This window comes from Phormidesmis sp. 146-20, from assembly GCF_052939475.1.
In genome coordinates this window covers 56,061-113,731 of record NZ_JBJPHT010000007.1, presented here as the reverse complement: position 1 = coordinate 113,731, position 57,671 = coordinate 56,061, and the positions used below count along the sequence as shown (strand labels likewise).

General features: G+C 48.3%; 44 protein-coding genes and 1 pseudogene (2 of these 45 cut by a window edge). 37 read left to right on the top strand and 8 right to left on the bottom strand.

The features are described from left to right. Nucleotides 1–1,929, top strand: the 3' portion of a protein-coding gene (locus tag ACKFKH_RS08615; RefSeq protein WP_446857853.1) for a CHAT domain-containing protein. 711 nt of this gene lie to the left of the window's left edge; 1,929 of the gene's 2,640 nt are visible here — the last part of the coding sequence; its start codon lies beyond the left edge, outside the window; it ends in the stop codon at nt 1,927–1,929. Nucleotides 1,930–2,195: 266 nt separating this feature from the next. Continuing rightward, nucleotides 2,196–4,463 carry a protein kinase domain-containing protein gene (locus ACKFKH_RS08610; protein WP_446857852.1) on the top strand — a complete coding sequence of 756 codons (2,268 nt, stop codon included), beginning with the start codon at nt 2,196–2,198 and terminating at the stop codon, nt 4,461–4,463. 230 nt (nt 4,464–4,693) lie between these two features. Here ACKFKH_RS08610 and ACKFKH_RS08605 read toward each other — a convergent pair whose 3' ends face one another. The 5 genes from ACKFKH_RS08605 to ACKFKH_RS08585 form a co-directional block, all read right to left on the bottom strand. Continuing rightward, on the bottom strand, nt 4,694–6,691 hold the full coding sequence (locus ACKFKH_RS08605; RefSeq protein ID WP_446857851.1) for a CHASE2 domain-containing protein: 1,998 nt from the start codon (nt 6,689–6,691) through the stop codon (nt 4,694–4,696). A 3-nt stretch (nt 6,692–6,694) separates the two neighbouring features. Next, nucleotides 6,695–7,528: a hypothetical protein gene (locus ACKFKH_RS08600; protein ID WP_446857850.1), complete on the bottom strand. Its 834-nt coding sequence runs from the start codon at nt 7,526–7,528 to the stop codon at nt 6,695–6,697. A 670-nt stretch (nt 7,529–8,198) separates the two neighbouring features. Further along, nucleotides 8,199–9,530 carry a tetratricopeptide repeat protein gene (locus ACKFKH_RS08595; RefSeq protein ID WP_446857849.1) on the bottom strand — a complete coding sequence of 444 codons (1,332 nt, stop codon included), beginning with the start codon at nt 9,528–9,530 and terminating at the stop codon, nt 8,199–8,201. Nucleotides 9,531–9,689: 159 nt separating this feature from the next. Next, nucleotides 9,690–9,980 (bottom strand): Mo-dependent nitrogenase C-terminal domain-containing protein, encoded by a 291-nt coding sequence (locus ACKFKH_RS08590; RefSeq protein WP_446857848.1) that lies wholly within the window; start codon nt 9,978–9,980, stop codon nt 9,690–9,692. A gap of 682 nt (nt 9,981–10,662) precedes the next feature. Then, nucleotides 10,663–11,772 carry a bestrophin family protein gene (locus ACKFKH_RS08585; RefSeq protein WP_446857847.1) on the bottom strand — a complete coding sequence of 370 codons (1,110 nt, stop codon included), beginning with the start codon at nt 11,770–11,772 and terminating at the stop codon, nt 10,663–10,665. 693 nt (nt 11,773–12,465) lie between these two features. Between ACKFKH_RS08585 and ACKFKH_RS08580 the strand changes: the two genes are divergently transcribed. From ACKFKH_RS08580 to ACKFKH_RS08555, 6 genes are all read left to right on the top strand, one after another. Then, nucleotides 12,466–13,296: a carbonic anhydrase gene (locus tag ACKFKH_RS08580; RefSeq protein WP_446857846.1), complete on the top strand. Its 831-nt coding sequence runs from the start codon at nt 12,466–12,468 to the stop codon at nt 13,294–13,296. A gap of 28 nt (nt 13,297–13,324) precedes the next feature. Continuing rightward, nucleotides 13,325–13,624, top strand: coding sequence for a 2Fe-2S iron-sulfur cluster-binding protein (locus tag ACKFKH_RS08575; RefSeq protein ID WP_446857845.1), 300 nt, complete (start codon nt 13,325–13,327; stop codon nt 13,622–13,624). A 156-nt stretch (nt 13,625–13,780) separates the two neighbouring features. After that, nucleotides 13,781–15,016, top strand: a complete 1,236-nt coding sequence (locus tag ACKFKH_RS08570; RefSeq protein WP_446857844.1) for a proton extrusion protein PcxA — start codon at nt 13,781–13,783, stop codon at nt 15,014–15,016. Nucleotides 15,017–15,105: 89 nt separating this feature from the next. Next, nucleotides 15,106–16,389 carry a hypothetical protein gene (locus ACKFKH_RS08565; RefSeq protein ID WP_446857843.1) on the top strand — a complete coding sequence of 428 codons (1,284 nt, stop codon included), beginning with the start codon at nt 15,106–15,108 and terminating at the stop codon, nt 16,387–16,389. Between the two features lie 97 nt (nt 16,390–16,486). Further along, complete coding sequence (locus ACKFKH_RS08560) at nt 16,487–16,954, top strand: FHA domain-containing protein (protein WP_446857842.1); 468 nt, start codon at nt 16,487–16,489, stop codon at nt 16,952–16,954. 68 nt (nt 16,955–17,022) lie between these two features. Beyond that, on the top strand, nt 17,023–17,904 hold the full coding sequence (locus ACKFKH_RS08555) for a hypothetical protein (protein ID WP_446857841.1): 882 nt from the start codon (nt 17,023–17,025) through the stop codon (nt 17,902–17,904). 163 nt (nt 17,905–18,067) lie between these two features. Here the strand turns inward: ACKFKH_RS08555 and ACKFKH_RS08550 are convergent, their stop codons facing one another. After that, on the bottom strand, nt 18,068–18,202 hold the full coding sequence (locus tag ACKFKH_RS08550; protein WP_446857840.1) for a hypothetical protein: 135 nt from the start codon (nt 18,200–18,202) through the stop codon (nt 18,068–18,070). A gap of 62 nt (nt 18,203–18,264) precedes the next feature. Here ACKFKH_RS08550 and ACKFKH_RS08545 point away from each other — a divergent pair, with 62 nt between their 5' ends. The 11 genes from ACKFKH_RS08545 (at nt 18,265) to ACKFKH_RS08495 (ending at nt 36,770) form a co-directional block, all read left to right on the top strand. Further along, nucleotides 18,265–20,283 (top strand): NAD(P)H-quinone oxidoreductase subunit 5, encoded by a 2,019-nt coding sequence (locus ACKFKH_RS08545; protein WP_446857839.1) that lies wholly within the window; start codon nt 18,265–18,267, stop codon nt 20,281–20,283. Between the two features lie 163 nt (nt 20,284–20,446). After that, entirely contained in the window at nt 20,447–22,108 is a 1,662-nt protein-coding gene (locus ACKFKH_RS08540) for a hypothetical protein (RefSeq protein ID WP_446857838.1), read from the top strand. Nucleotides 22,109–22,298: 190 nt separating this feature from the next. Next, on the top strand, nt 22,299–23,000 hold the full coding sequence (locus ACKFKH_RS08535) for a pentapeptide repeat-containing protein (RefSeq protein WP_446857837.1): 702 nt from the start codon (nt 22,299–22,301) through the stop codon (nt 22,998–23,000). 262 nt (nt 23,001–23,262) lie between these two features. Further along, the gene (locus ACKFKH_RS08530) at nt 23,263–24,918 is read left to right on the top strand and encodes an NAD(P)H-quinone oxidoreductase subunit 4 (RefSeq protein WP_446857836.1); all 1,656 of its coding nucleotides are present in this window, start codon (nt 23,263–23,265) and stop codon (nt 24,916–24,918) included. A gap of 635 nt (nt 24,919–25,553) precedes the next feature. Beyond that, complete coding sequence (locus ACKFKH_RS08525; protein WP_446857835.1) at nt 25,554–26,738, top strand: response regulator; 1,185 nt, start codon at nt 25,554–25,556, stop codon at nt 26,736–26,738. A 40-nt stretch (nt 26,739–26,778) separates the two neighbouring features. After that, nucleotides 26,779–27,144 (top strand): response regulator transcription factor, encoded by a 366-nt coding sequence (locus ACKFKH_RS08520; protein ID WP_446857834.1) that lies wholly within the window; start codon nt 26,779–26,781, stop codon nt 27,142–27,144. A gap of 11 nt (nt 27,145–27,155) precedes the next feature. Then, nucleotides 27,156–27,701, top strand: a complete 546-nt coding sequence (locus ACKFKH_RS08515) for a chemotaxis protein CheW (protein WP_446857833.1) — start codon at nt 27,156–27,158, stop codon at nt 27,699–27,701. 38 nt (nt 27,702–27,739) lie between these two features. Next, complete coding sequence (locus tag ACKFKH_RS08510) at nt 27,740–31,150, top strand: GAF domain-containing protein (RefSeq protein ID WP_446857832.1); 3,411 nt, start codon at nt 27,740–27,742, stop codon at nt 31,148–31,150. 133 nt (nt 31,151–31,283) lie between these two features. Continuing rightward, nucleotides 31,284–34,379 (top strand): hybrid sensor histidine kinase/response regulator, encoded by a 3,096-nt coding sequence (locus ACKFKH_RS08505; RefSeq protein ID WP_446857831.1) that lies wholly within the window; start codon nt 31,284–31,286, stop codon nt 34,377–34,379. 10 nt (nt 34,380–34,389) lie between these two features. Further along, nucleotides 34,390–34,866 carry a chemotaxis protein CheW gene (locus ACKFKH_RS08500; RefSeq protein ID WP_446857830.1) on the top strand — a complete coding sequence of 159 codons (477 nt, stop codon included), beginning with the start codon at nt 34,390–34,392 and terminating at the stop codon, nt 34,864–34,866. Nucleotides 34,867–34,895: 29 nt separating this feature from the next. After that, nucleotides 34,896–36,770: a hypothetical protein gene (locus ACKFKH_RS08495; RefSeq protein WP_446857829.1), complete on the top strand. Its 1,875-nt coding sequence runs from the start codon at nt 34,896–34,898 to the stop codon at nt 36,768–36,770. Between the two features lie 465 nt (nt 36,771–37,235). On the opposite strand, the gene ACKFKH_RS08490 is transcribed toward ACKFKH_RS08495, so the two are convergent. Further along, on the bottom strand, nt 37,236–37,499 hold the full coding sequence (locus ACKFKH_RS08490) for a hypothetical protein (protein ID WP_446857828.1): 264 nt from the start codon (nt 37,497–37,499) through the stop codon (nt 37,236–37,238). A gap of 75 nt (nt 37,500–37,574) precedes the next feature. Between ACKFKH_RS08490 and ACKFKH_RS08485 the strand changes: the two genes are divergently transcribed. From ACKFKH_RS08485 to ACKFKH_RS08475, 3 genes are all read left to right on the top strand, one after another. After that, the gene (locus ACKFKH_RS08485) at nt 37,575–38,369 is read left to right on the top strand and encodes a response regulator transcription factor (RefSeq protein ID WP_446857827.1); all 795 of its coding nucleotides are present in this window, start codon (nt 37,575–37,577) and stop codon (nt 38,367–38,369) included. 197 nt (nt 38,370–38,566) lie between these two features. Next, nucleotides 38,567–39,025: a response regulator gene (locus ACKFKH_RS08480; protein ID WP_446857826.1), complete on the top strand. Its 459-nt coding sequence runs from the start codon at nt 38,567–38,569 to the stop codon at nt 39,023–39,025. Nucleotides 39,026–39,136: 111 nt separating this feature from the next. Continuing rightward, on the top strand, nt 39,137–40,291 hold the full coding sequence (locus ACKFKH_RS08475) for a hypothetical protein (RefSeq protein ID WP_446857825.1): 1,155 nt from the start codon (nt 39,137–39,139) through the stop codon (nt 40,289–40,291). Here ACKFKH_RS08475 and ACKFKH_RS08470 read toward each other — a convergent pair. Further along, nucleotides 40,288–40,473: pseudogene (locus ACKFKH_RS08470) on the bottom strand (IS4 family transposase); the annotation flags it as partial. The gene ACKFKH_RS08475 and the pseudogene ACKFKH_RS08470 overlap by 4 nt on opposite strands. Nucleotides 40,474–41,334: 861 nt before the next feature. Here ACKFKH_RS08470 and ACKFKH_RS08465 point away from each other — a divergent pair. The 15 genes from ACKFKH_RS08465 to ACKFKH_RS08395 all read left to right on the top strand — a co-directional run. Continuing rightward, the gene (locus ACKFKH_RS08465) at nt 41,335–41,778 is read left to right on the top strand and encodes a peptidoglycan-binding domain-containing protein (protein ID WP_446857824.1); all 444 of its coding nucleotides are present in this window, start codon (nt 41,335–41,337) and stop codon (nt 41,776–41,778) included. A 13-nt stretch (nt 41,779–41,791) separates the two neighbouring features. After that, nucleotides 41,792–42,700, top strand: a complete 909-nt coding sequence (locus tag ACKFKH_RS08460) for a dioxygenase family protein (RefSeq protein ID WP_446857823.1) — start codon at nt 41,792–41,794, stop codon at nt 42,698–42,700. Next, on the top strand, nt 42,675–43,139 hold the full coding sequence (locus ACKFKH_RS08455) for a lipocalin-like domain-containing protein (protein ID WP_446857822.1): 465 nt from the start codon (nt 42,675–42,677) through the stop codon (nt 43,137–43,139). Before ACKFKH_RS08460 ends, ACKFKH_RS08455 begins: the two co-directional genes overlap by 26 nt. Before the next feature lie 115 nt (nt 43,140–43,254). Then, nucleotides 43,255–44,079 carry a hypothetical protein gene (locus ACKFKH_RS08450; protein WP_446857821.1) on the top strand — a complete coding sequence of 275 codons (825 nt, stop codon included), beginning with the start codon at nt 43,255–43,257 and terminating at the stop codon, nt 44,077–44,079. A 407-nt stretch (nt 44,080–44,486) separates the two neighbouring features. Next, a complete protein-coding gene (locus ACKFKH_RS08445; RefSeq protein ID WP_446857820.1) occupies nt 44,487–44,918 on the top strand; it encodes a hypothetical protein in 432 nt (143 codons plus the stop codon). A gap of 38 nt (nt 44,919–44,956) precedes the next feature. Continuing rightward, nucleotides 44,957–46,603: a GAF domain-containing protein gene (locus ACKFKH_RS08440; protein WP_446857819.1), complete on the top strand. Its 1,647-nt coding sequence runs from the start codon at nt 44,957–44,959 to the stop codon at nt 46,601–46,603. 115 nt (nt 46,604–46,718) lie between these two features. Continuing rightward, the gene (locus ACKFKH_RS08435; RefSeq protein ID WP_446857818.1) at nt 46,719–47,327 is read left to right on the top strand and encodes a c-type cytochrome; all 609 of its coding nucleotides are present in this window, start codon (nt 46,719–46,721) and stop codon (nt 47,325–47,327) included. Nucleotides 47,328–47,396: 69 nt separating this feature from the next. Beyond that, nucleotides 47,397–47,984, top strand: a complete 588-nt coding sequence (locus ACKFKH_RS08430; RefSeq protein WP_446857817.1) for a c-type cytochrome — start codon at nt 47,397–47,399, stop codon at nt 47,982–47,984. 254 nt (nt 47,985–48,238) lie between these two features. Next, nucleotides 48,239–50,743: a two-partner secretion domain-containing protein gene (locus ACKFKH_RS08425; protein WP_446857816.1), complete on the top strand. Its 2,505-nt coding sequence runs from the start codon at nt 48,239–48,241 to the stop codon at nt 50,741–50,743. A gap of 71 nt (nt 50,744–50,814) precedes the next feature. Continuing rightward, entirely contained in the window at nt 50,815–52,131 is a 1,317-nt protein-coding gene (locus ACKFKH_RS08420; protein ID WP_446857815.1) for a hypothetical protein, read from the top strand. Between the two features lie 90 nt (nt 52,132–52,221). Next, a complete protein-coding gene (locus tag ACKFKH_RS08415) occupies nt 52,222–53,463 on the top strand; it encodes a CHAT domain-containing protein (protein ID WP_446857814.1) in 1,242 nt (413 codons plus the stop codon). A gap of 142 nt (nt 53,464–53,605) precedes the next feature. Continuing rightward, nucleotides 53,606–54,394: a DUF928 domain-containing protein gene (locus tag ACKFKH_RS08410; RefSeq protein ID WP_446857813.1), complete on the top strand. Its 789-nt coding sequence runs from the start codon at nt 53,606–53,608 to the stop codon at nt 54,392–54,394. A gap of 41 nt (nt 54,395–54,435) precedes the next feature. Further along, nucleotides 54,436–56,727 (top strand): CHASE2 domain-containing protein, encoded by a 2,292-nt coding sequence (locus ACKFKH_RS08405; protein ID WP_446857812.1) that lies wholly within the window; start codon nt 54,436–54,438, stop codon nt 56,725–56,727. Beyond that, nucleotides 56,724–57,368, top strand: coding sequence for a response regulator (locus ACKFKH_RS08400; protein ID WP_446857811.1), 645 nt, complete (start codon nt 56,724–56,726; stop codon nt 57,366–57,368). Before ACKFKH_RS08405 ends, ACKFKH_RS08400 begins: the two co-directional genes overlap by 4 nt. A gap of 164 nt (nt 57,369–57,532) precedes the next feature. After that, nucleotides 57,533–57,671, top strand: the 5' portion of a protein-coding gene (locus ACKFKH_RS08395) for a DsbA family protein (RefSeq protein ID WP_446857810.1). Its footprint extends 404 nt past the window's final position; 139 of the gene's 543 nt are visible here — the first part of the coding sequence; it begins with the start codon at nt 57,533–57,535; its stop codon lies off the right edge, out of view.

Here is a 57,671-nt window from a genome sequence, read left to right as displayed (position 1 = left end):
ACAGGCAACTTGAGTGAGTCTCAGGAAGCTCTCAAGCAAAGTCTAGCGATCGCCCAACAGCTCACCCCGCCCATCAATCCTAGCGAGACCTTGTTTAATCTAGGAAACACCCTGAGAGCTTTGCAAAATCCTTCAGCAGCATTGAGCTTTTATCAGCAAGCAGTCACCTCAGCACCGACGGCGATCGCTAAACTTAGAGTCCAATTGAATCAGTTAAGCCTACTTCTAGAAACGAGACAGTGGGAGCAAGCTCAAGCCTTGGTGATTCAAATTGAGCCACAGTTAGCAAATCTGGTTCCTAGCCGGGGCGCAATTTATGCTCAGGTCAATTTTGCAACTAGCTTGATGAAAATTCTAGAGCAGCAAAGCAGCCAAAAAACAGGCATTTCTAAGTCACCACTGGTTACACCTCGGACGATCGCTCAACTTTTAGCAACCGCCATCCAACAAGCAAAGACGCTGCAAGACCCCAGGGCAGAATCTTACGCACTAGGGCAACTCGCTAACCTGTATGAACAAACACAACAGTTGGCAGAGGCCAAAGATCTCACTCAAAAAGCCCTGACTCTGGCTCAAGCTAGCAATGCATCAGAGATTACTTATCGCTGGCAGTGGCAACTAGGGCGTATTCTGAAACAACAAGGACTGGCAGGTAATCAAAAGGTGGGAGCGATCGCGGCTTATAGTGAAGCCGTAAAAACGCTGCAATCTATTCGTAGAGACCTGTTGGCAACCAATCCTGAAGTGCAGTTTTCTTTTAGAGAAGGCGTAGAGCCAATTTATCGAGAGCTGGTCGAATTGCTCGTTCAACCCAATGCTAGTTCTGAAAATTTGCAACAAGCTCGTCGAGTCATTGAAGACCTTCAGCTTGCAGAATTAGAAAATTACTTTCGTTCAGCTTGTTTAGATCCTGTACAACAGATTGATTTTATTGATGATAAGGCAGCCGTTTTTTACCCCATTTTGCTCAACGATCGAGTAGAGGTGATTCTCTCACTTCCGGGGCAAGCGCTGCGTCACTACTCCACGATCGTACCGCTGTCTCAAGTCGAAACTCTTGTCAAGCGTCTTCGCCAAAATCTAGTTCTCCCTTATACCTCCAAACAAGACATTCAGCCGCTCTCGCAACAGGTTTACAACTGGGTCATTCAACCTGCTGAAGCACTCTTGGCTAGCAGTGGAGTCAATACATTAGTGTTTGTCTTAGATGGTGCCCTACGCAATATTCCGGTGTCAGCGCTTTACACGGGCAGTCAGTATCTCGTAGAAAAGTACAACGTTGTTCTGACTCCAGGGTTGAGCTTGTTTGAGCCTAAGCCTCTAGCCTCCATAAAGCTGACGGCGCTGACGGCTGGACTAACCGAACCTCGCCCCAATTTTGAGCCATTAGAATTTGTCAAACTCGAACTCGAACAAATTCAGTCCAAAATCTCTACAGAAGTACTGCTAAATCAAGCGTTTACTAGTAAAGCACTCGCCAATAAATTAAAATCGTCGCTGTTTCCAGTAGTTCACATTGCTACTCACGGTCAGTTTAGTTCCCAGTCTTCTGAAACGTTTATTTTGGCTTGGGATCAGCCGATTACCGTTAATCAATTAGACAATTTACTTCAAGCACGCGATCAGAGCGCGTTTAATACGCTTGAGCTATTAGTACTCAGTGCTTGCGAAACCGCAGATGGAGACGATCGCGCTACTTTGGGTCTGGCCGGAGTCGCAGTACGAGCAGGGGCACGCAGTACACTGGCATCATTATGGCTAGTAGATGATGAATCAACGGCTTTATTAATGGGGCAATTTTATCAAGGGCTAAAGACCGGGTTAACAAAAGCAGAAGCCCTCCGTCGCGCTCAACTTAGCCTCTTGCAAGGAAAGTATAGCCATCCCCGGTTTTGGTCTGCTTTTGTCCTGTTGGGGAACTGGCTGTAAGCTAAAGCGATATACCCAGGATGGCGCGACTTAAAATTATTGAGAAACTTGCAGCTTTGTCCCAGGTTTGCCCCACTTTGTATGTCAGCGTATTGTAGGGCAGCTTAAAAGGGAAACAAAAAGCGATCGCTTCAAATCAGCAGATTCTCTCATGACTTCACAATTTTGAGAGATCGCCGTCAAATCGTGATTTAGCAACCTTAATTCTCTGCTTCGACATAGCTCGATCAACACAAACTAATACATAGTCTCATTGGGGTGAGCACATGGAGGCAATCAATTCCGATTCGGAATCACCACAGTTACCCAGCCTGGAGAAACCTCTGGGCGGACGCTACAAAGTTGTCCAACAGTTAGGAATGGGAGGCTTTAGTCAGACCTTTATTGCTGAAGATCTTCACCTACCGAACTGTCCTCGCTGTGTGATCAAACAACTTAAGCCCCACTTCGAGACCGAACAAGACTTGCAGACTGCCCGACGATTGTTTGACACTGAGGCAAAGGTGCTTTATCTGTTGGGCAACCATGATCAAATTCCCCGATTACTAGCCCACTTTGAAGAGGATCACAAGTTTTATCTTGCCCAAGAATTAGTTGAGGGTGAGACACTCAATCAATTGCTAGTCGATCATCAGCTTTGGACAGAAGCAGAAGTGATGACTTTGCTAAGAGACAGCCTGAACGTGCTGGCCTTTGTCCATCGGCAAGGCGTGATTCACCGAGACATCAAGCCCTCTAATCTAATTTGCCGTCAATCGGATGGCAGAATTATTTTGATTGATTTTGGGGCAGTTAAACAGGTCAGTCTGGGAGTTGCCGACGCAAAATCTGGAAAAACTGACCTAACCGTTTCGATCGGGACTCAAGGCTACACAGCAAACGAACAACTCGCAGGTGAGCCTCATTTTAGTAGTGATATCTATGCGATCGGCATGGTGGCGATTCAAGCATTAACGGGTATTCGTCCTAAGCATCTCAAGAAAGACCCATACACCCATGAATTTCGGTGGTGTGAGGAGGGAACGCCCGTCTGTGAAGCGCTCGTTAATCTGTTAGATTGCATGGTTCGCTACGACTTCCGGGAGCGCTACCCTACTGCTAATGAGGCCCTGGCAGCACTGCACACTCTGTCTGACTATTTTCCTGAGTACTCGCCTGAATCACCCACAAGCTCTGAGGCAGGCAGCCTGCCGTTCAAACCATTGCTGTTAATGCCAGCAAAAGACCCTTTAGAACCAGTACATTTCAGCAAGAAACCTTTGTATTTCCCAAGCTCAAGCTCCGAGAGATCGGCTCAACGGCAATCTACGGATGGTGGTTCTTCTCAAACAGGGGGCACTGCTGAACGATCACCCAATAGTCCCGCTTCGGAAATACAGCCAACCGAGCTTCGAGCTTCTTTAAAGATGTTCCTGAAGCGTTTAGTCTCTGTAAGAGGGTTGGTAGCAGTTGGTTTCACCGTTCTGATGGCCAATGCGCTGCTATCTTCGCTGCCTTCTCAAATGATCTCACCTTCAACTCAGGAGTTTGGGTCTTCTCCAGTTCCCACACAGGAACCGCAGCCATCCGAGTCAACGCCTAGTGTTGAAGTCACTCCTGGTGCTGAACCAGTTCCTAGCGTTGAACTAACACCCAGTGTTGACCTTTCTCACCCTCCTAGCTTTGGACAAATCCAAAAAGTACCGCCTGGACTGTTTAACTACGGTGGCAGCACAACTTGGGCACATATCCGACGCGAGGTAGACCCGATTCTCCAAGCTTCACACCCAGAGTTTCGGCTACGCTACACCCATCCCGTTAATGCTACGGCTGGTTCCGGTACGGGAATTCGGATGCTACTAGAAGGGCAGCTTGCCTTTTCTCAATCCTCCAGACCTCTAGAAGAACAGGAGTATCAGCAAGCACAACTGCGAGGCTTTAGCCTGAACCAAATTCCCGTGGCGCTAGAAGGCATTGCGATCGCCGTTCATCCCAGTCTTTCCATTCCAGGATTAAACCTGAGCCAAATTCAAGGCATTTACACGGGCAAGATTACCAACTGGCAGCAAGTAGGCGGCCCAAATCGAGCAATCATACCTTACTCGCGTCCTGCTGCCGATAGTGGAACCGTGGAGTTTTTTGTCAAAAATGTGTTGGGTGGTAGCTTTTTGGGAAACAATGTGCGCTACGTTGACAACACAACAGCGGGCTTACAAAAGGTGTCCACTGATCCTGGTGGCATTTATTATGCTTCAGCGCCAGAGATCGTCTCCCAATGTGGAGTGAGAGCCTTACCCATTGCCCAGGAGTCAAACAATTTTGTGTCTCCTTATCAAGAACCCTTGGTTCCCGCAGAAACCTGTTTCAAGCAGAAAAATCAGTTAAATGCGGAGGCGTTTAAAGCGGGTGAGTATCCCATTACTCGCCAACTATTTGTGATTGTTAAACAAGATGGTCAGACCGACCAGCAGGCTGGCGAAGCCTATGCTCACATGCTACTGACGAGTGAGGGTCAAGAGCTAATTTCTAAAGCGGGATTTGTCAGAATTCGTTAACTTAAATCTTGCATCTCTCGCAACAACCGCCAAGAACTGAAGTTCCTGGCTCATAGCCCAACCCATTTCAATAGGTTAAAACGCTTGCCGAGTCTTCTTCAGAGGACTTTGGCTATTAGCCGGAGATTGATTTCAGGACGGTTATTGCGAGAGGTGTAAGATCTCAATTAACCTACGATCGTGAACAACAAACAACTGCCGAGTTAATAACAGCACAGGTAACGACAGCACTACAGGTGATTGACTTCACGATCGAGATCTCCTGCAATTTGTTTGTCTCCTTTCGACTCCAGGGTAGAGTGTAGTTCTGCTTGGACTTGCCGATAGAGTTTCTGATCCCCGCCCTTTAGCCCAATTAGAGAATAAAGGAGGACTGGATGGGCTTCCCTTCCGCGTAGACGGCACTCGCCCATAAACACAGCTTCGACCTCATTCTTGACTAGTTTATACAGTGCTTCGGTAATTAAGATATCTGTTCCATTCTCTTTGGTTAGCCCTTGAACTCGGCTGGCAACATTGACAGCATCCCCAATCACGGTGTACTCCATCCGCTGTAGAGAGCCAATATTGCCTGCGATCACCTCCCCATAGCTGATTCCAATCCCATGATGAAACAAGACTTTACCTTGCTTGCGCCATCGAAATTGTAGTTGCAACAGTGCCCGTCGCATTGCTAAAGCCGCTCGAATGGCACTCATCGCATCATTCTTTTCGCCCTGAGAAACTGGGGAGCCAAACTCTGCCATGACTGCATCCCCAATAAACTTGTCGATCGTGCCTCTAGCTGCGACAATCGCTTCTACCATCGCATTCAGGTAAGCATTGAGTTGAGCAACGAGCTGGTCAGCAGGTAGCTGATAAGACAGGGCTGTAAAACCGCGAACATCGCAAAATAAGACGGCTGCCTTGAGTTTTCGCCCCTGTAAGAGCGCCTGGAAGTCTTCAGGCTGGCTTAAAATTTCTTGAACGATCGGGGCTGCTACATAGCGCTCCAAAGTGCGGCGCAACCGTCGTTTTTCAAACTGATCCCTCAAAGCACCCGTACTCAGGTAAGACAGTCCACTCAGACAAATCGCGATCGTGGGAGCCATTACGGGTAAAATCAGCCCACCATAGACAAAGCAGAGATAACTGACCCCAACCCAACTACCTGCAACAGCCAGGGCAACCAGAAAAACTAATGTGGAACGCTTAAATAGTTTACCTAAAATCAGGTTGATGCTACCGACTCCAAAAAGAATTAAAACTCCCCGCCAGAGAGGATTAGGAACTACTTCTGAGATGGCTCGGTTCTCTAGCATCGTGGCGATCGCATTGGCATGAATTTCGACCCCTGACAGCATTCCCACAGGGGTAAGATGAGTGTCATGCAGTAAGGTTGCAGTCGGCCCAATCAGTACTAGTTTGTCTTTGAAGACCTGCTGTTGCTTGAGTTTGGCCCAGTTTTCAGCGTGGAGAACTTCCCAAAACGAAATCGTTGGAAACGTTCTTTCTCCACCATAGAAGAAGATGTATCGATTTCCGCCTGGAGAAAAAGGTAAATTGGCAGACTGCAAACTAGCCTGACTAAAAGACATTAGACCTTTTTGTGAATGACGGAGATCTGGATCAATGCGATTGTTGAGATAGCTGTCTGTAAAACGTCTCAGGCTTCCGTCGGCTTCAGGTTCATAGTTGATCAACCCGATGGATTTTGGGGTAGTCTGAAACATTGAATCAGGATAGAGTAGTTGCTCTAAGCCACCGCCAGTCGAAGAAGAAGGCGCATGAACTGCGGCTAATGTCACTCGACCTGCGTGACGTTTTAAGGTTGTTTGCAACTGGCGATCGTCCTCTGGAAAAGGACTGGGTACATCCAGCACCACATCGATTGCGACCCCGCTCGCTCCGGCGGCCATCACACGATCGATCGCTTGAGCATAGGCAGTTCTTCGCCACGGCCAGGATTTAATAGCCTCTAACGCCTGGGACTTACTAGCGTCTTCCTCTGGCAGAGAATCATCATCAATAGAGGCATCATCGATCGCCAAAATTACAATGTTGTCTGGCTGACGAACTGAGCCTCGCAGTTGGAAGAATAGAGATTGGGCTTGAAGCTCCATCACTCTGACTGGCTCTAGATTTAGGGCAGTTGTAACAGCACTACAAAGTGCCCAAGTACACACTAATAGAGGGGCAACTGTCGCTGGAGTAAACCGCCACGATCGACTAACTTTTTCATCTACCATAGGTTATTGTGGGCAAATATTTGACTTCAAGAAATCATAGGTTTTTGGAAAGCGAACCCGAATTGAGTCAGGAATGCCAGTGCCACAGGCTTGCACTTTTGGAAAAGACTGATCTGGAAATTGCGCTTCATAGCTCTGTCGAATCTTTTTACTTCCGGGCAGCGGTTCTTCGTAGTCTCTGACCCAGGTTCCCGTCACAATCCTTGAAAACTCTGGTTGCTCAAACCGCTCGACTTGGGAAGGATAGCCCGCCGCACTTAGCTGGACTTTTTCGCCTGCTTTAAGATTAACTGGGGCAATGCGACTATCGGCTAACTTACCTTGTAGAGGAGTCGCCTCCGCGTCTGTCTGATCCTCATCCTGACTAATGGGAAGCATTGATCGCGTTACCATTACTTCGCCCTCTAGCACCTTAATGGTCGAGGCTCCTTTGCCATCAACTTCTAGTAGATAGGTCGTGCCTCGCACTCCGGCCACGGCTGAGTATGAACATCCATTGATAGCTCCATTGACTAGCATTGAGCCATGTTGCAACCGCGCACATTGACCAATCACGAGGCTAGAGTTGTGTGCGAGTCGCCCAACTGCACCTGTGTTAAATTTTAGCTGTGCCCGCGATCGCCCTGTACGAATGCGTTGTCCTCGACTCGCGGTTGCGTTTACCTTGACTTGCCGATTTTGAATAAAAACGTGAGGGCCGTCCAGGATCTGTGTAATCTTTGCTGAATTGACAGTAGCAGCCTGAACTGGAGGCACTTGGCAAGTCACCCAGCCCATCAGACAGACAGATCCTTGTAAAATGCTACGGAGCCTTCTTCTAGCAGAGAGAAACTTCATATCTTTACTAAAAAACTTCTAGAGAATAGTAGGTAGCCAGATTGATGTTGAGTTGTCCGTATTTCCTACGAGTCCTCACTCTAATGTAATAACCTGACCCTTTAGCTTTAGAGGAGAATGCACCATTTAGCTAACTGATAGGTTCCTACATAGCAAGTCTTACATTCCCGGAAATTCTTAAGCGATCGACCCAAATCAAGGCATGAAGCTTTAATCAGATGATGCAAATTACAAAAAAAGCGTCTACTAAATATGTTTTTAGATCAAACAAAATTGATTATTAAACTAGGAAATGTTTGAAAAGTTTAGAAAACGACTTCGCTATTTCATACACAATTTTTAAAATCCTCTTAGGGTAAAGTGAGAGATAGAAAACTTCATTCAACACAATAAAATTTTGCTAAAGACTAGAAGGCAAACCCATCTGCAACTGCAACTGACTTCATACAAACGGCTAGTTGCAAATTAGCTCACTACAAGTACTCACTACAAGTACTAATGCCTGGCTGGTAAACAAAACTCCTGAAACCCCATTTTCTGTAGGTTGGTGTTGAGCAAAGCGAAACCCAACAGAAACTTCTCAAACATTGAGTTTGGACAGATTCAGCCCAACCTACCCAAAAAGATTTGTCAAGGCACTAATGTAGAAAGTCCAATGCCTATCAGTTTCTCAGTTCCAATCGCTTGAGCGCAAAGTAGCATTCCTACGGTGGAGCAGTTTTTCAACGCTTATGAAGAAACGATGTGAAAAGTCATCCTGCTGCTGATTTCGTTGTAGAGCATCCAGGTAGATCTGCTTAAACAGATGCCGTTGAGTCGAGCTACCCCCGATCGCCCAAAGAGATGACAAGATAGGTTTGAAATAAGCGATCGTGCCATGCATATCTCTGCTTGCGTGAGCAGCCATTCCTTCGGCAGCAGGAATAATGATCTCAGTCCACAATCCTCGCTGACGTGATTCAAGCTTTTGAGCATGATTTGCCATACTCGCCAACATTTCGTTAACCTGCTCAACCTGCCCCGTTCTCGCCAACGCATACACATAGTGCAAATCATGGAGAGGCAATGTGTGTTCGTGAATGCGTGGCAGCAAGTAAGGGACTAGCTCTTTCCAAAAATCTTCTACAGCGTCTCTTCTCATTTCTAGCCGCACTAACATGATCTCTAGTCTTACTAGCAGCGAAATCGCAGTCACTTGATCTTTGGGAGAGTCTTTCTGAGCGCGATTCCAAATTTTGTGGTGGTAGAGCGCAATGACCATTTGCAAATCGACCTTTGTCAGATAGAAAAGCGCTATATGGAGCCAATTGTGGGTGTACAACATAGAGTTGCAGTTTTCCCAGGTAGGGGCTAGACCTTCCATCCAAACAATGCCCTCGTCTACTCGTCCTTCGGCTTCCATGATATGAGCTACTGCATGATGTGCCCAGGGATTGTCACGGTTTAGAACAACTGCCCGTCGTCCTAGTTCCTCTGCCTGGGGCAATCGACCGCACTGCTCTAAGCCAAATGCAACCATGCTGAGTAAGTAGGAGTCTTCCTGATTTTCAGGCAACACGGTTTCAGCAATTTGAAGTAAACCTAATTCGTTACCCTGATAAAAGTAGTGATATTGTCCTTGCTGGACTGAGATGAGATCTTGAGGAAACTGTTGAGCGATCGTTTCGTGATAGTCGATTGCCTGACAGATGGCTCCTTTTGCCCAGGCAGCGATCGCATTGATATAAAGCCGCTCTCGTTCACTCACCCGACCCAAGTTCTGTGTAGCGACTTTGAGGTAGAAAACTGCCTGTCTTCGTGCCGCAATGTTTTCTTGAGAAAGGTAGTAGGCAGCCACATAAGCATTTGCGATCGCGCAAGTAGGATCAGCTTTGACTGCTTGAAGAATCAATACTTCTGCATCCCGTCCATATCGAAGTGAGCAATCAATAAAGCCGTTAATTGCGCTGACCGCTTCTCGTGAATCTGTTGTAATGTCAAGTCCTCTGCTATCTTTCAGCATCTTGTTTTCCCCAACAGGGTAGCAGTTGAAATGCTCCCAGAGATTGTTTCATCATCCAGAAAAAGTGCCAAGAAAAAGGACTGAGTGTGTTCTCCATCACCCAGCCCTCAGACCTCATATTTGACATCCGGTTTGTCTCTACTGAGCCAATGAATTGAGCTAGATGTAGCTTGTAATATCTTGATGACACTCATCCGCTAGATAAGATAGCGCTCGGAATCTTAAGCCCATCAACTCATCGTAAAAGGGATTGAGTTTGCACAATGGTGGAATGTGTAGTAGCACACGATCGCCCCAAAGCTTGATGTCACGAGCAAACGGACACTGCGACGGAATCAATTTGCACAGCCAGTTGGCGACTCTGGGATTATGGATCTCAGTACGATCGAGCCGTTGACGAATTGAACTAGAGAGCAGCGTAATACTGTGGTGAGGTAGTGTAACATGCATGATGTAAGCTCCTTGCAACTGTGAGGCTAGTCTCGCTCTGAAACTAGCGAAGGTCTAAAAAACAAGCGAATCTTCAACGGGTTGACTGCCGGAGTGGCGGTGGACGGAGTAGCCCTAACTTTACATCCGCCCGACCACTTCGACTTCCAGCCTCACCCAAGTAACCTGCCAGACTGTACGCCTTCTACAGCCAGGCGAGCGGCGGAGGTAGTCATATGCCGCAGGTTATAACGAATCCCGTTTACTGCCTAGTGGCTCTTGACTGCTCACGGGAACCTCTTTGGGTTTGCTGAAATTGCTCTACCTGTCTGCAATTCTAAGTCTCGTCAAGTGACAGGTCGGGGATGAAAAAGTGACAAACTGGAGATAATGTTGAAGGGAGCAGAAACCGAGGATCGGGGATGTTCCTGAATGCTGAAGTGGCTCCAACGGTTCTTCCAATCCGTCTTTTGCGACAATGTTCTGTAAATTGTAGAGGTACGGCACCTACAATCTAGAGGGTTAACAGCTTACCGCTGGTTGACTGACAAATCTTTCCCCCTCATCCCTAAATCCCTTCGCCCCCAGTGGGAGAAGGGACTTCAGAAAAATTTAGATTTGAAAGCCCCTCGCCTGTCCTGGGAGAGGGGTTGGGGTGAGGGCGGTTCGAGTTTTGTTAGTCAACCAACAGCTTATCGTCTATTTAGTTGACAATGCTGGATGATGCCCTGGGCCAGTCAACAATGTTGCGAGAAGAAGGAGCGTGCTGGATCAAATCTTCAACATTGCGTTTAATGGTGTCGCAGATAAAGTCTAGAGGCAAATCGTTCGGATCATGTCCAAAAGGCTCCTCGATTTCAGAACTCACCTCCTGAATAGACAGGAAAATTAAACTGATGAAAGCCGTGGCTGGGCTAACCCACCAGTGTAAATTATCGACCAATTCTAGAGGTACAATGATGAAATACGCTACTAGCAATATCTTAAGCGTCATCGTATAAGCCAAAGGCACAGGTGTCTTCAAAATCCGTTCACACCCACCCAGAATATCTACCAGGTCATTGAGCATTTTATGCAAATCCTGGAGCTGAAACCCGTTAATCTGTCGATGCTCATACTGCTGCTGCACATAGTCCTCAAGCCAGAACGCAATCTCTAGAGGGCCATGATTTACCTCCTGAAGTCTGCGATATTGAGGTAGTGACATCAAAGGTGCTAATTCGTCGTTTAAGCTCATCGGATCACGCCGCAGATGCAGTTTCATCGCTACAGCAAAAGCAGCAACTAACCGCATCGAGTCTTCTTTTTGGGTGCGATCGTGCGGCAGTCGCTCTTCCACACTGATCCAAATGCTGCGGGCACAATTGCGAACCGTATTCACCATAGACCCCCACAACTTTCGTCCTTCCCAAAATCGCTCGTGGGCTGCATTTGTGCGAAAGACCAACAACAAACTTAAAGCAATATTCAGTGCTACAGCAACATGGGGCAACGCCTTATTTTCATGGACAGCAGAGAGATAGCCAAGCTGATGTAGTAAAGAAGTGAGTGCACCATACCCAGCGCACAGTAACACCCAGGGAAGAATTGCATGAAGCACAGTGTCTCCTAGTCGAAACAGCACTTGCAGCCCAGTGAGTTTTTCACCTGTGTAGCGCGAAAACTTTTCTTGAAAGGATCGCAATGAAACCAGTTTTTGCCGAGATTTGCGTTTTGGAACAGGGCTTTTTCCCTGTCTTTCTTTTAAGGGAACATGGTTGGAGTTGGTCGATCGCTTCTGAAAACGGTGCATCAAATTCCTTGCTTTAGTCATCTTCAAACCTCTGGATTCCTACAAGTTTCGAGCAGTATTACTCGCGTGGGCACTCATACCAATCTCGTGTGTTGTTGAACTGCATAGAAGCCTGACAGCTTCTTGTGATGAGTGTTTAAGAAGGCAAGCCGTTCATCACGAAAAATGGATGTCCGCATTTACTTTGATCGAGTCACGAATTTCTGAGGGGCTAATTCTGTTAGACTCCACAGGATTGCCATACGCCCCTTGCCTTCGTTGTGGAAACAAAAGTCTATTTCTTGAGTTGTTGCAATCACTGACCTTTGCGATCTGATGGCGATCGAGCCATTAAATTTTTATGGCTTGCTCAAGTCAACAAGATGATCGACTGTCATAGGACAATTCATCTTTTATTAGATGATGATTTGCATTAATAAAAACTATAAGTGAGAGAACGTAACAAAGTCGAGGCAAAAAAGAGAGTTTACCCAATTTGCTCTCAATCCGCGACTCTGGGTGAGAAGATTCAAAGTTCCTCAATCCAGGATCTCAGCCTAAAAGAACTGTCTACTCCCGGCTTTGTCACAGTTCTGTCCCCAGTTTGTCACTGTCGTTTGTTTAATGTGATGTCTAGTTCACGCTTCAAAAGCCGGGTAATGCGGATAGCGTTACTGCTCACCAAACATCCGCATTACTTTTCTCAAAGAACACTGCTCAGACGGGGCTAAACCAATGAAAAAACTAATTGAAGGTTTGCAGGAATTTCGGAAGACTTATGTTCCTGCTCATCGGGAACTGTTAGCACAGCTTTCTCAGGCACAAAAGCCTAGAGTCATGTTTATCACCTGTTCTGACTCCCGGATTGACCCTAATCTGGTGACTCAAACAGAGATCGGTGAACTGTTTATTGTTCGCAATGCCGGAAACATTATCCCACCCTATGGAGCAACCAATGGGGGCGAAGGAGCCACGATCGAGTATGCCATTCACGCATTGGGAATTGAGCAAATCATCGTCTGTGGTCACACGCACTGTGGGGCAATGAAAGGACTGCTGCATCTCAATAAGCTTCAAGAAGACATGCCTCTCGTCTATGATTGGCTCAAACATGCAGAAGGCACTCGCAGACTAGTCAAAGACAGCTACACCAACCATAGTGATGAAGAAATGCTGGAGGTTGCGGTAGCAGAGAATGTGCTAACTCAAATCGAAAACTTGAAGACTTATCCGCTAGTCCACTCCAGACTGTACCAGGGTAAGCTACATATCTATGGTTGGGTCTACCAAATCGAGACGGGCGAAGTGTTGGCTTATGACCCCGTTACCCATACTTATGTGCATCCTCAGAGCCAGATTGCTGACGACGAGATGGACGGGCAAACCGGAAAGCCTTTTGTTAAGACTAGTGCGCCCCCGGTTGCTTGTGAGTTCCATTCTCTGAAAGCCCTCGACCCAGATGTAACTGGGCAAAACGATGAAGGTGCATCTCAAGAAGTAACGCCTCGCCTCCCGATCGAGACTGTGTCTGAGCTATCTAGAGTTCAGCAACAGCTATCTGCTTGAATGATCTTTTATCCCTGAGAATCACTGTATGGCAACCTACAAAGTTAGACTAATTAACCCGGATGAGGGGTTAGATGTGACGGTTGACGTTCCTGAAGGCGAGTACATTTTAGATGCGGCTGGGGAACAAGATGTTGACCTCCCTTATTCCTGTCGGGCAGGTGCTTGCTCGACCTGTGCTGGCATGTTGAAGGAAGGAAAAGTTGATCAGTCAGATCAGTCTTTTCTGGATGATGAGCAGATCGAAAATGGGTATGTATTGCTTTGTGTCGCTCGCCCCACGTCTGACTGTACTCTGCTCACTCATCAAGAAAGTACACTGTACTAGAATTGAATGTTCTGGAAGTTAAACGCTCGTTAAACGTTCATTTCTCAACGACTCTACTTTGACAATTCAATGGGTGCCGCTCTACCTTTTGGTTTGCTAACTAACTCTGCACTACCCAACAAAAATAAGAATCGCATCTGCTCACCGGAGGGGATCATGACTTCTACATTGGCAAAGCTTAAGGAGTATGTGCAAGCTTCTAGCGATCGCTTTCTCAATACACCCGATCGCGCCTTAAATCGTGCCTACCAGTCCGTTCAGCAAATTGAACTACTCGAAACCCAGTACTTTAGTGGTGATAGCGCTTCCATCGAAGCTTACGAAGGTCATGCAGCGGCCTTTTTGAAGGCAGAGCTTGAAAAAAATCTGAGTGTTGCCAGACTAAAGCTTGCAGAATTTAAGACGAGCAGCGTGATCTTTGAATCGCTGAGTGATAGCCAACAAGAAAAGTTGAGCGTCATCGATCGGGTGTTAGCCAGATACACAGCGACGAAGGTTCCTTCATCTGCACTCTTGCCAACTTCTGCAACGCGGATCTCCACAACGGCAACCTTTCAGATAGAGCCAGCCAATACCTCTACTGCGAGAAGCTCGGTAGAAAAAACAGGGTTGCTGCCGCGCTCGATCGGAAACACCTTCAATCGGCTCAAAGAAGAGCTAAATCCCAAATCAGAAGCAGAAGTTATCAAGAAGTTTCGCAGCGACCAGGAGAAAACCGCTATTTCGGTGCGATTTCTCCTAGTGTTGGCGCTGGTTCCTCTATTGACTCAGATCGTGACGAAGCAAGTGATCGTCAGTCCGATCGTCGAGCGTGTCAGTGGTGGAGAGACAGCCCAGATTTTCATCAACTCTGAAATGGAAGAGGAAGCATTCAGGGAGCTACAAAGCTTTGAGGAAAGTCTGAAGTTTTCAGCGCTGATCAAGTCCAGCCCTCGACTTTCAGAAGCGGAGCAGGAAAAAAGAGTCGAACAGAAGGCAGACGAGATTGCCGAACAGTTTCGACAAAGAAGCAAGAATGCCATTAGCAATGTGTTTGCTGACTTGATTGCTCTAGGAGCCTTTGCCCTGATCCTCTTAATGAGCCAAAAAGAGATTGTGGTTGTCAAGTCATTGATGGATGAACTGGTGTATGGTCTCAGCGACACTACAAAGGCTTTCTCCATCATTTTGATGACCGATATCTTTGTGGGATTTCACTCACCCCACGGCTGGGAAGTGCTGTTAGAGGGAATGGCAAACCACCTGGGCGTTGCTGCCAATCACAGTATGATCTCGCTCTTCATTGCGACGGTTCCAGTTGTGATGGATACCATCTTTAAGTACTGGATTTTTCGATACCTGAGCCGTATGTCACCTTCAACAGTGGCCACGCTCAAACAGATGAATGAGTAGCACACCGACCAGCAAATCGTCACCCTGCTAGAAATGCCTCAGTCTAATTACTAGTGCAAAGGTTTGGGAGTCAATCCATGAGTTCAAAAATGCCTGAGAAACGTGTACGGTTTGTTCTTTGGGCGCTAGCAGGTTGTGGGCTAGTCTTGCTCGGTTCTATCTTTTTGGGCACCAGTGCAGTGCATTTTTTGCGGATCATCCTGTTTTGGGTGTTTATCCTGCTGAGTGTCCTGGTGATTCTGCGATTGTTTACAGAGTCGAGGGAAGTTTCAAAAGATCAGGTTGCGGATGCACTTAAAAACCAGCCTGTCAGCGACTCGCTTCCTTTTGCTTCTCTAATGCGTGTGTTGAGTCTGAGCTATGAAGTGTGTCAGCAAATTTCTATGGCTGTCCTGAGACGCTTTTCAAAAACTTCTGCAAGTCCGCGATCGTTGGGATCTGTGCGAAGTCGATCGCGCATTGGCTCTGGCGATCAAGCGCTCCCAGTAGAGGAGCGGACGGAGTTTAATCCGATTCGCAACCGTCTTCCCGATAAAGAACAGACTCAGATTGGGCCGTTCCCCAAAGCACTTCCCTCTGCGCCGCCGCTCAAGGAACCCACACTAAAAGAGTCTACTCCTATCGAAACCTTTCTTCCAGACGAGGAGCCACCGATTAAACACACTTCTAAAACGCCACCCCTAGAAGAATCAACCAGGTTTAGAGCAGTGGGACATCTGCCAGGAGAAGAACGATCGCAGGTGAGTGGTTTGTATCATGCGCCTCAACTAGAAGATCTCACCGGATTAAGACCAATACAGAAACCTCTTGTCGAGGAGGAGCGATCGCGGCTTCAGCCTTCTCAAAGCTCTGTTCCAGCACAGGAAATGACAGGATTACTTCCACTAGAGGACAAACGATCGCAGATCCAACCCCCATCACAGGAGGCAACGGTATCGATTGTCGCGCAGGAGCCTGTTCAAGACCTTGTTCAGCATAAGGAGCCACGCGAAGGACAACATGAGACTCAACATCAACCGCCTCAAGTTAAACACTCTCTTGAAACATCCTTACCTGAAAAGCAACCACCCGCTAGAACACAGGAAGTTATTTTAGGCACGCGATCGCAGACTCAACACATCGATCAACCTTTGATAGAAAAAAAGATGCCAGAGGAGCATACTACATTCAGACCCATGCAGAAGCCGACCTCAACCGAAGATCAAACACAGGTTAGATACTTACCAAAAGCGTCTTCTCGCGAAGAGCCAACTTCATTTGGAGCCATCCAGAAGCGTGTTTTGCAAGACGATCAAACGCAGATCAATCCCCCCAGCAAGACTCCTTCAAAAGACGGACAACCGCGAATTAAAAGCAATTCAAACCACGATTGAATCTGACTAGCTAACCCAGAAGACGGTGACCAGAAGACAGTGATTTGTTGGCACTAACCACTTCACACATCTAACTAACACAGGGAACTATACAACCATGATCACGCTCAAAATATTCGATCACCAAACAGGCGAATCTCAGGAAAAGATTTTTACTTCTAAAGCTTTGGCTCAAGGCGGAGGGCTGATTGGTCGAAACGCAAAATGCGACCTGATGTTAAACAGTTCTGATGTGAGCCGTGTCCATGCCCGCATCTTTAACCAGGCAGGACAGTATTATTTTTCTGATCTCGGCAGTACTAGCGGCTCGATGGTCAACGAAGAAGACGCTCAAACCAATCAGAACTTTCCTCTAAAACTCAATGACACGATTCGCATTGGTGATTTTGTCCTAACGGTGACAGCCGCTAAGTCGAGCAATGGCGCTAGTAACTCGATCGTTGCTTTTACTCGCACGTCGGCACGATTTTTGGCGGTAGTAGGTGTTTTGACATCGTTAGTTGCGATCGCCTATCTCTATCTCCCAGTAGATAGTCTTTCGCTTGACCAACTTTTCCATCCCTAGCTTTCTCCACAAGTTTTCTGGTTTGTTTCTAAATTTTTTACCTCTGCACCCCACGAGAGTTAAGCTTCATGTCAAGAGAAGAAGAAGTTCTGAAAAAGTTTCGCACCTCCAGAGCCAAGACTACAATGGCCGTTCAGTTTCTACTGACTCTGATCTTGGTGCCTTTGTTGACTCAGCAGCTATCCAAGCATTTTCTTGTTCGCCCGATCGTCGATCGTATGAGTGGAGAAGAATCGGCTCAAGTGTTTCTCAATTCAGAAATGAAAGAGGAAGCCTTCAAAGAGCTACAAACTTATGAAGAAAGTCTCAAGTTTGACGCGCTCATTCACATCAGTCCACCCCTAGTAGGAGAATCAAAGCCAGAAAAGACACCTGAACCATCAGAAATTAAAACAGAAAAACCAGCCGAACCATCAGAATCGAACCTGGAAAAGCCTGAGCCATCAGAAGTTAAATCAGAAAAGGCAACGACAGAACCCACGAAAACACCTGAGCAAGCAGCAGAAGAACGAGAAAAGTTAGTTCAGGAGAAGGCGATCGAGATTGCTGAACAGTTTCGTGGAAAAAGCAGAAATGCTGTGAGTAACGTGTTTGCAGACATGATCGCCACGGCATCCTTTGTGCTAGTTTTGCTGATGAGCCGCCCCCAAATCGCTGTCTTCAAGTCGTTTATGGATGATTTGGTGTTTGGTCTGAGCGACAGTGCCAAAGCGTTTATCCTGATTTTGATGACGGATATTTTTGTCGGCTTCCACTCGCCCCACGGCTGGGAAGTGTTGCTGGAGGGAATAGCGAACCACCTGGGTGTTGCCGCCAATGTCAGCATGATTTCTCTGTTTATTGCGACGGTTCCGGTGATCATGGATACGGTATTAAAGTATTGGATCTTCCGATACATGAGCCGGATGTCGCCTTCAACAGTTGCAACCTACCGAGGAATGAACGAGTGATGTGATTCACAACTAACTATCATTCTGTCTCAAAACCCTATTTAGCACCCTTTAGAAGTTCTCGAAGGGTGTTTTTTATGTTTACACCTCATCTTTATACACTCATAGTTTATATGTTACATACCTCCATTTTACTTGTTGCAGAGAGCGATCGGCGATAAGCTCATGGCGATCGCCCAATCCAGTAAACAGCCGCAATGTAGGATGAGGCAGCCATAAAACAGATGAAACTAATCTTGGGTCGATTCTGCTTCGCCCCAGGTTTGTTACCTCGGTGAGGATAGCTTAATGGAAACATCGGGTTTTTTAAGTGATGTCTCAAGCTGGTTGATTATAGACAATATGGAGCAGGCATGAATCATGGAGCTACTATATCAGTATGTCTGGCTAATTCCGGTACTGCCTTTAGCTGGAGCGGCGTTGATTGGTTTGGGTTTAATTACCTTTAACAAAACAACAAATCGTCTTCGTCGAGAAAGTGCCGTTTTCATCATGTCTCTGGTTGGAGCCGCGATGCTAATGTCTATGTCCTTACTGTGGAGTCAGATTCAGGGACATGCCTCTTACATCGACGGATTTGAGTGGGCAACTGCTGGAAGTTTTCATCTAAGAATCGGCTACACGATCGACCACCTGGCAGCAATGATGCTAACGATCGTGACCACTGTAGCGTTCTTGGTGATGATTTACACGGATGGCTACATGGCGCATGATCCGAGCTATGTTCGTTTCTATGTTTATCTGAGCTTATTTAGCTCCTCAATGCTGGGGTTGGTGATCAGTCCGAACCTGGTGCAGATTTACATTTTTTGGGAACTGGTCGGCATGTGTTCTTATCTGCTGATCGGATTTTGGTATGAACGTAAGGCAGCAGCGGCAGCTTCTCAAAAAGCGTTTGTTACTAACCGAGTTGGCGATTTTGGCTTGCTGTTAGGAATCCTAGCACTGTATTGGACGACAGGCAGCTTTGAGTTTGAGGTGATTAGCGATCGCTTACAGGCATTGATTCAGTCTGGTTCTCTTAGCGTTGGTTTAGCTTCCCTGTTTGCGATTCTAGTTTTTCTTGGCCCCGTTGCCAAATCTGCCCAGTTTCCATTACATGTCTGGTTGCCCGATGCGATGGAAGGCCCGACTCCGATTTCTGCGCTGATCCATGCAGCAACGATGGTCGCCGCCGGAGTTTTCTTAGTTGCGCGAATGTTTCCCGTCTTTGAAGGTCTGCCTGCTGCAATGAATGTGATTGCTTGGACAGGGGCATTCACGGCATTTTTGGGAGCGACGATCGCCATCACTCAAAACGACATCAAAAAAGGCTTGGCGTACTCCACCATGTCTCAGTTGGGATACATGATCATGGCGATGGGAGTAGGCGCTTATAGTGCCGGATTGTTTCACCTGATGACTCACGCTTACTTCAAGGCGATGCTGTTTCTTGGGTCAGGTTCTGTGATTCATGGGATGGAATCGGTTGTTGGACATGACCCTGCTTTAGCGCAAGATATGCGCCTGATGGGTGGATTGAGGAAATACATGCCCGTCACAGCGACTACTTTTCTAATTGGCACCCTCGCCATTGCTGGGATTCCACCGTTTGCTGGGTTTTGGTCAAAAGATGAAATTCTGGGGGCCGCCTTTGCTGCAAATCCGCTTCTGTGGGCGATCGGCTGGCTGACAGCAGGAATCACCGCCTTCTATATGTTCCGTATGTATCTCTCAACTTTTGAAGGGGAGTTTCGCGGACACAATTATGCCATTCGTCAGCAGCTCCAAACTAAAAAACCTCAACAGTCTGACGAATCTCCTGACCAGCATAACAACCATCGCGAGTACCCCCATGAGTCACCGCTGGCAATGGTGTTGCCATTAGTGATTCTAGCAATCCCCTCCCAGCTAATCGGGCTAGTGGGCACTCCGTTTGCCAACTACTTTAAAGCCTTCTTAAATTCCTCAGATCAAGCGTTGCCTGCTTTGATTGAGCGAATGAATGTTGTTGATCTAAATGAGTTTCTGTTGATAGCAGGAACCTCGGTCGCGATCGCGCTACTTGGCATTATTCTTGCCCTCCTGATGTATCTCAAGCACGAAATTGATCCAGGTGCGATCGCACATCGAATTCGACCGCTCTATTTGCTCTCTTTGCATAAATGGTACATCGACGATTTGTATGATGTGGTGTTTGTTCAGAGCAGTCGTCGCCTTGCCCAGCAGGTCAGAGAAGTCGATCGCACAGTAGTGGATGGATTCGTCAATCTGACAGGTTTAGTCACTTTAGTCCTGGGCGAAGGCTTAAAGTATTTGGAGAGCGGTCGCGCTCAACTCTACGTACTACTTGTTTTTGGCACAGTGTTGGGTCTAGTCTTGCTATCAAGTGTGAGTTGACGAGTAGGCTGCTTAACGGAACATTGACTAAACAAAACCAATCCACTGTCTTAGAGTGTTTGAAGTAGAACACGATCGCATTCATCGAATTAGCTAAAGCAACTACTCAAAGCCAGGGTGCGCCTCTACCAAAATTCCCACTCTTTAATTCCCAGGAGGAATCGTGGTTAACTTGAAAGGCGAATCTACGGTAAAAAAGCTGGCTACAACGGTACTCATGCTTGGAACAATCACAACTTTGCAGTTACAGACCAACCCTGCTGTGGCAAAAGATCCAGTATCGGTCGTTTGTGCAGGTCGAGTAGCTTTGAACACGGCGGGTAGTCTCAAACTTCCCTATTGCAGCAATAAACCTTTGGGACAACAAGATACCACTGTTCGGCGAGCTGTGATTGTTATTCATGGCACAAACAGAAACGCAGATGACTATTACCAGTACATCATAGAGGCTGCGCAAAAGGCTGGAGCATCCAACGATACGATTATTCTGGCTCCACAATTCTTGCTAGAAGAAGACATCGAAAGTCGCAACCCTGGACGCGATATTTCATTTTGGACAAACGACGGCTGGAAGCAAGGAGACTCATCACTATCCACATCGAGCAACCCGCGATCGGCACAAACTAGCTCGTTTAGTGCAGTCAATGGAATGATGGAGCAATTAGCAAACCGCAACCTCTACCCCAACCTGCAAAGCATTACGATCGTCGGACACTCAGCAGGCGGACAATTTGCCAATCGCTTTGCGGCGGGGAGTGTCGAATCAGCAGCGGTGCCCACCCGCTATATCGTCGCTAACCCATCTTCCTATGTCTACTTTGACAGCAAGCGCAGAGTTGTAGGAACGGTTGATCAATTTGCGGTTCCTGGCGCTCAGGCACAATCTAGTTGTCCTGACTTTAACACCTACAAGTATGGTTTGAGTGGGTTAAATCCTTACATGCAGAATCTTGGAGCCGCCAAGATCACATCGCAATATGCCCAACGACAAGTTGTTTACTTGCTCGGTGAAAAAGATACCGATCCCAATGCTTCTTCCCTGGATAATGATTGTCCTGCCAAGCTACAAGGGGCGCACCGATTTGAGAGAGGAACGATTTACTACAACTATCTAACTCAATTCTTTGGTTCCTCAATTCAGAACAACCATAGGAAAGTTGCGGTTCCTAATGTCGCGCATGACAGTCGTGCAATGTTCAACTCTAGCCAGGGTGTTCAGTCTATATTTGGACAAGCTGCACCGACACCCACTCCTACTCCTACACCTACACCTACTCCCACTCCTACACCTACACCTACTCCTACTCCCACTCCCATTCCTACTCCCACTCCCACTCCTACTCCCACTCCCACTCCAACCCCTATCAGCAATTCAGTCACCCTACAGGTTGTAGACGGCTGGGATACCAAAAGCCGGAAAACCTTAGTCCAAGATGGGAAAGTCTATGTAGTCAAGAAAAGTGATAACGATCGCTTAGATTTAGAATCAGGCGATTTTTGGTCATTCAAGTTTGGTAACACTATCCCGACAAGTAGCACAATTCGATCAGTGAAAATCTACATAGAACACTACGAAGAAGAAGGAATTTCGCCTAACTCAGTGGTCTTTCAAATTGGTGGCGGCTCACTAACCAAACCCTCCATCTTAGGAAGCCAAGCAGTCCCCGTTTTGTCAGGCGAGTCAAAAGAGAGCCTTGTAGAGTGGGATGTGACGGCAGCAATCAACACAGCCGCAAAGGTAAATGATTTGAAAGTTATTGTCCGCAATACCGGAACGAATGGCAAGAAGATCAAACTCGATCGAGTCTATGTCGTCGTCAACTAAAGCACCAGCATTTAGGGTGTAGCCTGATCTAAGACTATGTTCCGCCGTCTAGGGGCACTAGCAACTCCCTTAGAAGCTGACACGATGTCCTCGGCTATTGCATAACGAATCACCCTTTTATGGGTTTCCAATCTCAGAGAGTAGACAAATCGATCGGATTTGACCAATTGAGGCAATGGAGGTTAAGGAAATGAATGCAAAGGCACTGGACGCGAGAGAAATAGCTGTTGAGAAGCTTGTAAAACGCTATCTCTCAGGGCAAAGAAGTTTTAGCCAGACTAATCTCAGCGGCGCACATCTAAGTAAAGCCAACCTTAGAGAGGTCGATCTGAGTTGGGCAAAGCTAAGTCAGGCAAACCTGAGCGGTGCAAACCTCACGGGTGCAAATTTGATGGGGGCAGACTTAAGGGGAGCCGATCTGAGCATGAGCATTCTACGCCAAGCAGATCTCTGCCGAGCAGATCTTAGTAACGCAAATCTGAATGGAGCAGACTTGACTGAGGTGGATCTGCAATGGGCGATCGTGAGAGAAGCAGATTTGAGTCGAGCCAGCCTGCGAGAAGCGAACCTGAAACAGTCTACTTTGTCGATGTCTAAGCTAAGTCAAGCCTATCTACCCTGGGCAGACTTGAGCGAGTCAGACCTCACAGGAACTGACTTTCAGGAGGCGGTTTTGTTTATGGCTGATTTGACTGGGGCTAACTTGCAGAGCGCAAATTTTAGCAGAGCCGATCTCGTTGGAAGCTGTCTATTTAGAGCAAATCTCAGGCAGGTTAATTTGAGATACGCAACAATGAGGGGAACCATCATGCCTAATGGCACTTTTCATGATCGTTGCTGTGAGCCGATCGTGGAATATCCCAACTTTGTTACCTCCTTTGACTTAACTTAAAGCAAGAACAGACTTCATTCACTCACCACCCAGCGATCAGGTAATTTAGCAAGAAGCATCCGAATGTGTGGTTCAGGTCTGTCTCACCCTACTAGTTGATCGCGATTAGTGTAGTTCTACCTTTCAAGCTCGTCACCGCAGATATGTGCGATCGCTCAGTAAGGATAAAGCATTGATGACCATTGATGGTCAACCCCAAGGGCCTTGGCACGACTGCTTTGCCCTTTACACGCAGAAACTACTCTCTTCTTAAGTGCTAACCATGAGCATTCAATTTCCCTGGATAACAACGATCGTTATTCTGCCGCTCCTAGCTGCCTTCGTCATTCCTGTACTGCCAGACAAGCAGGGTAAAACCGTCCGATGGTATGCGCTGAGTGTTGGCTTAGTAGACTTTGCCCTGATGACCTATGTAGCCTGGCAGCACTATGATTTTCAGACGGCTGAATTTCAACTCACTGAAACCTACTCCTGGATTCCACAGTTGGGGTTGAACTGGTCAGTTGGCGTAGATGGTCTGTCAATGCCATTAGTGTTACTAACAGGTCTAGTAACTACCTTATCCATCTTTGCAGGGTGGAAAGTCAAAGATAGGCCCCGGTTGTTTTACTTTCTGATGCTGGTGATGTACAGTGCCCAGCTTGGTGTATTTGTGGCAAAAGACCTCCTGCTGTTCTTTATGACCTGGGAACTAGAACTGGTTCCAATCTACCTCCTGATTGCAATCTGGGGTGGAGCCAAACGCCGCTATGCTGCAACAAAGTTTATTCTTTACACTGCCCTGGCCTCGATTTTTATCCTGGTAGTTGGTTTGGGAATGGCGTTTTATGGAGATACCGTCACCTTTGACATGGAAGCATTAGGTCTCAAGAACTATTCTTTGGGATTTGAGCTACTTGCTTATGCAGGCTTCTTGATTGCCTTCGGAGTCAAACTACCGATTTTCCCACTGCACACCTGGTTGCCCGATGCTCACGGCGAGGCTTCGGCTCCAGTTTCGATGATTTTAGCCGGGGTCTTGTTGAAGATGGGAGGCTATGCCCTGATTCGCATGAACATTGAGATGTTGCCCAGTGCCCATGTCTACTTTGCCCCCGCGATCGCCATTCTCGGCTTGGTTAACATTATCTATGGTGCGCTGTGTGCGTTTGGTCAAACAAACCTGAAGCGACGGCTGGCTTACTCCTCAATTTCGCACATGGGCTTTGTGCTACTAGGCATTGCGTCTTTCACCGACTTGGGCCTCAATGGTGCAATGTTACAAATGCTGTCTCATGGATTGATTGCTGCCAGTCTGTTCTTCCTCGCGGGTGTCACCTACGAGCGGACTCACACCCTGAATATGGACGAGATGAGCGGAATGGGTAAAACTATGCCTAAGACGTTTGCTTTGTTTACGGCTGGCTCTCTGGCTTCTCTGGCGCTGCCCGGAATGAGTGGCTTTGTCGGGGAGATTATGGTGTTTCTAGGGTTGGTATCGAGTGATGCCTACAATCCCACATTTAAGGCAGTCGTGATTTTCCTGACAGCGGTTGGGCTAATTTTGACACCAATCTACTTGCTCTCCATGCTGAGACAGGTTTTCTACGGAACCGAAAATCCAGCGTTGACCAAGGAACATCAGCCGTTCTTTGATGCCAATCCTCGCGAAATGTTTATTACGGCTTGCTTGTTGATCCCGATCGTTGGGATTGGTTTCTACCCCAAACTAGTCACACAAACCTACGACATCAAAACAGTCGAAGTGTCGAATCTTCTAGAAAACAACTTGCAGAACAACTTAGCAGTGATTGCTCAAAAGCGTCATTCTCACTATGCTGACAGCCTTACAGCACCCGCGCTTTCCGAAAATTCTGCAAAGCTACTCAGTGTTGACAACTTAAGTACACTGGTCGCTTCTGATCAACCCTCAATGTAACGCTTGTAATTCAGTTGAACTCGGTGAAACCCAACGTGAGAATGTCAGTCAACCAGGATCAACTTTCAATGCAACGCTTGTAATTCAGTAGAGAACGCCGAAATAAGGTTGATTTCTATCTCACAGAAGTCAACTTTATTTTGGTTTTTTTATGAGAAAATATAAGAATCATAGACATGATTGACGAGAATTACAGTGTCTATTGAGTTTGTAGTGGGTTCAGTAGAAAGACGTATAAAACTCAGGAAAAAACTGAACTTTTAATGGAAAAAAGTACTTATAGTTATTAGCAACGTAGTCTGCATTGCGAGATGTGGTTCGATTGGTGAAATCCCATCCTCAAGAGTATTTGAGATGGTTCGGTTGATCAATTAAGCTTCAGGGACTACACAAAGCTGCTGCATTAAAGTATTCAAAATATTGGCAGCTTCTACTACTGTAAAAATTTTGATAATTGCCCTGCAAGAGAAGGCTTTATCAGGGTTGATCAAACTAGTTTGTGTAGCTTCCATCCTTGAGACTAGTGGTTTACCGTGCTTTTTCTTCTACAGACATTTATATAGCAGCATTCTACCCTAAAAAAACAGGTGTTAGTAGCTGATCAATGATTTAGATTTCCCTCCAATCTTTCAACAATGTTTACTCCATCATCTGTGAGATTGATCGAGCCTCCCATTGCGATTTACAAGGTGGAAAACGCCCACGAACTCGCAAGGCATATTCAGCTTTGTAGTCGAGAGAGGATTTCAGGTCGGCTGGATTTGAGTGTTTCGGGTACTCAGGGAACCCTGTGGAGTTTGTTTTTTCACTTGGGGTGCCTAACGTGGAGCGCGGGTGAGTTGCACCCACTGCGTCGTTGGAACCGACAACTGTATCAGCACTGTCCTCATCTGGCTGCGGACGATCGGGCAACGGAGCGCCCTCACACCTGGGACTACGGCTCTTTAGTCAATCAGGTTAAACAAGGAAAAATTCTGCCAGGAAAGCTGGCAGCGATCGTGGGAGGCAACATTCTAGAGCTGCTGTTTGATGTGATTCAGACGAGTCAACAGCCCCGACAGCGCTTGGAAATGCGACTAGCTTACAGTAAGCTGTCTCACGATCTGCTGACCTCACCGCAGGTTTCGCTTCAGGCTGACCAGGCCTGGCAGCAAGCCCAAAAAGCCTGGGAGATTTGGCAACAAGCGGGTTTGGTCGGCTTTTCCCCCAATCTGGCACCCATCATCTGGGATCAGGAAGGACTGCGACAGCAGACATCACTGCTCGCCTATCACAACCTCTCCGCCCTGGCAGACGGCCGGTGGACGTTGAGAGATCTAGCCGCCAAATTAAACCAGCCCCTAGTGCCCTTAACGCAGTCCATTATGCCCTATGTGAACGAGGGGACGATGGGGCTAACGCTCGTTGATGACATCAGCTTTCGCGTCAAGTCAAACACAGGTTCCCTGATTGCCTACATTGACGACAGCCGATTTGATAGCGCGATGATGGGGCAGATTCTGGCTCCGGCTGGCTATCGGTTTATCAACATACGCGACTCAATGCAAGCACTGCCAATGCTGCTAGAACACAAGCCTGACCTGATCTTTTTAGACTTGCTTATGCCTGTGGCAAATGGGTATGAAGTCTGTGCCCAAATCCGCCGCATTTCAGCCTTCAAAGACACTCCAGTGATTATTCTCACCAGCAGTGATGGCATTGTCGATCGGGTGCGGGCAAAGCTTGTTGGCTCCTCGGGCTTTTTGGCAAAGCCGATCGAGTCAGCAAAAGTGCTGTCTGCTTTGGAGCAATATCTACCAGTTTCCTCCCTGTCTTCTTAGAAGGCTGATTTGAAGAACGTTGTATCACGAGCACATGTCTATGACCACGATCCTTTTAGTTGAAGATAGTTTGACAGAAACTGAGGTGCTAACCCGCTACCTCAAGCAAGCAGGTCTGGCAGTAATTAGCGTCACCAGTTGTGAAGAGGCTCGAATCAAGCTCGACTTGAAGAAACCAGATCTGGTGGTTCTGGATGTGATCCTCCCAGGGCAAAGCGGGTTTGAATTGTGCCGCGAATTAAAAACCCAGTCCAGTACTTCACAGATCCCGATCGTGATCTGCTCAACCAAGGGAACTGATGTAGACAGAATGTGGGGCGCAATGCTGGGGGCGGATGCCTATCTTCACAAACCTGTCGATCAGAAAGAGTTTACAAAAACCGTTTTGCGCCTAACGGCGGCTTAGGAGGCAATTTTATGATGCAATCCTCCGATTCAGCACTAGCCCTCAGTAGTCTGAGCGCGTTGATAGTAGGTCCCCTTCCCCCAGAAACTCGCCAGCGACTGCTCCGCTTTCAGCTAGGAACCGAGGACAGCGTGCTGCTACCCCTAGGGCAAATCACAGAAATTCTCAAAATAGACGGGAGCGAGATTTTGCCCGTTCCTGACATGCCTGGCTGTGTAATGGGGATTTGTAACTGGCGAGGGGAAATGCTCTGGCTTATAGACTTCAACGACTTTGCGGGCTACCCGTCGCCCTTTCAACCGGAGCAAAGGGCAACCTCGATCGCGGTGATCGTGGCTCAAATCAATCACCAATCAATCGGACTGGGAGTGCAACAAGTGCATGACATTGAGCTACAGGATTTGCGGCACCTTCAACCCACCACGCTCGGTTTGTTTGCGCCCCAACTCTTGCCACTAGTTCAAGGAACGATCCCAGGGTGCAGGGATGCTGTTTTAGACCTCCAACCCATTGTTCATTGCCCCCTATGGAAAAAATACCCAGGAGGAGAAGCTTAAAGTTTTTTACTTTAGAGGCTTCTCCAACCATGCGCTTCGTGAAACAACTCGTAGGCAGTGACCCCCCAAAAAATCGAGCGATCGCAGATCCGCCAAAACAATCAACCCTGACCGATCAAGACACGATTCTAGAGGTCAATCCTCCCCAGTTTGCTCAACCAGATAATGCTCCAGAAATACCCATAACCATGCAGAAACTAAAGCAATCTAAAACCAGTCCCTCTTCTAGTTACGAAGTCACCACGCCCTTAGCGAACTCGTTTAACAACAGTGAGCCACCAGCGGAGTACTCGGAGCGTTCCAGTCTGGAGCTATTTACCATTGCCAACCAGATGCGCCAGACAGAGACGGTTGAAACGTTGTTTGAAACCACTGTGACGGAAGTTCATCGCGCTTTACAAGCAGATCGCGTGCTGATCTACCGCTTTCAAGGCGAACACCAGGGCGTTGTGGTTGCCGAGGCGATGATGGTCGGCTACACGCCCAGTTTGAAGGTGACACTCCCGGCGATCGCCTTTGGAGTCAAGCACCCATCAGACTATCAGCAACAGTCCTTCGTGGCACTCGATGAAGTTGTCCAAGAAGCCGTCACGCCCTATCAGCTTCAACTGCTACAACAGTTTCAGGTCAAGTCAAGTTTAAGCCTTCCCATTTGGGTCGGGGAGCAACTCTGGGGGCTACTGGTCGCCCAGCAATGTTCTAACTTTCGCAAATGGGAGGAGATAGAAATCAAGTGGCTCGACCAAGTAGTTAGGGAACTGAGGCTAACGCTTCAGCCAGTAGAGGTGCGTGCCCAAAAACACAAGCAAGCTGAACAAGACAAAATCATTGCAAAAATGATTCAAAAAATCCACCAGTCTCCGGATGTGGCGAGCGTTTTTGAGACGACAACCCAGGAAGTGCGGCAGCAGTTGAAGTGCGATCGGGTCGCAGTCTACCGCTTTAACCCAGACTGGAGCGGTCAGTTTGTGTCGGAGTCAGTGGGTAAAAACTGGATCGCGCTCGTGGGACTTGAGCTTGAAACCGCGTGGGCAGATAGCTATTTGCAAGAAACTCAGGGAGGTCGTTATCGCAACAATGAAACGGTCGCAGTGGATGACATCTACAACGCGGATCATAGCCCTTGTCACCTTGAGATTTTGGAAGGGTTTGAGGTCAAAGCTTATACGATCGCACCGATTTTTGATGGAGAAACGCTGTGGGGCTTACTGGGTGCTTACCAAAACTCAGGATCGCGCCACTGGGAGCCAACCGAGGTGAGTTTGCTGGCTCAAGTGGGGCGGCAGTTTGGGCTAGCGATCCGACAAGCGGAATATTTAGAGCAAGTCCGATCACAAACCACTCGACTCAGCCAAGAATCAGAACGGGGGCAAGCCGTCGCCCGTGTTATCGATAAGCTTCGCCAGGCTTCTGACATTAACACCCTCTTTAAAACCGTCACCCAAGAAGTTCGGAAGCTCCTGAATGTTGAGCGGTTGACGATTTACAAATTTCGCCCAGACTTCTTTGGCGATTTTGTGGCGGAGTCAGAGGCTAGAGGTCTGCCCCAACTCGTGGGCAGTGGGTGGGAAGACCCCTACCTCCAAGAACATCAAGGCGGCATGTTCTGCAACAACGAGCCATTGGTCATCGATAATATCTACACCGGGGATCTGACCGATTGCCATGTAGAAGCGTTAGAGGTCTATGAAGTCAAAGCCTGTCTGGTCGTAGCTATCTTCCAGGGACAGACGCTTTGGGGGTTACTTTCTGCGTTTCAAACCAGTGCCGAGCGGCATTGGCAAGAGGGAGAAGTTCAATTAATGATGCGAATTAGCGCTCAGTTGGGGGTAGCATTGCAACAAGCAGAATATTTAGAGCAACTGCGAATTCAAGCAGAACAGTTGGCAAAGACAGCAGAGCGGGAACGCTTCATTACCAGAACGGGCGATCGCATTCGGCAGTCTCTCGATTTGCAGAAGACCTTTAAGACCACTGCTAGAGAGATCCGCAGCTTTTGGCAGGTCGATCGCGTGGCGATCTTCAAATTTGACCCAGGCTACAGCGATGGATCAATTATTGTAGAAGATGTTACGCCAGGCTATGTTTCAGCCTTGACGGTCAAGGTGACGGATCACTGCTTTGTCGAAGTGGCAGCGCAATATCAAAAGGGTCGGGTCTGGGCGCTTGATGACCTCTATCAATCAGGAATGGCAGACTGCTATATCGAATTGCTGTCTCAGTTTCAGGTGCAAGCCAACTTAGTGGTGCCCTTGTTCAAGGGAGAAAAACTTTGGGGTTTGTTCTGCATTCACCAGTGTAGTGGGCCTCGGAAGTGGCAAGAAGCAGAAATTGAATTTGCCAAACAGATTGCCGCCCAACTCAATGTGGCTATTCAGCAAGGAGAGTTTGTTGAACAATTGCAACAGCGATCGCAGCAATTAGCAGAAGCCGCCCAACGAGAAAAGAGCGCCAAAGAGCAACTTCAGCAAGAAGTTATCCAATTACTGATGGCAGTCCGACCTTCGCTGGCAGGTGATTTGACGGCTCGCGCCCCGGTGACCGATACCGAAGTAGGCACGGTGGCTGATGCTTATAACAACACCCTGGGTAGCCTACGGCAAATCGTGACGCAGATGCAAGCCGCCGCTAACCAAGTGAGCCAAACTACCCAAACCAGTAGTGCTTCCATTACAATGCTCACCCATCAGGCTCAAGCGCAACTCCAAGCGATCGACCAAGCCCTCGGACAAGTGCAAAGGATGGCTGGCTCAACGGAGGCGGTGGAGACCAATGCCCAGCAAGTAGAAGCTGCCGTTCAGCAGGCAAACCAAACGGTCTTAGCTGGCGATGCGGCGATCGATCGCACCGTGGAAGAGATGGACGACATCCGAGAAACCGTGATGGAGACCAGCAAGCGGCTGCAACGTCTGAGCGACTCTTCTCAAAAGATTTCCAGAATCGTCAGCTTGATTGGCAACTTTACCACCCAGACCCAACTGCTAGCCTTGAATGCGTCGATCGAAGCCACACGAGCCGGAGAGTTTGGACGCGGGTTTGGCGTCGTTGCCGATGAAGTGCGATCGCTGGCGCGACAGTCTGCCAATGCTGCCACTGAGATTGAGCAGCTTGTCCAAGAAATCCAGGCAAGCACGGCTGAAGTGTCTACCGCAATGGAGACAGGCATTCAACAGGTTGAATCAGGAACCACCGTCGTGAATGAAGCGCGTGAGAATTTGAATGCGATCGTGGGTGCTACGGCTCAAATTAGCCAACTCGTAACGGGCATCACCCAGGCCACTCACGCCCAGACTCAGGAATGTCAGTCAGTTACCCAAACGATGACGAAAGTAGCCGCCATTGCCCACCAAACCTCGGAGGATTCCGCTACGATTTCTGCCTCATTCAAAGAGCTACTCGCAACGGCTCAAGACCTGCAATCCAAGAGTGGACAGTTCAAGGTCGATTAACTAGACAGATCCATTGACCTCCTGCATCAATACTCTGCCCCCGTCCTGGCCCTCTCCTCAAGGAAAGAGACCAAGAGGGTTCTGGCTGGGAGCATCCCAACTGTGTCGCTGAGATCTTCGCCCCCCTTCAATCATGACCCCAGACCCAACCATCCGTGAGCAAACCTATCAATACTTTCTTCAAGAAGCCCCCGAACTGCTGCAAGCGCTAGAAGAAGGCTTGCTGCGCCTCCAAGAGAGCTGGGGCATCAATGAAGTCAACAACCTGATGAGAGCCACCCACACCCTCAAAGGGGCAGCCACCAGCGTGGGATTGGAGACGATCGCCAGCGTGGCCCACTCGCTTGAGGATATCTTCAGAGCACTCTGTCAGCCTAACCTATCCCTCGACTCAGAAGCGGAAGCATTACTCTTTGAAGGAATGGAGTGTCTTCGCCTGCCGCTCATGGCAGAACTCACAGGCAGATCGGTAAACCATGCCGAAATTCTCGATCGAGCCGCCGCTATTTTTACCCTGCTGCAAGCCAAGCTGGGAGACTGCTTTGGTCAAGAAGCCTATCTACCCACCTCGGCAGATTTGGGGTTTGATCTGACTCAATCCTTATTTGAAGGGGGGGTTACTCAACGACTCGCGCAAATCGCAACGAGCCTGGACAATGACCCCCCTGAAGAAATCTGCACCGTACTGCGAACTCAAGCCGAAATTTTTCTGGGTTTAGCAGAGTCTCTCAATCTAGTCGGGTTTGGAGCGATCGCCCACACGGTGCTTACGGCTCTAGATCATCATCCTGATCAGGCAGTGATCATCGCTCAGATCGCTCTCGCAGACTTCCAAGCAGGACAGGCAGCCGTGCTGGGGGGCGATCGTAGCCAAGGCGGTGAACCCTCTCGTGAGCTACAACAACTCGCCGATCTTCCGCCTCGCGGAGATGCCTTCACGCTCAATGCTGATATAGCTGATATAGAGGTGAGTGAGTCAATCGAAGAGGCGCTAGATACTCCGCTTTTAGAAAGCATCTGGGGTCAGCAGTCCACTTTAGACGAGCCAATACTCGATCAACAGTTGAAAGAACTGGTACAACCAGACTCAGGCGCAAACGTTGAGCAAACCCTGAGCCAGATGTACAGCCCGCCTCAACCTGAGCGATCGGTAGCTCCTCTAAACGCGCTCCCCCAAAAAGACCCAGTTTCGCCACTGCCTGCTGTGCGAGTGGGGGTAAAGCAATTAGATCATCTCAACTACGTGATCGGCGAACTAGTCACCCACCAAAACCGCCAGTCGCTTCAGACCGAGCAGCTACAGACGGTCAGTAAAACCCTGCTCAACCAGATCCGGCAACATCAACAACTGCTCGGTCAGCTTCAAGATCACTCCGCTCACCAGGCTAACTTGTTCAAACAGCCACAGGCGAAAAATCCACTAGGAGCGCCTTCAAAGCTCCCGCGTAAAGCAGCCCGTAAAGCCTCTAAACAAGGAAGTACTCAGGCTCGCTCTGATTTCTTAGCCCGCAACCACGGGAGCAACGCTGCCCTGATTCAGTTGCTGGTCGATCACCTGGTGCAGTTAGCAGAAACGGCGGATGCTATTGATCTGCTGACTCGCGAAACTGACCAAACCCTAGAAAAGCAACAGCAACTGCTAACCTCTAGCCAGAGTGCTTTAATCGAAGCTCGGATGTTGCCCCTTGGTGAGATCTTGGGTCGCTTTCCCAATGCTCTACAACAGCTAGAAACCCTGCACAACAAACCGATCGCGCTCAGGCTGCACGGCAACGAAGTTCTCGTGGACAAAGCAGTAGCTGAAAAGTTGTTTGACCCTTTGCTGCACTTAGTCCGCAATGCCTTTGACCACGGGATTGAACCTGCCGCCGTTCGACAACAGCGAGGCAAACCAGAGAAGGGGCAGATCACACTCTCTGCCTACTACCAGGGCAGACATCTCGTCCTCGAAGTTCAAGACGATGGCAATGGGTTGGACTTTGATCAAATTCGACACCGCGCGATCGAGCGACAACTCATCTCCCTCGAAAAGGCGCATAGTCTCACTCAAAATCAGCTAACTGATTTGCTATTTGAGCCAGGGTTCTCCACGGTGTCTCAGGTCAGTGATCTCTCTGGGCGAGGCGTTGGGCTAGATGTCGTGCGAAACCAGGTGCAAGCTCTGCGAGGGGCGGTCACGGTTGATTCTGAGTTGCATCGGGGAACGACCTTCAAGTTGCAGATTCCGCTCAACCTGACGATCGCTCAATTGTTTGTCTGCGAGGTGGGGTCTAAGACCTATGCCTTGTTAGATGATAGCGTTGAGCAAATTTTGATTCCGATCGCTAGCCAGATTCAAGAGCGCAACGGGGGCAGGTTTTTGCGGTGGAGTCAGGGCGCAGAAGAAAAACTGGCTCCGATCCACTCGCTGGCAAGCCTTCTCGATTACGATGCAGCGACTCCGCTCTCCATGAGTTTCCAGGCTCCCCTGAGTGCCAAGGATTCGATCGATCCCGTCATTGTGATTCGCTGCCAAGAGACCCTACTGGGTTTGGAGGTCGATCGTCTCATTGGGGAGCAACAATTGGTTATCCGTCCTTTAGGAGCTATGATTGGCTCACCGAACTATATTCATGGGGCAACAGTGCTGGCGGACGGGCGATTAGCATTGGTCGTAGAGGGGGCAATGTTACTTCAAAAAGTGTTTGATCAGCCGCGTACCGCCCCAGTCCATCACCATTGGGCTAAGACAACCGCTGGGCCGCTTCTATCCAGTCCTGAGAGATCGATCCTGCCTCAGCCTCAGCCCACCTTTTCAGCCCTCCCAACTTCAGACTTTAGTGAAAAGCCAGACACTCGAATTCTAATTGTGGACGACTCAATTACTACACGCCAATCCCTGACGCTGACTTTACAAAAAGCTGGCTATCGTGTCTTTCAAGCTCAGGATGGTTACGAAGCTCTTGAGCAGTTTCAGCGTCAATCTGATATCCGGCTAGTTATTTGTGATATTGAAATGCCCCGCATGAACGGGTTTGAATTGCTGAGAAATCGACAACAAATTCCTCTATTAGCAGACATTCCGATCGTGATGCTGTCATCTCAGAGCGGCGATAAGCATCGGGCACTCGCCTCACAATTAGGAGCAACGGTTTATATGGTCAAGCCTTATATGGAGCATAAACTATTGGCTATCGTATCAGATCTGCTCAAAAGAACGGCCCTCAACTCTGCATCTGAGCTAGGATAAGGTGGAAACGATGCAAGATGGATTAAAAGCAGAAAAGTTTATTGCGTTTACAGTTGCAGATTATTGCTTGGCGCTGCCGATCGCAGAAGTTCTTCAGGTGGTGAAGTATCCCTTCAGCACCAATCATGAACTCAGCAAAATGGGGCTAGTCCAGCTTGGTCAGCACACGATTCGGGTTTTAGATTTGCATCAGCAGTTAGGGCTAGAAAATTCGGGTCAGTTATCCCGACCTTTTTTATTGATTACGCAAAATTCTTCAAAAGAATTCAATGCAATTCCCGTGGGTGAGCCACCCAGTTTGGTCGAGTTCCCGCGAGAGAGGATGCAGCGGTTGCCGCTGTCTAACCAGCAGTCAGGGCTGCTAGCGATCGCCAGTCATGCTGCGGTCATCTCTCCTGAAGAAGCCACAACGACCATTTTTCTGCTAGACATCAACCGAATCCTGAACGCTTTCACTCCTTCTCTTTTGCCAGGGCAAAAAGATTGAAATCGCTGAAACAATTGGGAGTATTTGAGATGACAAACTACTGGGCGATCGCGATTGGCATTAATCAGTATCAGCATTTTCAACCGCTGCCAAACACTAATTCGGATGTCGTAGCGTTGCTAGATTTTTGGGTTAACGAGGCGAAATTTGCTTCAGATCACTGCGTGTTACTAGCAGATGTTTCTTCCACACCTGATGTCAAGGCAATCTATCCAAGTCAGAAAAATATTCGCAACCGGATCGCCCGATTCTGCCAACAAGTGCAATCTGACGACTTCCTGTGGTGCTTCTTCAGTGGCTATGGAATACAGTTTGAAGGAAAAGATTACCTCTTACCGATCGATGGCAATCTAGATCAAATTCCTTCAACTGGAATTCTTGTAGAGTCCTTATTTGCGGATCTTCAATCGGCAGCAACGGGCAATATTGTGCTAGTACTAGAAATGCACCGAAGCCAGGGCAACTGGACAAACGATCGTCTGGGTGTTCAAACAGTCGCGTTATCAAATAAATGCGGAATTACTACTATTTTGTCTTATTCACCCACTCGATTAATGTCAGTAGCAAATCGAGGGCTGAGTGTTGCATTGCTAGAAGGGATGTGCCGTCACAATTGCCTAACGCTGGGTCAACTAATTCAGTATCTCGGCAGTCGAATACCGGAACTAAGTATCAACAACATGCATCTGGGGCAAAATTCAGTAGAGATCGTGCCCAATATTCAACTGCATCAACACCTCTTGTCAGATACAAGCGGCACTAACCGACAAAGTAAACAACTTCCCCCTACAGAGCTTCCCGTTACACAACTTCCTTCTACAGAGCTTTCAGATCAGCTACCCCAAACAAATCTTTGGATGGACAAACTCTGGCAGGGTTCGGTGTTGGGAGGAATGATTGCGCTAATTGGTGCAACTCTCTTAAATCATTACGGAGGGAGAATCAGTTTTCTCTCCTTAAGGCTACCCCAATCTAGCTTTTTGCGTTCTAATCAGTACTCACCTTCTGAGAAAGCTAAGAAAGGATCATCTGATAAAACAGACGAGGCAGAAAAGTCACCTGATGCAGCTAAATCTGATGCCAATTCCGATACTAAGACGGATCAGACTAAGCAAGATGATCAGTCTAAAGCACAGCTACCTCCACAATCACAACCTTCGTCTGAAACGATCGCAGCCTTAGAACGTGCCCGTAAAGAATTGCAAGCGCGACAGTATGAGAAAGCGTTGAATACCCTCGATCAGATTCCTGAGAATCAGCGCAGTGATGAGTGTAACCAGTTGCGCCAGCAGGTCAGCCAGGGGTTACTTAATGAAGCAAGAGCATTGATTAATCAAGTCGGCGGCTCCGATCATGTGAATCAGGCATCCAACTTTAGTCACGCGATCGCTAAGGCCCGTATCGTTCGTCCCGGAGATCCTCTCTATGATCAAGCTCAGAAGGACATTGAACGCTGGAGTCAGGTAATTTTGGATTTGGCTCAAGGACGGGCTAATCAAGGTAATTACAACAAGGCAATCTCTGCGGCTCAACTCATTTCCTCGAACCAAAAAAGCCTCTACCCAGCCGCCCAAGAGTCCATTTCTCAGTGGCAAAAAGCCAAAGCCAATCAAGCCATCCTGGAGCAAGCAAAACTCTCCATCCAACGATTTCAAGCACCTTCGTATAGCCAGGCGATCGCCACCATTCGCAGCATTCAACCTGATCAACCTTTCTATAAGGAAGCTCAGACATTGACCAGGGAATGGAGCCAGTCTATCCTGAGTCTTGCCCGCGCTCACGCTGTTCAGGGCGAATTTGCGGAAGCCATTCAAACGGCGGGTTTTGTGCCACAAGATACTCCAGCCTATCAGGAGGCAAAGACCGCGATCGCTCAGTGGCGTAGCGATCGCAATAAGCAGTAGAGATTGAGTATTCAGTTCATGCTTGCTTAAGGTCTTGAGTTGTCCACCATACCGTTTTAGCAAGACTTTTCAGCTTATTAGAGATGACACTTGTTTATCCCCAGTTTGTCACCTTTGCCTGATTAACCTTGAGTAAGGCAACTACAGGCGAGAATACGAGCTTTGTGCATAGCTGTTTTTCAAGCTTGATCCTACTAGGCTTCGTTTCTCTGTGGCCTTCGGATCTCGAAAATATTGCATCTATCGGCATTGCTGAATTGCCATATGAAATGCCAGATTTGCCCTCACCCTAACCCTTTCCCAAAGAGCGAGTGAACAAAAACTCTGGCTCCCTTTTCCCTGGGAAGAAAGGTTGGCGAGGGCTGTGCCCCACTGCGTGAGGAGGGCAATTCATAGTTGCATTCAGCAATGCCCATCTATCTAATCTTTCGCCATTTTCAAACGTCTAGTAAGAATTTAGGAGAGTTATAAAATGAGTGTCATGGATGGGCAAGTCAATGCCTTTAAGTGGTTATTTCCGTTCTTGTTATCGATGCTTTTAATGTTGTCTGGGTGTAGCATCACTGAATTTACAAATCCCTTCTCTGACTCAGCAAAGACTGAAAGCCCAGTTCCCTCTTCAGAGCTAACGATCGAGGCTGCTCCTATCATAGACCCGATCTCCCCTGATTCCAAAGCACCTTCTACTAAGCCTGATTCGCCACTAGAGAAAGCTTCAAGAATAGCCACAGATAGTTCTCCACTGACTGAGCTATTGCTAGGCGAACAACTTGAGCAGTAAAGCAATCTTGCCGAGAGTGAACAATGTCTCAAATTCTGATTATCGACAATGATTTTACCTTCTCAGAACTACTTTCTGTAGAACTGGAAACAATTGGATACCAGGTAAGCTATGCCAGTGAAGGAATCAAGGGGCAAATTTTAGCTCAACAGCTTTTGCCAGATCTGATCATGCTGGATATCCAACTTCCCAAAGTAGATGGATTTACGGTTTGTCGGCGCTTGCGACAGGACGATCGCACCGCGAATATTCCAATTCTAGTCCTAACAGCTTTGTCGCAAACTCAAGACAAAGTTAAGGCATTTGATGCAGGGGCTGACGACTACCTGATTAAACCTTTTGCCTCAGAAGAGATGCTGGTCAGGGTTCAAGCGATTTTGCGGCGGGCAAAGAAGCGCCCCAAAGCAGCCAAATCGACTGAAATTCTCAGCTATGGCCCTCTGACGCTAGTTCCTTCTCAGATGGAAGCCATTTGGTTTGGACAAACGATTAAAATCACTCCGATCGAGCTTGGTATCATCCACTGTCTACTCCAACGTCCTAATCAGGCAGTCTCGTCTCATGAGATTCTCAAGCAAGTTTGGGGATATGGCCCGGATGATGACATCGAAACAATTCGGGTTCACGTTAGAAACATTCGAGCCAAACTAGAACCCGATCGCTTCAATCCGTTTTATCTTAGAACAATTCATGGGCGAGGATATCGCTTAGAGCTTCCAGACCGCTTTGGGCTACCCAAAAGAAACATTTTACCTGTCAATTTTTCATCCGTTAAGAAGCTTGAAACTGCAACGAAGTCTGTTGCTAACTTCTACTAAAGTGCGGTGGTTTGAGAACTGATGACACAGAGACTGCTGTACAAAACCACTACGATCGCGTCCCTGATTTGTCACGACTCCTCGCTTACCTTAATTAATAAGCATCTACATTGTTTAACAATGCTCCTCATGTCGGTCACTCCCTGCCAGCGATCGAGACACGTTTGAAATAACATTGCAATCTTAGAGGCCGCAAGATGAAGACACTCCAGCAACCACAAGTCACACAGTTTTTGCGGGGTTCTTTCCCCCAGATTCGTCTTCTAATTGCAGATGCTCATACTGTTGGCAGGCAATTACTCGTCGATGCCTTGACTCAGGAAGATCTCAAAGTTGTTGGTCAAGCTAGAAACAGTGAAGAAACGCTTGAATTAGCAATGCGGCTATTGCCCGATGTGGTTGTTATAGATAGTTGTATGCCTGACGGTGAAGGAATCCTCGCCGTTCGCGAAATTCATCGACTCTATTCCTGGATTGAGATTCTCGTATTAACCTGCTCTGAGGAAACAGAATTTATCTGGCGATCGCTAGAAGCTGGAGCCTCAGAATATCTTCCCAAAAGTACGCCTTATGAGGAAATTGTTTCAACAGTTCGAGGGCTTCACTACGGCGTTATCCACAAAAAATCTAAGTGGCAGTATCCCGAAAAAACTTAAGTTTCTCATCAACTCCATCGCCCTAAAGCAAATTTTCAGACCTCCCTCGTAGCGTTAGTTATACGAAGGCCCTGTTTCAAAAATCTGTACCCTCAGACAAGGTGCTTTGTCATGAATTCTATTCTGTCCGAAATTAAAAATCGTGTTCGTAGTCAGGTACTGATCCTGACCAAAGCTGAGAAATATATTCATGTAGGAAATCGCTGGGTCTCAGAAACCTCCGGAGAGGCGTTGGGTCACGGTCACAAGTCCGGGCAGGCACCTAAATCTCTCAAAGAAAAGTGCTTTCAAACTAGCATTGGAGTCGGACATTACCTACAACAGAGCAAACATTGGGTATTAAACACCTCCGAAAGGGCTTTGACGGAAGCTTACAGTGCTGCACAGATTCTCAAGCAAATCGAAAACGATCACTTTACCGGAGCTGAAGTTGCTGCGATCGCATACAGCGACAGTGTAGCAGCCTACTTTCATCTAGTATCCAAAAAATATCTGCTGATTATTCAAGTCAGGCTACTAGAATTTAGAGTGAGCCATGCGATCATCGATACTCCAAGTTCTAGCTATCCATCTAAGGGACTACAAACTAGCCCGACTTTAGACAAGCTGAAATTCATTGATGAAGTTCTCACTCACCATCAAACTCAACAAAATCAAACCCAACAAAATCAACAAGCCAATGTTGCTCGACCTGGAGATTTTGGCTTTGCAGACAAACAAACAGCCGATTGTTCTGAGCAAAAGCGCGACCCGTTAAGGAAGCGGATTAGGAATCCGTTTGAAGGTCAACTAGATGATTTGACCGACCATCAAACTAGCCATCAAATCGGCAGTCACTGGAAAGCGATCGAGCTTCTCCAACTTCCTTTTATAAGAGGGGGCCGCCTTGATACTCCAACTAGAGCTACACCCCTGCCTCAAGCATTCCCATTGCAGCCTTGCTCCGGCGGAAATCTCGTGGCTAATGCAGGGATGGCTTCTATGCTAGTTGCCGGAGGGTTTGCAGCCGGAGGTGTATCTACTTGGGCAGCCCTATCAGTGCAAAACTCCTTGGCACCTGAATATAAACAGTCATCCTCAGAAGAACCGCACCCTAACCGAACGATGACTCTTGCTCCAAGTGCGATCGCCGCACCTGAAAGAATGCCTCTAGAGTCAAGTCGCTTAGGAGAAAAGCCAACGCAGCAAGTCAAGAAGCAGGTGACTCCTCAAGTGAGTGCTCAACTCCATAGCGCAAAGCAAGTTCATCGTAAATCAATACCCTAAGTACAGGACAAAAATTGTAGTACTTGCAGAAACTCACTCATTTTTTGCTCTAAGTTGAACACGGTATTGCGGAGACAATCTAAGCCATAGCGGAAGATACTTTTGGCTTTGCGTCTATGCTTTTTAAGGGTGAGTGGTTTGACGTGGTGCAACTACTCGCCAACTAGAATTGCCCAACACAAGGGGCTAACACACAAAAACAAACAAGTCAGCGAGGCAGAAAAGCAGCGGTAAAGACTTCCGAGAACCCCGCCGCGAAACCCTCCGGCAGAAGGAAGTCAGCTACAAAAGCAGAACCTCTCCCGACCAAACCTTCACGACAGGCAAAATGATTGAAGTGCTGTTCGGGTCATTGGATGACGCAGTGCTACCCAGAACGCGCCAGAGTGTAGCGTTGATGTTTTCTCATGGACTGCGGCGACGGGGCTATATCAAAGTGCAGGAAGACTCGGCTTACTATTGGCACAAGTCATGGAGTTGTCGTGTGAGAGACGATCGCTCAATCCACTCCCTGTTCTCTCTGACTTTGCGAATCCTAGAGGTAAGTCTAAACGTCTCGAATCACTGAACTCAGCGTTGTCAGTGATAGAGAGTGTGAGCAAGCCAGATCGAAAGGGGAAAATCACAGCCGGAGAGCAGAGAGACGCATGAGGGCATCACTGCTGGGCAACTGACCCAATTCCCCTGCTTGACTGACAAAACTAGGAAGCTGGAATGCAAGAGAGGACAGTGAACTCACGCTTCAAGGAGTCGTTGCGTGTCGCTTGAAGGCAAAAGCAGGAGTCAGGTAAGCCCGATAGAAAGCGATAAACAGAGATCTCCCATTGTTGGGTGATAGCCAGTCGAATCCAGTTCCAACCGAGTTTGAGGTAACTTAGCTTTGTACCAACTGACAGAGCATTGATGATTACCTATGAAGTCCTGAACAATCGAGCCGTGAGCTTAAGTTAGTGCTTTGCAGGCTTAACTTGTCTGGTCTATTGTCAACAAATATTCCAAACTAAGAGAGTCAGTTGCATCAACACCCCAGGAGCTTTTTCATCATGGCTATTAACTACACCAACGCTGAAATTCGTAGTATTCTCAATGGTCTGGGATTTAGAAGCCGCGTTTTTAGTGACGATCGTACCAACCCCAGCTTTCCCTACACCGAGGACAACAGTCCCCTGACCGACCCTACGACTCAACATGCCATCCGCAAGTTTCAGACAGAATACAAGCTGGGAGTAGATGGAACTGCGGGTTCAGAGACAAAGGCAAAGCTAGAACAGGTGATGCGAATCCTGCACAGTGAGTTGAGGGCCCTGGTTGATCCCAGGTTTCCCATGGATCAGCCCTTTTACGGACTGCAAACGATCGCGGCGATGCGAACCTATCAACGTCAACTCGCTGAGGATGGCATTGCAACGCTACCCGTGCGCGAAAAGCTGTATGAAAGCTCTGGCGGGACGGCAGCAGTCGAGCTAGCTGAAAGTTTGGCAGTCTAAACAGGAGTTTAAGATGAACATTACACTCGATACCATCACGCAAGCTGTGATTGAGCATGGCGATCGCGGTCAATCTCATCCGCGCCTGTATGAAATTTATACCAGTCTGGTTCAACATCTACATGATTTTGCGCGGGAGGTAAATCTCACTGAACCAGAATTGCAGCAGGGACGCAATTTTACTAATCAGGCAAGTCACCATACGCAAGAGATTCCAACGGGAGAAATCTATATGTTGACGGATCTACTAGGGCTTTCAGAGTTAGTAGAGTTATTGCATGATGCCCATCGTGGCACAGAAAGCAATCTAGAAGGCCCGTTGTATGTACCAAATGCACCAGAACGACGGATGGGCGATCGCTTAGGCATTGATCCAGAAGGTAGCATACTTCTTCTGTCAGGTCGGGTGTTGGACTTGAACGGTGAGCCGATCGCGAATGCGCTACTTGATGTTTGGCAGCCCAATTCTAAAGGACTGTATGACATTCAGGATCTATCTCAACCCCAGGGAAACTTTCGGGGGCGTTTCACCACAGATGCTAGTGGCAAGTATGGGTTTGAAACTGTAGTGCCGATGGGTTACAACGTGCCAGCTAGTGGCCCCTCTGGAGAATTGCTGCGATCGCTAGGACGGCATACCTGGCGGGCGGCTCACATCCATTTCAAAGTTAGTGCCCTGAATTATACGTCGTTGACCACACAGGCTTTTATTGCGGGTGATCCCCATCTTGATTCTGATACTACTTTTGCGGTGCGATCGGCAATTGTTCAACTTCAAAAGCACGAAGCACTGGACGAAAAGGCCCATCCAAGTAGTCCGTTCTACATGACCGAGTTTGACTTTGTGTTGAAACCCGCTACTCTGGCGGAAAGCCACAAAGCAACAGCCGAACATTATGCCTACGCAATTGATGCCCAATAATCCACTAGTTGGAACGTGGAAGTTAGTTTCTGCCACTGCTATTCATTCTGATGGAACTAAAATTCCAGCCGTGTATGGATTGAATCCAACTGGCTACATTACCTACACATCGGATGGTCGCATGATGGTGATGTTTTCCAGAAGCGATCGCTTACCCTTGAGCCGAGAGATACGATCGCCCTTGAGCCGAGAGATTCAATCTATACCCGTTGAGGAACTTGCTCAAGCCTTTACAACATTCAATGCTTATGCGGGAACTTACACACTGAACGGCAACACAGTCATTCACCAGGTTGAAATTGCATCGATTCCCAATCGAGTTGGGACGACGTTGATTCGCACCTTCATCTTGACTGAGAATCAAGTAGCGCTGAGAACGCCACCCATCATGAGTGATAGCATTGAGCAGTGCTTCGAGTTGGTCTGGGAGCGCGTTTAAACAACAGAAGTGCGATCGTGATTCATTGCTAAAGTGAGATTGTGCCGTTCTTGATTGTGCTAGAAACACCCTTGATCGCAACTAGTCAAACATTTCTATCTCAGGAGAACACCTTATGAAAGCGATCGCATCAAAAATAGTAGTGATCATCACATTAACCGCTGGTGTAATTGGTATGTCAGCCGCACTTAAAACATTGCTAATTGATACGGAAGCCAGAGCATCCTCTCCAGATGCAGCCAAACAACATCAGCAAGAAGTGATGAATCGATGTCTGCAAGTGAGCCGATTGCGAAACCCTCAACCTGTTGGCAGTATTGTCACCTTTGGGGATGATGTCGGCTACGATGCGCTGATGGTGCGAGGCAACTATCCTCAACCCCACATGAACAATCAAATGGGGCAATCCCTCTGCTTGTTCAACCGTCGAACCCGGCAAGCCTATAGCAGTGACGCTGGTCAGCCTAATCGCTATACAAGCCGTCGCTCTGGATTCCAGTTTGACTATCCTGCTGGCTTTGTGGTGGAGTCTAAATCATCTTCAGGGAAAGGAGACGATCGTTCCCTTGAATGGGTTGATCTATGGACTCAGCGTGATTATGACGGAATCAAATCGATCGTCACGCCTACCGAATTGCCGCCCAATGTTAGTGTCGCCTTGCAGGAAAATCCACAACGGTTGCCATTATTAGATTGGGTGTGGCGAAGCAATCAATTTGCGTCGCCTGCTCGCTTTACGCCCTTAAAAGTAGCAGGACAGACTGCGATCGCGTTCCAGTCAACTGGACTCTACGACTATGAGAATGTGGTGCTGGCAATGCCCACTAGTTCAGATGTCATGGTGATCAGATTGGCCAAAGACGGTTTGCCTGAGCGCAATGCTACCTATCGCCCTGTCTTTCAGCAAGTCGTCTCTAGCCTTCAGTTTTCAGCCAGATGAGTCTTACGGCTCACTCATGCACCAGTCTCAACAAGTGCCCGACCACCCGCCCTGAAATCAATTTCGGGCTAATAGCTAAAGTCCGCTGAAGATTACTGGGCAAGCGTTTTAACCTATTTCAATGGGTTTAGGCTATGAGCCAGGAACTTCAGTTCTCGGCGGTGGTTGCGAGAGGTGCAAGATTTAAGCTCAACCTCTTTTGTCTTCTTGTGTCTAACCAGCAGCTAAATCCACTGTAGAAGCCATCCAACAACCCGAAAGCTGGATTACAAAATGGTCAACCTGATTTCGTCCAACCTTGTTCCATTTTTCGGTTTGGCCGCGATTTCTGTTCTCCCAAATTACTTAGGGCAATGATGGGAAGTTTTGTTCCAATTTCAGCCCTGCTATTTTGTTTCGCACTTGCAATGACTCAGGCAAAGTTGACTTGTCATCACTGCGATCGTACCAGCTATGTTTGGATTGGGATGAGTCTATTAGGATTGATTACAGCAATTCTCAGTGCGATCGCCGTAGGGCTTCTATCGATTACTCTGTTTCGATTGGATGTGCTGCAAAATGGACAACATGGCGCGATCGCTTCTATGGGAATGGTGGTAATTTTTACTGTGGTTATGACGCTATCGCAGTGGATTATTCTGCGGCAAAGCGTTATGGCACCAGTCCTGCAAGCCTCTCTCAACGTAGTTCTCGGAACGGCGATATGGCTATTGTTTGTATCGAGAATCTTAGAGTATGAGGACACAGTGCTGGGATTGCCTTTATTCGCTGTCCTTTCAATTGGTTTGGGCGCGGCGCTAGGAGGCGTAATCCACAAAGTTTTGAACCTTATAGATTAGGACGGCTGACAACTGGACTCAAGGACTTAGAAACTACCATGACTGTCAATGCTACTGCTACCCTTCTGTCTGGTCATGCTCCGATTCCTGCCAAAATCAGGCAGATCGTTTTCGTAATTCTACTAGTTACCTGCGCTACAGGCATTGCCAATGTCTTCGGTCGATTTGATCAACTGTGCCATCTGGCAGCGACCTACTATCACCCATACCTAGCCCAAGCGGGATTATCGGATAGCTTCTATGTTTGGTATTTTCTATCGTCAGAGACCCTACTAGCGCTAACGTTTGCTATTACTGGCAGCATTATTGCTCTCCACCCATCGACCACCTGGGTCACACTCTTTGCAGCGATCGCGCTGATGCTATTTGGAGTCACGGTGCCACCTCCGATGCACGCTCTAGTTACGTTGCAGGGTTCTATCCATCCAATCTTGTGCTTTGTCCATGCGATCGGCTTTGCGCTATTTGTGATTTTTCTCTACATCTTTCCTGATGGTCGATTTGTCCCTCGCTGGACGGGCCTTCTTGCGATCGTGCTGATTGCTTGGTCAGTCATGTGGCCCTTTTATCCACCACTCAATCCCTATCGATGGACTCATGCACTTCCTTTTCTAGTACTCAACTTCTGGTTTGCCACTGGCATTGGGATTCAAATTTACCGCTACACACACATCTCTAGCCCAGTACAACAACAGCAAACTAAATGGGTAGTGTTTGGCTTAACTGCGGCAGTTTTGGGAGATTTTGTGACTCATATTGCCTGGTACATCTTTCCCTCGTTGGAGAAGGGGCCAGACTGGATGCTACAAATAGGCCATCAACCATTTTTTATTGCTTCACAGCTACTTGCCCCCTTAGCGATCGCGGTCTCGATCCTTCGCTATGGGCTGTGGGAAATTGACTTTATTATCAATCGCGCCGTTGTTTATGGGCTGTTAACCACTGTTCTAGCGGCGGTTTGGACTGCGATCGCAAAGCTACTAGAGTTGGCATTCGCAGAAGTGATTGGTGAGAGTGCGATTCCACTCGTGGCGGGTTTGGCGGTACTGGGAGTTGGTTTAATTTTTGGGCCAGTTCGCCAAAGGCTGGAAACCTGGGTAAATCGTCATTTCTACCCGCATAAACTAGATCTAAGCCGCGATTTTGTTGAGTTTTTGCCAGAAGCTCGTGCCACGATCGACCTTTCGGATCTATTGCAGATTCTCATTCATCGCACGCTCGAAATTCTGCATATTTTGCATGGTGCGATCTTTATCAAAGATGCCAATGATCAGCTTCAACTGGCAGAAGTTCAGCACCTATCACCTGAAGCTGTGCAGTCGATTGAATGGAGCGATCGTTCACTCGATCAGATGCACAAAGGGGAAGTGAGCAGACAGCCTGAGAGTAGTGCTTTTTCGCTACTTGTACCATTGATGCTGCAACGAGGTGAGCAATCGGAGCTAATTGGAGTGCTGGCGCTAGGGCCTCGGCAAGATGGACGACAATATTCAATGGATGAGTTGTGGACATTTAAAAAGTTGGCAAATCGGGCTGGTACAGCTATCTACATTGCCCAACTCAACAGGTCAAACACCTTAAAACTTAAGCAGCAAATGATAGCACTAGAAAATCGGGTAAAATTATTAGAATCTCGATTCAATCAGTCAATAAAACCACCTTCTGAGTACAATCCAAAGCCCTAGAGTAGTACATCAATTCCTAATTTTGGGTCGTGCAAGTTTTAACCCAGCGAAGAAGATCAAACATATCTGAGGCAAGTTACGGGTATCAAAACAGCTTCTATTCCAGAGGTACTCAATGAAAAGCAGATCTAGAATCTTATCCGGTTTTCTCTTCTTGTTAGTTCTGGTTGGTGCAGTGTTGCTGGGTGTGACGGGTGCCTACAGCAGCGAAGACTTTTCACACAATCTTGGTAACCCGCGTTTGATTCAACGAGGCCGATATCTAGTAGTAGCAGCAGGTAATTGTGCTGGATGTCATAGTCGCAACAGATCACCTGACGATCCGACGTGGCTTGCGGGCTACTTACCAGGAACCCCAGGATTGCCCTTTCAAGTGGGGCAGTTTCAAATCTATCCATCCAACATTACTCCCGATGATGAGACGGGCATTGGTAGTTGGACTCCTCAGCAAGTTTTTAACTCTCTAAGTCACGGGAAAGATAATGAAGGCAATACGATTTGCCCACCCATGCCCTGGGTCTACTTTCGGAATCAGCGCGATCGTGACAATTGGGCGATCGTCGCTTATTTGAAGAATGGTATTAAGCCTGTTAAAAATCAAGTTCCTGCAAACACGGCTCCTGATGGAACTCGTCCAGACTGTTCACCGCTATTTCAAGAGGCCCAGTCGCTACCTGCTTATCCTGGCACGAATGAAATTAAAGTTCGGAGCGATCGACGTTAGTAAAACGCCCTTTCTGTCGGTCTTCTAGAGTCACTGTGTTTGTAACTTTTTCTATTCCAGAGGTGCTCAATGAAAAGCAAACATCGCATCCTGTCCGGAGTTCTCTCTTTGGTAGTGCTAGTCAGTGTGATATGTTTGGGCATGACTAGTGCTTATGGTCGAGACAATCTTTCTAATCTGGCAAACCCAAGCCTAGTTCGGCGGGGTCGCTATCTGGTGACTGGTGTGACTCATTGCGCTGACTGCCACAGTGCGGGTAAAACTCCCAACGATCCGTCGTGGCTGAGTGGATACCGATTGGGCAGTCCAGAGGGCGCATTTCCGATCGCCCCCAACACCACGGTTTATGCTTCCAATCTCACCCCTGACCAGGAAACGGGAATTGGTAGTTGGACTCCTCAGCAAGTCTTTGCGTCGCTGCGTCACGGGCAGGATAATGAAGGCAAAACACTTTGCCCACCGATGCCCTGGGACTATCTTCGCAGCTTGACCGATCGGGATACCTGGGCTATTGTGGCTTATCTGAAGAATGGCATCAAACCCGTTAATAATCCAGTACCCGAAAATATTGGGCCAGGTGGAATGCCCCCAGACTTCGCCCCGTTGTATGAGGGATTAAAGCCGTTGCCTGCGTATCCTGGTGCAAATGAGAGGTAATGAGAGATGACTCAGCATTGTTGTCAGAGACAATCCGGTTTGAGGCGCTATGGGTTTCGGTTAGGGTTATGGCTTGCGATCGAGGGGATTGTCTTTGGCTGGCTGAGTGTTGGCAGTATGGGGCTAGCGCAAGTGGTTGGTGATGATACATTGCCTAATGGGGAGCGATCTGTGGTGACAGATATCTCTTCGAGATCGCAAGTCTCCGGCAATCCAAATTTTCAAATTAATGGGGGGCAGTTCGGGGCAATACATTGTTGCATAGCTTCGATCGCTTCTCTGTACCGACGGGTGGTAGTGCGAATTTTAACAATGCAGCAAATATTACTTATATCCTGAGTCGAGTTACGGGATCAAGTCTTTCTAACATTGATGGATTGATTCGGGCGAATGGTGCTGCCAATGTATTTTTAATGAATCCTAATGGCATTGTTTTCGGTACAAATGCCCAGCTAAATATTGGTGGATCGTTCGTCGGAACTACAGCGAATGCGATCGGCTTGGCAAATGGCGATCGCTTCTTTGCAAATCCTGATCAACCCTTGCCCAACCAATTATTGAATGTTAACCCGAATGCATTTTTGTTTAACCAACTGGCGACGCAGGCGATCGTCAACCGCTCCACGGCGAACAACATTGGGTTGAGAGTGCCAGCAGAGCGAAGTCTCTTGCTGGTCGGCGGTGATGTGCGGTTTGAGAGTGGTCGAATTGTGTCTCCCGGCAGCCGCGTGGAGTTAGCAGGTGTTTCTGGACAGGGAACGATCGCCCTTACGGGAACCGGAAATGATCTGGGGTTGAGTGTCCCAGATGGGGTAGTGCGATCGGATGTTTCCCTAAGTAATAGCGCTCGTGTGGATGTTCAATCTAGAAGTGGTGGCAGTATTACAGTCCATACCCGCAACTTGACCTTGGCGAATGACAGCCGACTCTTTACAGGAATTAGTCAAGGCAGTGGTTCGGTTGGTGCTCAGACGGGAGACATTATTGTGAATGCAACAGACACAGTGAATCTGACCAATAACAGCCGCATTATCAATCAGGTGGGATCGAACGCGATCGGGAATGTAGGGGGTATTACGATTACCACCGGAGTATTTTCCTTAAGCAGTAACTCTTCTCTGAATGCATCTACCTTTGGACGAGGAAATGCTGGCAACATTCTTGTCAATGCAACAGACACAGTTAATCTGACAAATGATAGCCGCATTGTTAATCAGGTGACAGCGAACGCGATCGGGAATGTAGGGAGTATTACGATTACCACCGGAGTATTTTCCTTAAGCAGTAACTCCTCTCTGAGTGCATCTACCTTTGGACGAGGAAATGCTGGCAACATTCTTATCAATGTCCGTGAAACTATTTCTCTAAATGGCGGCGATATCTTCAATGATGTAAGCCGAGAGGCGATCGGGCAAGGTGGAGAAGTTCGCATCAGCACCGGTTCCCTTTCTCTGACCAATGGCGCTCAATTAAGTGCCAGTACTTTAGGACAGGGCGATGCAGGGAGTGTGATGATTGATGCCCGTGATACTATTTTCCTATATAATGGTCGTATCTTCAGTAGCGTGCAGCAACCATTGGCGATCGGGCAGGGTGGAGAGATTCACATTAGTACCGGTTCCCTTTTCCTGACCAATGGCGCTGCACTGGCTGCCAGTACATTAGGACGGGGCAATGCGGGCAATATAATTATTGATGCTCGTGACACCGTTGCTGTGGATGGTAGGAGTGCCCATGGGCTGCCTCCTAGTAGCGTTTTCAGTCGTGTGAGCCAAGGGGCGATCGGGCAGGGTGGGGAGATTCGCATCAGCACTGGTTCCTTATCCCTGACCAACGGCGCTCAACTGATTGCCAGCACCCTTGGACAGGGCAATTCAGGCAATGTGATAATCGATGCTCGTGATGCCATTACTGTGGATGGTACGAGTGCTGATGGACAGTTGCCCAGCGCTGTTTTCAGTAATGTGAGCCGAAGAGCGATCGGGCAGGGTGGAACCATTCGCATCAACACCGGGGAGTTGCTTGTTCAGAATGGCGCTCGAATCACAGTGAACAGCCAAGGAACAGGAATTGCAGGCGACCTGGAAGCTACCGCCCAAACGATTCGCATCCTCAATCGAAGTCGATTGACCGCAGAAACCAGAAATACCGCAGGCGGCAATATTCGACTCAATGTGAGTGAATTGCTCTTACTCCGCAACAATAGTTTGATTTCTACTACCGCAGGTACAGCGCAAGCAGGCGGCGATGGCGGTAATATTCGGATTAATGCACCGTTTATTGTTTCAGCATTGACAGAAGATAATGATATTCGAGCCAATGCGTTTCTGGGGCGCGGTGGCAACATCAATATTTCTACCCAAGGCATTTTTGGCATCCAATTTGCCCCACAGTCTACGCCCAGAAGTGACATCACCGCTAGTTCGCAATTTGGCGTAAATGGGATTGTCGAGATCACTACATTGGACACTGATCCCAGTCGAGGGACAATAGAATTGCCCAGCGGCTTAGTAGACTCCTCGCGATCGATTGTGCAGGGCTGTCCTGCCGATCGGGGCAATTCCTTCGTCGTCACCGGGCAGGGTGGGTTGCCTCCAACACCAGATCAATCCACCGAAGATGAGGCTGGCTGGCGCGATCGACGAGGCTTTGCAGAACAAACAGTAGGACAACAAAGCAGTGCCTTGCCCCATCTCGTACTTCCCACAATCCTATTGTTGAAGCAACTGGTTGGGTCAAACTTGCCGATGGCTCCGTGACTCTGATCGCTGCTGTGCCTGATAGCCTCCGCCGACCTCATAGCCCCGCCCACTGCAATGGTTCATAGCCCATGTCTCACCCTATCTACTTCGTGAAGTCCGGTTTACTGCGCCAGTTGTCTAAACAACGATGGCTCCGAATCGTGGGCTGGTTTATTGCAGCATGGCTAACCATCCTCCTCGGATTCTCTGCACCCTCAACATCAACGACTGTGCCCGATCCGCTCCAACCTGGAGAACGCCTCTATCAGGCAGAACAATTTACAGATGCGATCGCCCTTTGGCAGCCCGTAGCCGCTAACTTTGCCCGTCAAAGCGATCCTCTCAATCAGGCACGAACACTGAATGCCATCGCAACAGCCTTTGAGCAACTGGGTGACTGGAAAGCAGCAAATCAGGCAATCTCAGAAAGTTTAAGCCTGTTAGCGAAACTATCCACATCAGATCATAGATCCCGTCCCAACCCTGTGTTTCTAATCGCACAAGCGCTGAATATTCAAGGCAACCTGCAACTACGCCAGGGGAAAGCGATCGAAGCATTGTCAAGCTGGGAACGTGCCGAAGCGACCTATGGGCAAATAGGCGATGCTGTAGGTCAAATTGGTAGCCAAATCAATCAGACTCGCGCCCTACAAGCTCTAGGATTCTATCGTCGTGCGGCTACGCTATTAGAACAAATTGCCCAGAAACTGCAAAGCCAACCTGACAATGCTCTCAAAGTAGCAGGATTGCAAAACTTGGGCAATGTTTTGCAGCGAGTGGGAGATCGCACCCGTGCCCGACAGGTCTTGCAGCAAAGTTTGGCGATCGCAGAACGTCTGCGTAACACCGGGCAAATCTCCCCAACAGAAGCCAACACCAGCATCAGCAGCATTCTTCTGAGTTTGGGAAATCTGGCACGATCGACCTTACCCTCCACAGCACAGCCAGAGCCAGCCACCCAACTCTCTGAAGCATTGACTTTATATCGTCAAGCGGCAGACATTTCCTCCTCACCGACTCTAAAGCTGAAAGCTCAAGCCGAGCAACTGAGTTTATTTGTTGAGTCGGCACAATCGACTCCCGCACTAAATTTGTGGGCGCAAATTCAACCCCAACTCACCAAACTGCCCGCTAGTCGCACCGCAATATATACCCGCATTCACCTGGCGCAGACGCTAACTCAATGGAACAATGCAACTGTAAAATCCGACACAGCGCAACTGTTGGCAACGGCAATTTTGCAGGCTCGTGATCTGAGCGATCGTCGTGCCGAATCCTATGCTCTGGGAACCCTTGGCCATTTGTATGAACAATCCCAACAATGGGAACATGCCCGATCGCTCACTCAGCAAGCATTGACTCAAGCAACTTACACCCCTGATATTGCCTACCAGTGGCAGTGGTAACTAGGGCGAATTTATTGTCAGGGCACTCAGTCCTGTGCGGCTACGGGCAACCTGCAATCAGCGATCACTGCTTATGGCGAAGCCGTCAATTTGTTGCGATCGCTCCGCACCGATCTAGTAGCAATTAATCCAGATGTCCAGTTTTCGTTTCAGCAGCAAGTAGAACCTGTGTATCGGCAGTTTGTCGAACTATTGTTGCAAGCGACTCCTAGCGCACCCAGTCAGCAAAACCTCAAACAGGCGCGAGACGTGATTGAATCGCTGCAATTGGCAGAGCTTGACAACTTCTTTCGATCGGCGTGTCTGACTGTTCGCCCCGTCCAGATTGACCAGATTAATCCCCAATCGGCGGTCATCTATCCAATTATTCTGCCCAACCGTTTAGCCGTGATTTTGGCACTGCCCAACCAACCCTTGCGCTATGCCGAAACGACATTACCTGCCCTGGAAACCGATCGCATTCTAGACCAGATGCGGCAATCCCTGATTCCCACTTCATTTGTAGAAGAACGCTTACCCATTGCCCAACAGGTGTATAACTTGCTGTTACGCCCGATCGCCACCCCGATCGCTGCTAGTGGTGTAACCACACTGGTTTTTGTGCCCGATGGCGGATTGCGAAATCTACCAATGGCAGCCCTTCACGATGGTCAACACTATTTAATCGAGCAGTACAGCATTGCCCTGGCCCCTGGTTTACAACTTTTGCCCCCACAACCCCTAGAACGCCAACAAATGACAGGCCTAATCGGAGGCTTGAGCGAAGCCCGTCAAGGGTTTGCTGCGTTGCCCAATGTAAACTATGAAGTCGATCGCATTCAAGCCGCTCTCTCAACTCAGGTATTGCTCAATCAGCAATTTACGAACACAAGTTTTCAGAATCAAATTGATGCCAATCCGTTTTCGATCGTGCATCTCGCCACCCACGGACAATTTAGTTCTAATGCCGAACAAACATTTCTCCTGACCTGGGATGGTCGCATTAATGCCACCCAACTCGATCAACTGTTGCGATCGCGCAATAGTCAACTCAGCCCCATTGAATTGCTAGTATTGAGTGCCTGCCAGACCGCAGAGGGTGATCGTCGTGCAGCATTGGGGATGGCTGGGATAGCAGTACGATCGGGCGCACGTAGCACTCTGGCAACCTTGTGGGCAGTCAGCGATCGTTCCACTGCGGCGCTAATGGTCGAATTTTATCAACAATTGAACAAACCCAACGTCACCAAAGCCGAAGCCTTACGACAGGCGCAGATTTCCCTTCTACAAAAACGGCGATCGGCGCATCCCTATTATTGGGCCCCGTTTATTCTGTTAGGAAATTGGTTGTAATATTCAATTATGGAAGTCATGGAAAATCCCCTGTAGGGGTAGCGCCCTCTTACCCTGAAGCTTTGGGCAACCAGAGGAGGATTGCCCCTACATCCAATCATTCAACAATACATAAACAGTTACATAAATCACTACTAAACCTATGCCACCATCAAACCATCCGGATGTTCAATGTGCCCGTCTACGATCGCTCCAGGTTACATGTATGGCTAGTCTAATTGGGTTCGGGTTAGCTGGCACTATTATCGCTCCGACATTCGCTCTAGAACGTCAACACCAAACCAGTCAGTTACCCCCGCCGCCGCCTAACCCTGGTAGCACCGCACCGGGTGGCCGCCGAGACGATAGTGCTTGCCCCCAAGATACCCAAAAGCCTAACCCAGTTTTAACGGCACTCAGCCCCACCAATAGCGTAGGCTTAACTGTCGCAAAGCAACCAACCATTCTGGTCTATGTACCGCAGACTAAAGCGCAGTCAGCAGAATTTAATCTCAGCAATCCTGCTGGGGGCAAGGTATATCGCACAACACTGGCATTAACCAACACCCCTACGATTGTTCAGATTAGCCTCCCAGCCGATGTGCCGCCGATCGCAGTTGGCAAAGATTATTTGTGGTCATTTGCGGTGATCTGCAATCCCCAAAACCGCTTCCACGATCGCTTCGTCACAGGTGAAATTCGGCGTATCGAACCTTCCCCTGCGCTGATGCAGCAGATTCAGCAGGCGACCCCTCAAGAACGGCTGACACTCTACAGACAATATCGCAGTGCCAACCTCTGGTACGATGCTCTGATAACCCTATTTGAGCTACGCAACAGTCAACCCAATGATGCTAAATTAGACGCAGTTTGGCGAGAACTTTTACAATCGGCTGGAGTCAGCGAGATCACTCCTCAACTGATACAAAAAATACCGCCCACTGCCAAGTAATCGATCGCCCCGCACCCCCTGATACTTAATCAGAATGCCCTATGTGGACAACCCTCAAGCAACGCATTTGGCAATGGCGTGGAGTCTGGATTATCGCTCCCACCGTCACTGCTCTGCTGATTGCGCTACGGTTGCTAGGAGCATTGCAGCTACTGGAGTTACTCGCACTAGATCAACTCTTTCGCCTACGTCAGATAGAATCGGCGGATCCCCGAATTGTCATGGTCACGATCGACGAAGCCGATATCAAACAACTAGGGCAATGGCCGATGTCCGATCGCACATTAGCGCGTTTGCTCACACTTATCAAACAGCAGCAGCCTCAAGTGATCGGGCTAGATCTCTTTCGCAATTTGCCTGTTGAACCTGGTCATGCAGAATTAGTTCAAGTGTTTGCCTCAACGCCTCATCTCATTGGTATCAAACAAGTCGTCGGTGGTGCAGACCAGGATGCAGTAGAAGCCGCGCCTCTGTTAAACCAGAAGGGACAAGTCAGTGCTAGTGATTTTGTAGTAGACAGTGACGGCAGAATTCGGCGTGATTTATTGTATTTAACTAGTAAAGATCAACAAACAATTCTCAGCCTGGGGACAAAACTTGCCTTTGATTATTTAGAAGCAGCAGGCATCACTCCTCAAACCTTGAGCGATCGCCAATTTCGGCTAGGAAAAGCAGTATTCACTCCCCTACAATCGCAGGATGGCGGCTACAGCAATGTCGATGCGGGCGGCTATCAAATTTTGTCAAACTTTCGCAACCTGCCCCAAGGCTTTCGCAGCATTTCAATCACAGATGTTCTACAAAATCGTATTCCACCAGATTTACTACGCGATCGCATTGTCTTGATTGGCCTCACCGCCGAAAGCCTCACCGATCGCTTCTATACCTCCTACACGACCAGTCCAGATACTGCCCCCTCTGGTGTTGAAGTTCATGCCCATGTCGCCAGCCAACTGTTGAGCGTGGTGCTAGAGGGTCAGCCGCTCATTCAAGTCTGGTCTGAACCGATTGAATGGCTCTGGATTTTGTTCTGGGCAACTATGGGCGCGACTCTGGGTTGGCGCTTACGATCGCCCCAGCAGACTGCGATCGCTAGTTTAGGGCTGAGTATTGGGCTATGTTCGATAGTCTACTGCGCCTTTCTAGTAGGTTGGTGGTTGATTATAATTCCGCCACTCTTTGCCCTGATCATATCTGCCATTCTGAGCAGTGGCTATCTAGTCTGGGGCAACCTCAAACTTTCTCATCAACAATTAGCTGAACATGCTCAAACGCTAGAACAAAAAGTGAAAGCCCGCACCCTCCAACTAGAACAGGAAATTGAGGAGCGCCAGCACATTGAAATCGCATTGCGGCAGAGTGAAGCTAAGTTCAGACGGTTAGCTGAGTCAGATATTATTGGAGTCATTGTCACTGCCCTGGACGGCCCTATTCTCGAAGCTAACCAGGCCTTTCTCAAAATGGTGGGGTATACCCAAGAAGACTTAGCAGCCGGGCGAGTAAATTGGGTGAGCATCACACCTCCCGAACATCTAGCCGTCAGTCAACGAGCCATCCAGGAACTCAGGACTCAGGGCGTTTGTATGCCCTACGAAAAAGAATATCAACGCCCAGATGGTAGTCGCATCCCCGTGCTAATTGGCCATGCTGTCTTAGCTGAAAATCAAAATCAAGTGATTGGATTTGTACTAGATCTGAGCGATCGTAAACAAGCCGAAGCTGCATCTATTCTAGAAGAACGCAATCGAATGGCACGGGAAATTCATGATACTCTGGCGCAAGCTTTCACTAGCATCATTGTGTACTTAGATGCGGCCGCCCAACGCCTGATCCTTGATCCAGATGCGGCGCAAGCCTACATCAAGACCGGACGTACTCTGGCTCGATCGGGGCTGACGGATGCGCGACGATCGGTGGATGCCCTCCGACCTCAACTGTTAGAAGAAGGCGACCTCCCAAGTGCCCTCAAATGTTATGCGACTCAACTGTTTACCCATACCGAGACCGCGATCGTCTGCGATGTGGTGGGTCAGCCCTATTCATTGCCCCAGGAGGTCGAAATTAACTTACTCCGCATTGGGCAAGAAGCACTCACAAATGCCTTCAAATATGCCAATACCAGTACGATTCATGTCGAGTTAGTGTATGCCAAACCACAATGCGTTCTCCGTATCAGAGATCAGGGTCAAGGGTTCGCTGTGGGAAGTCTCGCCGTGGGTCAAGGGTTTGGGCTGCTGAGTATGACTGAACGAGCAGAACGCATTGGCGCTAAATTCATGATCCAAAGTCATCCCGGACAGGGCACAGAAGTCGTTGTTAAAGTTGCTGTATGACCTCCTCCACTACTGATTCACTGCCCCCAATTCGGGTTCTGATTGTCGATGACCACCCCTTCATGCGGCAAGGATTAGCTGCGGTGTTGGACTATAAACCTGACATGCGAGTAGTGGGGCAAGCCTGCAATGGGCGAGAGGCAGTAACCTTATTTCGTCAACATCAGCCCGATGTAACTTTGATGGATTTGCGAATGCCAGAAATGGGCGGCGTAGAAGCGATCGCTGCGATCGTTGCAGAATTTGCCAATGCTCACTTAATTGTACTGACGACCTATGATGGTGATGAAGATATCTACCGGGGTCTGCGCGCGGGTGCTAAAGGCTATGTCCTCAAGGATGCAGAACCAGAAGAGTTATTAGCTGCGATTCGTGCCGTTCACGCTGGACAACAGTACATTCCCCCTGCTGTAGGCGCAAAGCTAGCAGAACGCATGGGTAGCCCAGAATTGAGCGATCGCGAACTAGAAGTGCTGAACCAGATGGCAATGGGCAAGAGCAATTTAGAAATTAGCGTCACGTTGTCGATCGCAGAAGGCACAGTTAAATTTCACGTCAAAAATATCTTGGGTAAGTTGGGTGTTAGCGATCGCACCCAAGCGATGATTGTAGCCCTCAAGCGAGGTATTATCGCGCTCTAGGTTTGAGCATATCATCAGTCTCCTATCCTTTGGGATAGGTTCATTCCTGCTCTAAAGCAGTGGCGATCGCTCCTCGTTTGAGTAGGTCAAAAACGACTCCTAGGGGATGCGACAGCGACCACCTGACTCACCTATTCTTAAAGCTATCGACAGTTACAAGAGTCATGGATCAGACCGACGGGAATCAACTAACCGTACCCATTTCAAATCGTGACCATATTCAAGGCGTGCTAGCCGCTCCGATCGCAATTGTCAGCTATGGTGACTATCAATGTCTCTATTGTGGTGAGGTACATAAGATGA

Coding starts and splice junctions, on each gene's coding strand:
- ACKFKH_RS08610 (WP_446857852.1), top strand. CDS start 2,196: ATGGAGGCAATCAATTCCGATTCGGAATCACCACAGTTACCCAGCCTG.
- ACKFKH_RS08605 (WP_446857851.1), bottom strand. CDS start 6,691: ATGGTAGATGAAAAAGTTAGTCGATCGTGGCGGTTTACTCCAGCGACA.
- ACKFKH_RS08600 (WP_446857850.1), bottom strand. CDS start 7,528: ATGAAGTTTCTCTCTGCTAGAAGAAGGCTCCGTAGCATTTTACAAGGA.
- ACKFKH_RS08595 (WP_446857849.1), bottom strand. CDS start 9,530: ATGCTGAAAGATAGCAGAGGACTTGACATTACAACAGATTCACGAGAA.
- ACKFKH_RS08590 (WP_446857848.1), bottom strand. CDS start 9,980: ATGCATGTTACACTACCTCACCACAGTATTACGCTGCTCTCTAGTTCA.
- ACKFKH_RS08585 (WP_446857847.1), bottom strand. CDS start 11,772: ATGACTAAAGCAAGGAATTTGATGCACCGTTTTCAGAAGCGATCGACC.
- ACKFKH_RS08580 (WP_446857846.1), top strand. CDS start 12,466: ATGAAAAAACTAATTGAAGGTTTGCAGGAATTTCGGAAGACTTATGTT.
- ACKFKH_RS08575 (WP_446857845.1), top strand. CDS start 13,325: ATGGCAACCTACAAAGTTAGACTAATTAACCCGGATGAGGGGTTAGAT.
- ACKFKH_RS08570 (WP_446857844.1), top strand. CDS start 13,781: ATGACTTCTACATTGGCAAAGCTTAAGGAGTATGTGCAAGCTTCTAGC.
- ACKFKH_RS08565 (WP_446857843.1), top strand. CDS start 15,106: ATGCCTGAGAAACGTGTACGGTTTGTTCTTTGGGCGCTAGCAGGTTGT.
- ACKFKH_RS08560 (WP_446857842.1), top strand. CDS start 16,487: ATGATCACGCTCAAAATATTCGATCACCAAACAGGCGAATCTCAGGAA.
- ACKFKH_RS08555 (WP_446857841.1), top strand. CDS start 17,023: ATGTCAAGAGAAGAAGAAGTTCTGAAAAAGTTTCGCACCTCCAGAGCC.
- ACKFKH_RS08550 (WP_446857840.1), bottom strand. CDS start 18,202: ATGTTTCCATTAAGCTATCCTCACCGAGGTAACAAACCTGGGGCGAAG.
- ACKFKH_RS08545 (WP_446857839.1), top strand. CDS start 18,265: ATGGAGCTACTATATCAGTATGTCTGGCTAATTCCGGTACTGCCTTTA.
- ACKFKH_RS08535 (WP_446857837.1), top strand. CDS start 22,299: ATGAATGCAAAGGCACTGGACGCGAGAGAAATAGCTGTTGAGAAGCTT.
- ACKFKH_RS08530 (WP_446857836.1), top strand. CDS start 23,263: ATGAGCATTCAATTTCCCTGGATAACAACGATCGTTATTCTGCCGCTC.
- ACKFKH_RS08525 (WP_446857835.1), top strand. CDS start 25,554: ATGTTTACTCCATCATCTGTGAGATTGATCGAGCCTCCCATTGCGATT.
- ACKFKH_RS08520 (WP_446857834.1), top strand. CDS start 26,779: ATGACCACGATCCTTTTAGTTGAAGATAGTTTGACAGAAACTGAGGTG.
- ACKFKH_RS08515 (WP_446857833.1), top strand. CDS start 27,156: ATGATGCAATCCTCCGATTCAGCACTAGCCCTCAGTAGTCTGAGCGCG.
- ACKFKH_RS08505 (WP_446857831.1), top strand. CDS start 31,284: ATGACCCCAGACCCAACCATCCGTGAGCAAACCTATCAATACTTTCTT.
- ACKFKH_RS08500 (WP_446857830.1), top strand. CDS start 34,390: ATGCAAGATGGATTAAAAGCAGAAAAGTTTATTGCGTTTACAGTTGCA.
- ACKFKH_RS08495 (WP_446857829.1), top strand. CDS start 34,896: ATGACAAACTACTGGGCGATCGCGATTGGCATTAATCAGTATCAGCAT.
- ACKFKH_RS08485 (WP_446857827.1), top strand. CDS start 37,575: ATGTCTCAAATTCTGATTATCGACAATGATTTTACCTTCTCAGAACTA.
- ACKFKH_RS08480 (WP_446857826.1), top strand. CDS start 38,567: ATGAAGACACTCCAGCAACCACAAGTCACACAGTTTTTGCGGGGTTCT.
- ACKFKH_RS08475 (WP_446857825.1), top strand. CDS start 39,137: ATGAATTCTATTCTGTCCGAAATTAAAAATCGTGTTCGTAGTCAGGTA.
- ACKFKH_RS08465 (WP_446857824.1), top strand. CDS start 41,335: ATGGCTATTAACTACACCAACGCTGAAATTCGTAGTATTCTCAATGGT.
- ACKFKH_RS08460 (WP_446857823.1), top strand. CDS start 41,792: ATGAACATTACACTCGATACCATCACGCAAGCTGTGATTGAGCATGGC.
- ACKFKH_RS08455 (WP_446857822.1), top strand. CDS start 42,675: ATGCCTACGCAATTGATGCCCAATAATCCACTAGTTGGAACGTGGAAG.
- ACKFKH_RS08450 (WP_446857821.1), top strand. CDS start 43,255: ATGAAAGCGATCGCATCAAAAATAGTAGTGATCATCACATTAACCGCT.
- ACKFKH_RS08445 (WP_446857820.1), top strand. CDS start 44,487: ATGACTCAGGCAAAGTTGACTTGTCATCACTGCGATCGTACCAGCTAT.
- ACKFKH_RS08440 (WP_446857819.1), top strand. CDS start 44,957: ATGACTGTCAATGCTACTGCTACCCTTCTGTCTGGTCATGCTCCGATT.
- ACKFKH_RS08435 (WP_446857818.1), top strand. CDS start 46,719: ATGAAAAGCAGATCTAGAATCTTATCCGGTTTTCTCTTCTTGTTAGTT.
- ACKFKH_RS08430 (WP_446857817.1), top strand. CDS start 47,397: ATGAAAAGCAAACATCGCATCCTGTCCGGAGTTCTCTCTTTGGTAGTG.
- ACKFKH_RS08420 (WP_446857815.1), top strand. CDS start 50,815: ATGTCTCACCCTATCTACTTCGTGAAGTCCGGTTTACTGCGCCAGTTG.
- ACKFKH_RS08410 (WP_446857813.1), top strand. CDS start 53,606: ATGCCACCATCAAACCATCCGGATGTTCAATGTGCCCGTCTACGATCG.
- ACKFKH_RS08405 (WP_446857812.1), top strand. CDS start 54,436: ATGTGGACAACCCTCAAGCAACGCATTTGGCAATGGCGTGGAGTCTGG.
- ACKFKH_RS08400 (WP_446857811.1), top strand. CDS start 56,724: ATGACCTCCTCCACTACTGATTCACTGCCCCCAATTCGGGTTCTGATT.